At 69.4% G+C, this 57,671-nt stretch carries 42 protein-coding genes (2 of these 42 running past the window's edge); 18 read left to right on the forward strand and 24 right to left on the reverse strand.

All coding sequences use genetic code 11. The annotated features are described in order from the left end of the window. From AC0IYU_RS01090 to AC0IYU_RS01135, 10 genes are all read right to left on the reverse strand, one after another. Positions 1-834: the 5' portion of a hypothetical protein gene (locus AC0IYU_RS01090; protein WP_472111984.1), read on the reverse strand. Its footprint begins 492 nt before the window's first position; only the first 834 of its 1,326 coding nucleotides appear in the window; it begins with the start codon at positions 832-834; its stop codon lies off the left edge, out of view. A gap of 46 nt (positions 835-880) precedes the next feature. Next, on the reverse strand, positions 881-1,876 hold the full coding sequence (locus AC0IYU_RS01095) for a GDP-L-fucose synthase family protein (RefSeq protein ID WP_472111987.1): 996 nt from the start codon (positions 1,874-1,876) through the stop codon (positions 881-883). Between the two features lie 68 nt (positions 1,877-1,944). Next, positions 1,945-2,667, reverse strand: coding sequence for a sugar transferase (locus AC0IYU_RS01100; protein WP_472111990.1), 723 nt, complete (start codon positions 2,665-2,667; stop codon positions 1,945-1,947). Further along, positions 2,664-4,991, reverse strand: coding sequence for a polysaccharide biosynthesis tyrosine autokinase (locus AC0IYU_RS01105; RefSeq protein ID WP_472111993.1), 2,328 nt, complete (start codon positions 4,989-4,991; stop codon positions 2,664-2,666). The genes AC0IYU_RS01100 and AC0IYU_RS01105 overlap by 4 nt, the downstream gene beginning before the upstream one ends. A 34-nt stretch (positions 4,992-5,025) precedes the next feature. Then, positions 5,026-6,249 carry a polysaccharide biosynthesis/export family protein gene (locus AC0IYU_RS01110; protein ID WP_472111997.1) on the reverse strand — a complete coding sequence of 408 codons (1,224 nt, stop codon included), beginning with the start codon at positions 6,247-6,249 and terminating at the stop codon, positions 5,026-5,028. A gap of 89 nt (positions 6,250-6,338) precedes the next feature. Next, positions 6,339-7,283, reverse strand: a complete 945-nt coding sequence (locus tag AC0IYU_RS01115) for an alpha/beta hydrolase family protein (RefSeq protein ID WP_472111999.1) — start codon at positions 7,281-7,283, stop codon at positions 6,339-6,341. Next, on the reverse strand, positions 7,276-8,097 hold the full coding sequence (locus AC0IYU_RS01120) for a serine aminopeptidase domain-containing protein (protein ID WP_472112001.1): 822 nt from the start codon (positions 8,095-8,097) through the stop codon (positions 7,276-7,278). The genes AC0IYU_RS01115 and AC0IYU_RS01120 overlap by 8 nt, the downstream gene beginning before the upstream one ends. Continuing rightward, on the reverse strand, positions 8,094-8,825 hold the full coding sequence (locus AC0IYU_RS01125) for a 4'-phosphopantetheinyl transferase family protein (RefSeq protein ID WP_472112004.1): 732 nt from the start codon (positions 8,823-8,825) through the stop codon (positions 8,094-8,096). The genes AC0IYU_RS01120 and AC0IYU_RS01125 overlap by 4 nt, the downstream gene beginning before the upstream one ends. Positions 8,826-8,829: 4 nt before the next feature. Continuing rightward, positions 8,830-13,836, reverse strand: a complete 5,007-nt coding sequence (locus AC0IYU_RS01130; RefSeq protein ID WP_472112007.1) for an amino acid adenylation domain-containing protein — start codon at positions 13,834-13,836, stop codon at positions 8,830-8,832. After that, the gene (locus AC0IYU_RS01135) at positions 13,833-21,239 is read right to left on the reverse strand and encodes an amino acid adenylation domain-containing protein (RefSeq protein WP_472112010.1); all 7,407 of its coding nucleotides are present in this window, start codon (positions 21,237-21,239) and stop codon (positions 13,833-13,835) included. Before AC0IYU_RS01135 ends, AC0IYU_RS01130 begins: the two co-directional genes overlap by 4 nt. Positions 21,240-21,911: 672 nt before the next feature. On the opposite strand from AC0IYU_RS01135, the gene AC0IYU_RS01140 reads away from it, so the two are divergent. The 5 genes from AC0IYU_RS01140 to AC0IYU_RS01160 all read left to right on the forward strand — a co-directional run bounded on the left by AC0IYU_RS01140 (position 21,912) and on the right by AC0IYU_RS01160 (position 27,737). Further along, a complete protein-coding gene (locus tag AC0IYU_RS01140; RefSeq protein WP_472112013.1) occupies positions 21,912-22,691 on the forward strand; it encodes a class I SAM-dependent methyltransferase in 780 nt (259 codons plus the stop codon). Between the two features lie 200 nt (positions 22,692-22,891). Continuing rightward, positions 22,892-23,587, forward strand: a complete 696-nt coding sequence (locus AC0IYU_RS01145; RefSeq protein WP_472112015.1) for a peptidoglycan DD-metalloendopeptidase family protein — start codon at positions 22,892-22,894, stop codon at positions 23,585-23,587. Positions 23,588-23,695: 108 nt separating this feature from the next. Continuing rightward, entirely contained in the window at positions 23,696-23,878 is a 183-nt protein-coding gene (locus AC0IYU_RS01150) for a hypothetical protein (RefSeq protein WP_472112017.1), read from the forward strand. Between the two features lie 107 nt (positions 23,879-23,985). After that, the gene (locus AC0IYU_RS01155; protein ID WP_472112020.1) at positions 23,986-25,110 is read left to right on the forward strand and encodes a metallophosphoesterase family protein; all 1,125 of its coding nucleotides are present in this window, start codon (positions 23,986-23,988) and stop codon (positions 25,108-25,110) included. Continuing rightward, entirely contained in the window at positions 25,107-27,737 is a 2,631-nt protein-coding gene (locus tag AC0IYU_RS01160; protein WP_472112023.1) for an AAA family ATPase, read from the forward strand. The genes AC0IYU_RS01155 and AC0IYU_RS01160 overlap by 4 nt, the downstream gene beginning before the upstream one ends. Before the next feature lie 119 nt (positions 27,738-27,856). Here AC0IYU_RS01160 and AC0IYU_RS01165 read toward each other — a convergent pair whose 3' ends face one another. From AC0IYU_RS01165 to mltG, 6 genes are all read right to left on the reverse strand, one after another. Continuing rightward, positions 27,857-28,537, reverse strand: coding sequence for an ankyrin repeat domain-containing protein (locus tag AC0IYU_RS01165; protein ID WP_472112026.1), 681 nt, complete (start codon positions 28,535-28,537; stop codon positions 27,857-27,859). After that, positions 28,534-29,340 carry a TatD family hydrolase gene (locus tag AC0IYU_RS01170; RefSeq protein ID WP_472112029.1) on the reverse strand — a complete coding sequence of 269 codons (807 nt, stop codon included), beginning with the start codon at positions 29,338-29,340 and terminating at the stop codon, positions 28,534-28,536. The genes AC0IYU_RS01165 and AC0IYU_RS01170 overlap by 4 nt, the downstream gene beginning before the upstream one ends. 82 nt (positions 29,341-29,422) lie before the next feature. Continuing rightward, positions 29,423-29,803: a PilZ domain-containing protein gene (locus tag AC0IYU_RS01175; RefSeq protein WP_435486918.1), complete on the reverse strand. Its 381-nt coding sequence runs from the start codon at positions 29,801-29,803 to the stop codon at positions 29,423-29,425. After that, positions 29,800-30,813 carry a DNA polymerase III subunit delta' gene (locus tag AC0IYU_RS01180; RefSeq protein WP_472112033.1) on the reverse strand — a complete coding sequence of 338 codons (1,014 nt, stop codon included), beginning with the start codon at positions 30,811-30,813 and terminating at the stop codon, positions 29,800-29,802. The genes AC0IYU_RS01175 and AC0IYU_RS01180 overlap by 4 nt, the downstream gene beginning before the upstream one ends. After that, the gene (gene tmk / locus AC0IYU_RS01185) at positions 30,810-31,478 is read right to left on the reverse strand and encodes a dTMP kinase (RefSeq protein WP_472112036.1); all 669 of its coding nucleotides are present in this window, start codon (positions 31,476-31,478) and stop codon (positions 30,810-30,812) included. Before tmk ends, AC0IYU_RS01180 begins: the two co-directional genes overlap by 4 nt. Continuing rightward, positions 31,475-32,497 (reverse strand): endolytic transglycosylase MltG, encoded by a 1,023-nt coding sequence (gene mltG, locus AC0IYU_RS01190; protein WP_472112039.1) that lies wholly within the window; start codon positions 32,495-32,497, stop codon positions 31,475-31,477. Before mltG ends, tmk begins: the two co-directional genes overlap by 4 nt. Before the next feature lie 104 nt (positions 32,498-32,601). Between mltG and ygfZ the strand changes: the two genes are divergently transcribed. Together ygfZ and AC0IYU_RS01200 are read left to right on the forward strand one after the other, a co-directional pair. Next, entirely contained in the window at positions 32,602-33,555 is a 954-nt protein-coding gene (gene ygfZ, locus AC0IYU_RS01195; protein WP_472112042.1) for a CAF17-like 4Fe-4S cluster assembly/insertion protein YgfZ, read from the forward strand. 143 nt (positions 33,556-33,698) lie between these two features. Continuing rightward, entirely contained in the window at positions 33,699-34,601 is a 903-nt protein-coding gene (locus tag AC0IYU_RS01200; RefSeq protein ID WP_472112045.1) for a hypothetical protein, read from the forward strand. A gap of 3 nt (positions 34,602-34,604) precedes the next feature. Here the strand turns inward: AC0IYU_RS01200 and AC0IYU_RS01205 are convergent, their stop codons facing one another. Together AC0IYU_RS01205 and AC0IYU_RS01210 are read right to left on the reverse strand one after the other, a co-directional pair. After that, positions 34,605-35,465 (reverse strand): YbgC/FadM family acyl-CoA thioesterase, encoded by an 861-nt coding sequence (locus AC0IYU_RS01205; RefSeq protein ID WP_472112048.1) that lies wholly within the window; start codon positions 35,463-35,465, stop codon positions 34,605-34,607. 67 nt (positions 35,466-35,532) lie between these two features. Then, positions 35,533-36,447: an alpha/beta hydrolase gene (locus AC0IYU_RS01210; RefSeq protein ID WP_472112715.1), complete on the reverse strand. Its 915-nt coding sequence runs from the start codon at positions 36,445-36,447 to the stop codon at positions 35,533-35,535. A 133-nt stretch (positions 36,448-36,580) separates the two neighbouring features. Here AC0IYU_RS01210 and AC0IYU_RS01215 point away from each other — a divergent pair, with 133 nt between their 5' ends. The 7 genes from AC0IYU_RS01215 (at position 36,581) to AC0IYU_RS01245 (ending at position 45,585) form a co-directional block, all read left to right on the forward strand. Further along, complete coding sequence (locus tag AC0IYU_RS01215) at positions 36,581-37,717, forward strand: iron-containing alcohol dehydrogenase (protein ID WP_472112051.1); 1,137 nt, start codon at positions 36,581-36,583, stop codon at positions 37,715-37,717. A gap of 130 nt (positions 37,718-37,847) precedes the next feature. Then, entirely contained in the window at positions 37,848-40,190 is a 2,343-nt protein-coding gene (locus tag AC0IYU_RS01220; protein WP_472112054.1) for a type VI secretion system Vgr family protein, read from the forward strand. An 8-nt stretch (positions 40,191-40,198) separates the two neighbouring features. Further along, positions 40,199-40,636 carry a hypothetical protein gene (locus AC0IYU_RS01225; protein ID WP_472112057.1) on the forward strand — a complete coding sequence of 146 codons (438 nt, stop codon included), beginning with the start codon at positions 40,199-40,201 and terminating at the stop codon, positions 40,634-40,636. Positions 40,637-40,642: 6 nt separating this feature from the next. After that, positions 40,643-43,282, forward strand: coding sequence for a DUF2169 family type VI secretion system accessory protein (locus AC0IYU_RS01230; RefSeq protein ID WP_472112060.1), 2,640 nt, complete (start codon positions 40,643-40,645; stop codon positions 43,280-43,282). After that, positions 43,279-44,415: a pentapeptide repeat-containing protein gene (locus AC0IYU_RS01235; protein WP_472112063.1), complete on the forward strand. Its 1,137-nt coding sequence runs from the start codon at positions 43,279-43,281 to the stop codon at positions 44,413-44,415. The genes AC0IYU_RS01230 and AC0IYU_RS01235 overlap by 4 nt, the downstream gene beginning before the upstream one ends. 128 nt (positions 44,416-44,543) lie before the next feature. Then, the gene (locus AC0IYU_RS01240; RefSeq protein WP_472112066.1) at positions 44,544-45,173 is read left to right on the forward strand and encodes a DUF3540 domain-containing protein; all 630 of its coding nucleotides are present in this window, start codon (positions 44,544-44,546) and stop codon (positions 45,171-45,173) included. A gap of 25 nt (positions 45,174-45,198) precedes the next feature. After that, entirely contained in the window at positions 45,199-45,585 is a 387-nt protein-coding gene (locus AC0IYU_RS01245; protein WP_435440216.1) for a DUF4150 domain-containing protein, read from the forward strand. A gap of 33 nt (positions 45,586-45,618) precedes the next feature. Here AC0IYU_RS01245 and AC0IYU_RS01250 read toward each other — a convergent pair whose 3' ends face one another. The 6 genes from AC0IYU_RS01250 to AC0IYU_RS01275 all read right to left on the reverse strand — a co-directional run bounded on the left by AC0IYU_RS01250 (position 45,619) and on the right by AC0IYU_RS01275 (position 51,558). Next, a complete protein-coding gene (locus AC0IYU_RS01250; RefSeq protein WP_472112069.1) occupies positions 45,619-47,139 on the reverse strand; it encodes a methyl-accepting chemotaxis protein in 1,521 nt (506 codons plus the stop codon). A gap of 87 nt (positions 47,140-47,226) precedes the next feature. Further along, on the reverse strand, positions 47,227-47,526 hold the full coding sequence (locus AC0IYU_RS01255) for a YciI family protein (RefSeq protein WP_472112072.1): 300 nt from the start codon (positions 47,524-47,526) through the stop codon (positions 47,227-47,229). Between the two features lie 49 nt (positions 47,527-47,575). Continuing rightward, positions 47,576-48,556, reverse strand: a complete 981-nt coding sequence (locus AC0IYU_RS01260) for a tripartite tricarboxylate transporter substrate binding protein (protein ID WP_472112075.1) — start codon at positions 48,554-48,556, stop codon at positions 47,576-47,578. Between the two features lie 178 nt (positions 48,557-48,734). Then, positions 48,735-49,004: a hypothetical protein gene (locus AC0IYU_RS01265; protein ID WP_472112078.1), complete on the reverse strand. Its 270-nt coding sequence runs from the start codon at positions 49,002-49,004 to the stop codon at positions 48,735-48,737. Positions 49,005-49,430: 426 nt separating this feature from the next. Then, complete coding sequence (locus AC0IYU_RS01270) at positions 49,431-50,852, reverse strand: sensor histidine kinase (RefSeq protein WP_472112081.1); 1,422 nt, start codon at positions 50,850-50,852, stop codon at positions 49,431-49,433. After that, a complete protein-coding gene (locus tag AC0IYU_RS01275; RefSeq protein ID WP_472112084.1) occupies positions 50,845-51,558 on the reverse strand; it encodes a response regulator transcription factor in 714 nt (237 codons plus the stop codon). Before AC0IYU_RS01275 ends, AC0IYU_RS01270 begins: the two co-directional genes overlap by 8 nt. Positions 51,559-51,794: 236 nt before the next feature. On the opposite strand from AC0IYU_RS01275, the gene AC0IYU_RS01280 reads away from it, so the two are divergent. The 4 genes in view from AC0IYU_RS01280 to AC0IYU_RS01295 are tightly spaced (at most 19 nt apart) and all read left to right on the forward strand, a layout consistent with a single transcriptional unit that may run on beyond the window. Continuing rightward, positions 51,795-52,964 carry an efflux RND transporter periplasmic adaptor subunit gene (locus tag AC0IYU_RS01280; protein ID WP_472112087.1) on the forward strand — a complete coding sequence of 390 codons (1,170 nt, stop codon included), beginning with the start codon at positions 51,795-51,797 and terminating at the stop codon, positions 52,962-52,964. Continuing rightward, positions 52,957-56,052: an efflux RND transporter permease subunit gene (locus tag AC0IYU_RS01285; protein ID WP_472112090.1), complete on the forward strand. Its 3,096-nt coding sequence runs from the start codon at positions 52,957-52,959 to the stop codon at positions 56,050-56,052. The genes AC0IYU_RS01280 and AC0IYU_RS01285 overlap by 8 nt, the downstream gene beginning before the upstream one ends. Before the next feature lie 19 nt (positions 56,053-56,071). Then, positions 56,072-57,571 carry an efflux transporter outer membrane subunit gene (locus tag AC0IYU_RS01290; protein WP_472112092.1) on the forward strand — a complete coding sequence of 500 codons (1,500 nt, stop codon included), beginning with the start codon at positions 56,072-56,074 and terminating at the stop codon, positions 57,569-57,571. Beyond that, on the forward strand, positions 57,568-57,671 hold the start of the coding sequence (locus AC0IYU_RS01295; protein ID WP_472112095.1) for a RidA family protein. It continues 280 nt past the right edge of the window; 104 of the gene's 384 nt are visible here — the first part of the coding sequence; its start codon is at positions 57,568-57,570; the stop codon falls past the right edge of the window. The genes AC0IYU_RS01290 and AC0IYU_RS01295 overlap by 4 nt, the downstream gene beginning before the upstream one ends.

Raw genomic sequence — 57,671 nt, forward strand, 5'->3', positions numbered from 1 at the left:
GTCGAAGTCCTGGCTGAACGGAAAGGTCGTGAGCTCCTCGCCCCACAGGCTGCCGCGCGAGATCAGGTTCAGCACCGGGCCCAGGCCCGCGATGGCGCCGAACACCACCCCGGCCAGCAGCCAGCGCCGCCCGCGCCCGAAGGCGTGGATGAGCAGCGGGAGCAGCCCGATCAGCAGCACCTGGCGCGCGGTGTTCACCGGGTTGGCCGCAATCAGCGCCAGGCCGCCCGCCAGGCCCGCGGCGCACCAGGCCCACAGCGTGCGGCTGCGCGCCGCGTGGATCGCCAGCGCCACGAAGCACACCAGCACGATCAGCTTGGGCAGCGTGGAATAGAAGATGAGGTCGACCGGCACGCTCTCTTCGTCGCCCACGACGCCGCGCGCCACGAAGTTCAGATCGGGCCGCAGCAACAGCACCGCGAAGGCGGACAGCGAGCAGCTCACCAGCAGCAGCACCGGGTGCGCCGCGCCCGCGGGATGCGCGCCGATGTACCGGTGCACCCGCACCGGCACATCGGGCACGCCCAGCCGCGCGGCCTCCACGCCGGCCATGTACAGCAGCAGCAGCATCAGCGCCTGCGTGTGCGCCGCGGTGCCCAGCACGCCCGCGTCCCAGAACCCGACGTCGCTCGCGATCTGCATCGCCGGTGCGACCGAGAAGTACGTGAGGATCGCCGCGTAGTGGATCAGCAGGAACACGCTGGCGCCCGGGGCGCCCAGCATCGAAAGCTGCACCAGCGACAGCGCGGCCACCGCCGCGTAGCCCCACACCGGGTCGACCAGGCCGCACAGCAGCGCGCAAACGATGCCGGACCAGAAGGAAAGGGTTCGCATGGCGGGCCTGTCGGGTAGTGGGGAACGTACGGGGCGTGCAGGCCGATCAGGCGTGCGCGGGCGTCTGCAGGTGCTCGGGCTCCTCGACCGGCCGGATGGCCTTCTGGTAGTCCGCATAGGTGCGGCGCAGCCCCTCGGCGAGCGTCACCTTCGCGTGCCAGCCGAGCGTGGCCGCGCGCGACACGTCCAGCAGCTTTCTCGGAGCGCCGTCGGGCTGCGCGAGGTCGTAGCGGATGCTGCCGGTGTAGCCCACCACCTCGCGGATCAGCTCGGTGAGTTCGGCAATGGACACGTCGATGCCGGTGCCCAGGTTGATGTGGCCGCGCATGGCGTCGGTCTGCTGCTCGTACTCGGCGCGCGAGAGGTTCATCACCTCGAGGCAGCCCTCGACCATGTCGTCCACGTAGAGGAACTCGCGCCGCGCGCGGCCGCTGCCCCAGATCAGCACGCTGGGTGCATTGCTGATCTTCGCCAGGTGGAAGCGCTGCACCAGCGCGGGCACCACGTGGCTGTTTTCCAGGTGGTAGTTGTCGCCGGGGCCGTACAGGTTGGTCGGCATCACGCTGCGGTAGTCGATGCCGTGCGTGGCGCCGTACTGGCGGTTGTAGCTTTCGCACAGCTTGAGCCCGGCGATCTTGGCGATCGCATAGGGCTCGTTGGTGGGCTCCAGTCGGCCGTTGAGCAGGTACTCCTCGCGGATCGGCTGCTCGGCCAGGCGCGGGTAGATGCAACTGGAGCCGAGGAACAGCAGCCGCTTCACGCCCGCCACGAAGGCCTGGTGCGTGACGTTGGTGGCAATGACCAGGTTCTCGTAGATGAACTGCGCGGGATAGGTCATGTTGGCGTGGATGCCGCCCACCTTGGCCGCTGCCAGGTAGACCTGATCGATCTGCTCCGTGGCGAAGAAACGCGCCACGCCTGCCTGGTCGAGAAGGTCGAGTTCGGTGCGCGTTCGCGTGACCACGTCGTGGCCCAGTTCGCTCAGGCGACGTGTGGCCGCCTGACCCACCATGCCGCGGTGACCTGCAACAAAGATACGCATAGGAGCTTTCGGTGAAGAGGTTGAAGGGGGTTGAAGAAACGAGGGAGACGAAATCGAAGGAGGGCGGCCTAGCGCGACCCGCGCGCGCCGGTCACCACGCCGAAGGTCTTCAGCAGGATCGAGAGGTCGCGCCACAGCGACAGCCGCGCCACGTACTCCGCGTCCATGGCGGCGCGGCGGCGGTAGCTGATCTCGTTGCGTCCGCTGATCTGCCACAGGCCGGTGATGCCCGGGCGCACGGCGCAGTAGTGCACCCAGTAGTCGCCGTACAAATCCTTCTGCGTGAACATGCAGGGGCGCGGGCCGACCATGCTCATGTCGCCCTTGAGCACGTTCCAGAACTGCGGGAACTCGTCGATGCTGTATTTGCGCAGGATGGCGCCGAAGCGGGTGATGCGCGGGTCGTTCTGCAGCTTCTGGTAGACCGCCCATTCGCGCCGCGCGGCCTCGTTCTCGCGCAGGTGGCGCGCCAGCACCGCGTCCGACTCCGCCACCATCGAGCGGAACTTGTAGAACTTGAACACCTTGCCGTCCTTGCCGTAGCGCGGCTGCATGTAGATGGCCGGCCCGCCCGAAGTGAGCAGCACGCCGAGCCAGATGAGCGCATAGGCCCAGCCGAAGAACAGGAAGAACGAGCCGGCCATCAGGATGTCGGCCGCGCGCTTGGCATGGCGCAGCCAGGCCGCGCCGCCGAGCGGGCCGTACGCGGGCGTGTTGGCCGCGGCCGCGGCGCCGCCGGCCGCGCTGTCGGCGCCCTGCCGCGTGGAGGAGGTCGATCGAAGCGTGTTCATGACGCGGCGTGCTCCGGCTCGATGCGCTTGGGCATGACGGTGTCGGCCGTGTCGATGGCATACGAGGGCTCGCGGCGCGCCGGCGCATAGCCGTAGTAGCCGTAGCTGTAGCTGCGGTGCTGGCGTTGCGAGGTGTCCACCGCGTTGAACACCACCCCGTGGAATGCGGCGCCCACATGGGCCAGCCGTTTGGCGCTTTCCACCAGCTCGCCCATTTCGCTGGCGTCGGCGCGCGCCACCAGCAGCAGGGTGCCCATGATGGGCGCCATCTCGGCGGTCTCGGTGGCCACCAGCGTGGGCGGCGCGTCGACGACCACCACGTCGTAGCGCGCCGACAGGGTCTGCAGCGTGTGCGTGAACACCTCGCTGGCCAGCAGGCCGGCCGGGTCCGCATGCGGCTTGCCGGAGGTCATCACGTCCAGGTGCGGCAGCACATGATGGTGAATGGCCTGCTCCAGCGGCACGCCGCCGGCAATGACGTCGGACAGGCCGTCCTTGCGCAGCAGGCCGAACTCTTCGCTCAGGCTGCCGCGGTGCATGTCGGCGTCGATCAGCAGCACGCGCTTGCCGGAGGCGGCCAGCAGGGTGGCGAAGTTCGACGACACGAAGGTCTTGCCCGCGCCGGCCGTGGCGCTGGCGATCAGGACGCGGTTGTTCGGCGCGCCGTGCATCACGTGCTTCAGCGCGGTGCGCAGCCGGCGCAGGCCGTCGAGCGCCGGGTCTTCCACGTGCAGCGCGGCCAGCACCTTCACGCCCGGCTTGCCGGCGCGGATGGCGCGATCGAGCACGCGCTGCTGGCTGCTCAGCGCGATGGTGCTGTACACGCTCAGGCCCGTGACGGCCTCGATGTCCTCGGGACTGGCGATGGAGCGGCGCAGGTTCTTGCGCGCCATGGCCGCGGCGCCGCCGAAGAACAGCCCCGCCGCCAGCGCCAGCGCCACGACGATCAGCGGCTTGGGGCGCACCGGCTTCTCCGCCACCAGCGCCTGGTCGAGCACGCGCACGTTGGCGACCTTGCCTTCCTTGGCCAGGCGCATCTGCAGCGAGCTGTTCAGGAGCGTGGCGTACAGGTCGGTGTTGACCTTGATGTCGCGCTGCATGCGCAGCGAGTTCTGCTGCATCATGGGCATGCGGCGGATGCGCCCCTCGACGCCGCCGAGCTCCTTCTTCAGCGAGGAGATCTGCGTGTCCAGCGTCACCACGGCGGGGTGCTTGGCCGTGAAGTTGCCCATGAGGTCGAGCCGCTTCTGCTTGGCGTCGAGCAGCTTGGCCTGCAGGTCGACGCTCTGGGCCAGCGCATTGCGCGCCTCGTCGTCCAGGCTGATGGTGCCGTTCTGGTTGCGGTACTGGTTGTAGCTGTCTTCAGACTGCTCCAGCTGCGCCTTGAACTTCGGCAGCTCGGTGCCCAGGAAGGCCAGTGCGCGCTCGGCCTGCACGGTCTTCTGATCGATGTTCTGGCGCACGTACAGGCGCGAGATCTCGTTGAGCACGTCGGCCAGCTTGTTGCGGTTCTCGGCCTGCAGGCTGATGTCCATCACGCCCGACTGCTTGCCTTTCTCGACCACGCGCAGGTCCTTCTGCAGGCCCAGCAGCGTGAGCTGCTTCGACTGGCGCACCAGCTCGAAGGCGGCGCCGGGCCGGGCGTCGAAGGAGCCCACCAGCAGGTGCAGCGCGCCGCCGGGCACGGCCGCGTCCAGCGGCACGCCGACCGTGCCCTTCAGCGGCGTTTCGAGATCCGGGTGGGTCAGCGTGTAGGTGCCGCCGTCGCCCGCGACGAGGGTGAACTTCTTGCCTTCGAAGGCCGGCGGCACGTCCATCTGCGCGACGGCGATGCGCTCGGTGCCCGACACGAAATTGCCCATGCCCAGGATGCCGGGGCTGGAGAGCTGGCTCGAATGGCGCGCCAGGAACTCGCCCACCAGCGGGACGTAGCGGGGCCGCGCGCTGATGAACAGCTGGGTGTCCTCCATCGCCTGGCCCAGCACCATGCGCGACTTCAGGATTTCCGTCTCGCCGGACACCGGCGTCTTGTTGCCGATGCCCGCGGCCGCGGTCGAGTCGCCCGGGAAGTTGCCGCCCGAGCGGTCGGGGTCTTCCACCTGGATCAGGATGTTGGCCTCGTACACCCGCGGGCCGAACAGGGCATAGCCCACGCCCAGCAGCAGCGCCAGCGCGGTGATGGAGGCGATCAGCCAGCGGCTGTCGATCAGGATGTCCAGGTACTCCTGGAAGCGGGATTCCCGGACCCAGCCGGCCTCGATCGCGGCCACGGGCGTGGACGCGGGAGCGGGACCGGGGAGCGAAGCTTGCCAGCGCGCGTTCATGAGGTTCACCTTTTCGTATGGGAGGGAGGAGCACTCACCGGCGTGCGGTGTCGCGGCTGAGGTTGGCAACCTGCGCGGCCGGCAGGATCAGGCTGATGACGCGGTTCCAGGTGACCAGCGGCACGTGGTCGACGTAGACCACGTCGCGCGGCATCAGCTCGAAGCGGTCGGCCAGCGCGAGCGCCACCGGGTTCTTCGCGTTCAGGTTGAAGATCTGCTGCACGTCCGGGTTGCCGGGCGCGTTGCGCACCACGTAGATCTGGCCGGGGTCGGACGACAGCAGGTCGGGCCCGCCGGCATCGCCCAGCGCCTCGTTCAGGCTCAGGCGGCCGTTGATGCGCATCTGCAGCGCCGAGGGCGCCCTGATTTCGCCCATCACGTAGACCCGGCTGTCCTCGCGGGTGCCGACGTTCACGATGTCGCCGTTGCGCAGCGCGATGCCGTTGCCGTCGAAGCCCAGCGACTCGAGCAGCGGCAGGTCGACCACCGTGGTCACGCCGCCGCGGGTCAGCGAGACGCGCGAGCGGTCGCCCGCCGTGGTGAAGCTGCCCGAGCGGCTGATGGCCTCCGACAGCGTCATCGGGATGTCGGTGAAGATCTGCAGGCCGGGGGTGCGCACCTCGCCCTGCACGTAGGCGCGCTGGCTGCGGAACGACTGAATGCGCACCGTGACCTGCGGGTCCTTGATGAAGTCCTTGATGCGGCGCTCAATCAGCTCGGAGGCGCCGCTTTCGGTCAGCCCCTGCAGCTTGGTGCGGCCGATGTAGGGAAAGCTGATCTCGCCGTTGGCGCCGACGATGAAGCCGGGCGCCACGCTCACGCCGGTCGGGTCCGACTGTTGCGCGATCACCGCGCCGGCGTTGGGCAGCAGCTCCGGCCGGTTGTAGACGATGATGCCGAGCACGTCGCCCGGCCCGATGGTGTAGATCGGCGACGTGGCGAACAGGCGCTTCACGGCGGCGGGCACGTCCTTGGGCTTCTGCGCCATCTGTGCGCGCACCAGGTCGGGCGTGATCGGGATGATCCTGCTGCTCTCCGCCGAGGCGGTGCTGTCGCCGGTGGTGGCGGTGAAGCCCAGCGCGGCCGGCGTGCCGAAGCCCGGCGCGCAGCCGGACAGCGCGGCCATGCCCAGGGACAGCAGCATGGCCAGCCCCAGCCATCGCAACTTGTTTTCCGCCCGGGCATGCGCCGGGGTTGGTGCGCTGGTGCAGAGGGGGCGCATGTCTTGTGACTGCGTCGTTCGATCGGGGCGTTCCATGGTGATCTCCTTGACGGCCGGTTGACGGTGGGGGGGCGGGTTGCTGAAAGAGGGCAGTGGCAGGCGCGGGGCGGGGCCCATGGCACGGGTCATGGCGCGGCCCAGGTGGTGGGCATGGCGCGTTCGCCGCCCGCGGTGGCGCGGCTCGGGGTGCGGCGCCCGGAGGCCTCGGCGGCGTCGGTGGAGGCGCCGAAACAGCGCTCGGTCACCCAGTCGCCCACGCATTGCAGGAACAGCTGCTGTCCGCGCTCGGTGCACACGGTGTGGTCGACCTCGCGCATGAACTCGTACTGCAGCGCTTGGGTGTAGGGCTCGCGGGCGAAGTTGCCGAGCTGGTCGCGGCTGCGGTCGTTCACGTGCAGCGAGCCCGAATACAGCATCTGCACCGCCACCTTGCGTTCGACCAGGCGCTGCAGGGTCGTGCCGAACCAGGCGGCGTTCTCCGCGGCCGAGCGCTCCTGCGCAAAGTAGCCGGGCATCGGCTTGGTCGAGTGGGCCTTGAGGAAGTGGCGCTGCAGCCAGCGCTTGGCCTTGCCCGGAAACGCCGGGTGCGCGGGTGCGGCCAGCGCGCGGCGCAGGGTGCGCTCCCAGCGCGAGCGCCGTTCCGGAAAGGCGAATCCGTCGAACAGCGAGACGCCGACCACGCGCGCATCGGTGGCGGCCACCGCCATGGCCTGCTCGACGCCCGAGCACATGGCCACGATGGTGAACTGCCGCGCGCCCAGCATGCGTTCGCCCAGGTCCATGGCGGCCTCCAGGCTGTGCACCGCGCGGGCCTGCACGTCGGGTGCGGTGTCCAGCGCGTCGCTGTCGCCGATGCCGCCCAGGTCGAAGCGCAGGCTGCTCACGCCGCGCGCGGCCAGCATGTGCGCCAGCTTCACGTTGATGCGGCGCGGGCCCACGCGGTGGTTGGCCCCCATGTTGAACATCAGGCAGGCCACGTCGGCAGGCGCCTGGTTCGTGGGTGCGGTGAGCATGCCCACCAGCGCATCGCCGGGACCGAAGCGCGCCGGCGTCTGTGTCATGTCATTCATGCAGGGCTCCCTGGAGGCGGTTGAGCGCTTCGGCCGGAACCATCGCGCTGTTGGGGTAGGGGTCGGACGTCCAGTCCAGCGGGTGGCTGAAGTACGCAAGGCGCACCGGCATGTGGCGCGACTGCTGGTCGGCGGCCCACTGCGCGGTGTGGGTGTCGTCGGGGCCGGCCAGCACCAGCGTGTCGTGCAGCGCCGTGAGCGGCAGCGACTCGGGCACCAGCGCCGCCAGCTGTGCGCGCAAGGCGGGCGAGAGCGACGTGCCCAGGGCTTCCTCGGGCAAGGCATCGGGTTCGTTCACCAGGCTGCGGCGCCAGGCCAGGTCGGGGATGCAGAAGGTGGTGTCGATGGCCGCCACGTGCTCTTCGCGCAGCAGGCGCCCGTAGCGCTTGCCGTCGATCACCGGCTCCCACAGCACCAGGCGCACCGGGTCGCAGCGCCCGCTGCGCGCGGCCAGCACGGCCAGGGTGGCGCCCAGGCGCGCACCGATCCAGACGATGGAGGCATTCGGCGCGCGCCGGCGCAGCTCGTCGTGCGCAGCGCACAGGTCGCGCCGCCAGCCGTCGAGTTCGCCTTCGCGCTCGTCGCCCGGCGAATCGCCCGAGCCGTAGAAGTCGAAGCGCAGCACGGCGATGCCCGAGCGCGCGAAGCGCTCGGCCAGCACCTTGAAGAAGCGGTGCGTGCGCAGCCCTTCCTGGCCGAAGGGCGGGCAGAAGAGCACCGCGGTGTTCTCGGCGCGGTTGTCCTCCGCCGGATGGAACACGCCGAAGACCTGGCGCGAGGCCGGCCCGAACATCAGTGGCGTGGCGGTGCTCATGCGTGGGCCTCCGCCACACGGGCCGTGGAACCGGCAGAACCCGCCGCGCCCGCGCGGGCTTCGGTCTGGCGCCACTCGGCGAGCGAACCCACGCAGTCCAGCCGCTCGGGCGCGGGCCCGAGCACCAGCCACAGGATGCGCCCGGCCACCGACAGCTCCACGCTGCGGCAGTCGGGCGTCACGCCCACCTCGAAGCTCTGCGGCGACAGCAGCAGGCCCACGCCGATGGCTTTCAGGCAGGCTTCCTTGCGCGTCCAGCAGGTCAGGAACGCACGTTCGCGTTCATGCGCGGGCAGCGCAGCCAGCGCCTCCTGTTCGCGCTGCGTGAAGTGCTCGGCCGCGAGCGCCGCCATGTCCGGCACCGGGCGCAGCAACTCCACGTCGGCGCCCAGCGGGCCTCGCCCGCCGATGGCAATCAGCGCCAGGCCGCGGCTGTGGCTCAGCGAGAACTGGGTGCGCGTGTGGCCCGACAGCGAGGGCTTGCCGAAGGAGCCCGTCGCCAGCTGCAGCGCCGCGTGGTGCAGGCCGGTGTACTCGGCCAGCGCCTGGCGCAGGGCGATGTGCGCGGCCACGAAGCGCTGCCGGTCGGCCGGGAAGCGAAAGCTCGCGGCGCGCGTGCACTCTTCCGCCGACAGCAGTTGCGCGGGCAGGAGATCGGTGAAGCCGTCCAGGTCCACGTACCGGCAGACCGGTGCGTCGATGGACAGGGCGTAGGCGGAGCTGTTCATGATCTCAGCCCTTGCGCAGCCAGCCGCCGAAGGTGCGGGCGAGCAGCCCGCCGCGCTGCGCGTTGGCGGCCGTGCCCGAGGCCAGCTCGGCGAGGTCGGACGGCACGCCTTCGGGCGCGCTGCGCGCCGACGAGGCGATCTGCCCGAGGTTCTCGAACAGGTAGCGCCGCGGCTCCACGCGGTGGCCCAGCATCTGCGCGCCCTGCTGCACCGCGCGCAGCACCAGCAGCGAGTCGCCGCCCAGGTCGAAGAAGTTGTCGCTGGCGCGGATGTCGTCCACGTCGATCCCGATCACGCCGGCCCAGATCTGCGCGAGCGGCGCGTGCTCGGGGCTCAGCAGGCTCATGCCGGCCTTGCGTTGCGCCCCTTGGGCCGCGGGCGCCTGCGGGCTCTGGCCTGTCCTGTCGGTCTCGACGGCGGCCAACTTCTGCAGGTAGGCCGCGCTGGTCGAGCCCTCGGTGCTGGCAAGGTCGGCCAGCGTGGCCTGCGGGTCGTCCACCACGCGGCGCAGCACCTCGAGGTAGCGCTCGCGCAGCTGCGCGCCGGTCTCGCGCAGGTACACGTCGGCGTTGTAGATCAGCGAGCCTTCCAGGCCGAAGGGCTTGTCCATCAGCCACACGCCGATGTCGTCGGTGGCGCCGTGCTGCATCACGTGCACCTGGCGGGTCTGCAGGCTGCCGATGGAGCGGGCGCGCTCGCGGGCGTCCTGGAACGAGAACATCGCCTGGTAGGGGCCCGAGGTCTTGATCTGGCTGGCGTAGCCGGGCTCGGCCATCAGGCGCTCGAAGGGCACCTGCTGGTTGTTCATCATCGACAGCAGCTCCTGCTTCACGTAGCGCATGAACTCGGGCAGCGGGCGCGACAGGTCGACGGCGAGCGACACCGGCAGCACGTTGTTGAAGAAGCCCATCACGTCTTCGGTCTCGGCCTGCTGGCGGCCGCGCACCGGGTTGGCGATGACGATGCTGTCGGTGCCGATCACCCGCGCCATGGTCAGCGCGTACACGCCGAAGGTCAGCATGCTGAGCGTCACGTCCATGCCGCGCGCAATGTCGCGCAGGCGCTGCGTGGTCTGCAGGTCGATGGCGATCCAGTGCGCGCCGCCCTGGCCGCTCTTGCCCGCGCGGCGCGGCATGTCGGTGCGCGGCATGCGCGCGGCCTTGGCACCGTCGAGCCGGCGGCGCCAGAACTCGACCTGCGCCTCGCAGGCGGGGCTGTCCATCCACGTCGCAAGCCATTCGGCGTAGTCGCCGTAGGTGGTGGCGAGCGCCGGCAGGTTGTGCGGACGGCCGCGCTCGGCCGCGTCGTACAGCGCCGACAGCTCGTTCTGCAGCAGGTCGAAAGACCAGCCGTCCCACACCAGGTGGTGCGGCACGAACATGAACACGTGCTCGTTGTCGTCCACCTGGAACAGGGTGGCGTGGGCCATCGGCGCCTGGTGGATGTCGATGGGGCGGTCGGCCAGCTCCTGCATGCGCTCGGCCAGCTCGGCCTCGCGCTGGTCGGCCGGCAGGCCGCGCAGGTCGACCAGCGGCAGGGCAAATTCCACGGACTGCGAAATCAGTTGCAGCGGCTTGCCGGTCTGCGCGTCGACGCCCATGCGGGTGCGCAGCGAGGGCTGGCGCTGGATCATTTCGCGCAGCGCGGCCTCGAAGCGCGGCGCGTCGAGCGCGCCGACCAGGCGCTGCGCCGACGGTGCGTTGTAGACCGAGCGGCCCGGATGCAGCTCTTCCATGAAGCGGATGCGCTCCTGCTGCAGCGTGATCGGTGCGCTGTCGCGCCCGGCGGCCAGGCCGATGGGGGCCTCCAGCCCGACGCCCGCGCCCTGCAGGGCCTGGATCGCCAGCGCCAGCTTCTGCGCCGTGGGGGCCTCGAACAGCGAGCGCAGCGGCAGCGTGACCTGGAACTCGCGGCTCAGCAGCGTCGTGAGGCGCGCGGCCAGCAGCGAGTGGCCGCCCATGGTGAAGAAGTCGTCGTGCATGTCCAGCCCGGGCAGGCTCAGCACCTTCTCCATGGCGGCGAGCACGCGGCGCTCGTGGTCGTTGCGCGGGGCCGCGCCGCGGCGCACCTCCCCGCGCGACACGGCCTGCGGCGGCGGCAGCGCGACGCGGTCCACCTTGCCGTTGGCCAGGCAGGGCAGGGCGGCGAGGGTCACCACGTGCTGCGGCAGCATGAAGGCCGGCAGGTGCTTGCGCAGGTGCACCATGAGCGCGTCGAGGTCGAAGCTGGCGCCCGGCGTCAGCGCCAGGTAGGCCACCAGGCGCACGTCGCCCGGGTTGTCTTCGCGGGCCACGACCACGCTGCGCGAGACGCCCGGCACCTCGGTGCAGCGCACCTCGATCTCGCCCGGCTCGATGCGGTAGCCGCGCACCTTCACCTGGAAGTCGAGCCGCCCGAGGTGGTCGAGCAGCCCGTCGTTGCGCCAGCGGCCGCGGTCGCCGGAGCGGTAGATCTTCTTGGCGGTGCCCAGCACGCGCACCGTGACGAAGCGCTCCGCGGTGAGCTCGGGGCGGTCGAGGTAGCCCAGCGACACGCCTTCGCCCGCGATGCAGATTTCGCCGGGCACGCCCACCGGGCAGGGCTGCAGGTTGGCGTCGAGGATCCAGATCTCGGTGTTGTCCACCGGCTGGCCGATCGACACGCCGCGCGACGCGATGTCTTCCGGGCGCACGCGCCAGGCCGTGGAGTACACGGTGGTCTCGGTCGGGCCGTAGCCGTTCCACAGGCCTTCCATGCGCTCGCACAGCGCCAGCGCCAGGCTGGGGCGTAGCGCCTCGCCGCCGGTCCAGCCACGGAAGCCGGGGGCGCCGCGCCACTGCGCATCCATCAGCAGTTGCCACATGCCGGGGGTGGCTTGCAGCAGGGTGATCTTCTCGTCGTCGAGCATCTTCGACAGGCGGTTGCCGTCCATGGCGACCTCGCGCTGCACCACCACCAGCTCGGCGCCGGCGGCCAGCGGCAGCAGCAGGTCGGGAACGGCCATGTCGAAGGACAGGGTGGTCACCGCGGCAATGCGGTCGTCGGGGCCGATGCCCGATTGCCGCTGCATCCACTGCAGAAGGTGGGCCACGCCCCGGTGGTGGGCGATGACGCCCTTGGGCAGGCCGGTGGAGCCGGAGGTGTAGATGACGTAGGAGGCGTCTTCGGGGCCCGCGTCGTCGGCGCTCGGTGCCAGGGCCTCGGGGGTGGCCTGGCGCCAGGCGGTGTCGCGGTCGATCTCGAAGATGCGCTCGCCCGCATCGGCACGCCAGTCGCGCGGCGCGGCGGCGATGTCGGAGGAGGTGAGCAGCAGGGCGAGCTTGGCATCGCCGGCGTAGTAGTCCAGCCGCGCCTGCGGAAAGGCGGGGTCCAGCGGCACATAGGAGGCCCCGGCTTTCAGGATGCCCATCATCGCGACGACCATCTCCAGGCTGCGCTCCAGGCACAGGCCCACGTGCTGGCCGCGGCGCACGCCGCGTGCGCGCAGGGCGTGCGCCAGGCGGTTGGACAGCACGTCGAGCTCGCGGTAGCTGCAGCTTCGCGCGCCGTCGCGCACCGCCGGGTGGTCGGGCTGCAGCAGCACGCGCGCCATGAAGCCGGCATGCGCCAGCGGCGCGCCTTCCAGCGGCACGCGCGCGGGCTGCAGCGCAACCAGCGCACGCGCGCCTTCGGCGGACAGCACCTCCAGCCGGCCGATGGTCTCGCCCGGGTTGTGCGCGGCGGACTGCAGCACGCACTCGAACATGTCCATCCAGCGCTGCACGCTGACGTCGTCGAACAGGTCGGTGTTGTACTGCGCCTCGATCTGCAGGCCGCCGTCCAGCGGGCGCAGGTTCAGGAAGATCTCGAAGTTCTCGTACTGGCGCGCAATGGTGTCCTGCGTGACGCTCAGGCCCGGGAACGACTGCGCGCTGGCGGCCACGTCGGGGTCGACGTTGAAGGCCACGCTCACCAGCGGCAGCCGGCTCGCATCGCGCTGCAGCGACAGCTCGCCCAGCAGCGCACCGTAGGTGAGCGCCTGGTGGTCGAAGGCGTCGAGCACGGCGGTGCTGCATTCCTCCATCAGCGCGTCGAAGCGCAGGTCGGCCGGCGCGGCCAGGCGCAGCGGCAGCAGGTTCACGCAATGGCCGACCAGGCCGGGCATGTCGTGCGCGAGCTGGCCCGAGGCCGGAATGCCGACCACGATGTCGTCCTGCCCCGTGAGGCGGTGCAGCGTGGCCACGAAGCCGCTGAGCAGGCCGGTGAACAGGCTGACGCCGGCCCGCGTGCTGGTGGTGCGCAGGGCGGCGACCAGGCGGCGGTCGAGCAGGCGCTCGGCGCGGCGCGAATTGAAGGTGCGCGTGGCCGGGCGCGGATGGTCCAGCGGCAGCTCCAGCACAGGCAGCGAACTGCCCGAGAAGCGCTCCAGCCAGTAGTCCACATGCGCCTGCATGGCGGGCTGCGTGGCCTCGGCGCTTTCCTCGGCCGCGAAATCCGCGAACAGCGGCGCGGCCTTGAGCTTCAGGCCGACGCCGGTCTCCTGCGCATACAGGTGGCCCAGCTGCTCGGTGATGACCGCCCACGACCAACCGTCGCACACCACGTGGTGCGCCGACATGACCAGCTCATGCTCGGTGTCGCCCAGCTGGAACAGCACGGCGCGAAACAGCGGGCCGTGTTCCAGCGAGAAGGGCGTGCACACCGCTGCGGCGTGGGCCGCGCGCAGGGCGCGCTCGCGGGCTTCGGGTTCGAGGCCGCTCAGGTCTTCATGCAGCAGCGGCTCTTCGCCGGGCTGGCTCACCAGCATGAAGGTGCCGTCCGGCGAGATGGTGGCGCGCAGCGACTGGTGGCGAGCGACCAGCAGCGTCATGGCGCGCGACAGCGCTGCGCGCTCGAGCGGGCCGCGCAGGCGCAGCAGCACCGATTCGTTGTAGGCCATCGACGCCTCGGTGCTCAGCGTGGCGCCCAGCCACACCTCACGCTGCGACTCGGTCGTCGCAACGATGCATTCGATGGCGCTGCCTGCAGCGGCGGGTTTGAGGACGGCGTTCATGCTGCGGCCTTTCCGTTGAGGAAGTGGTGACTGGGGGAGGGCGAGGAGGAAGAAGCGGTGTCCGGCACGTACCAGATGGGCTGGCCGTCGACGTCGCGGCCCAGCACGGAGCCTTCTTCGGCGGGCTTGCGGCTGTCGAAGCCGGTGAGCACGGCGGCGCGGCGCGGCAGGAAGCCCGACTCCTGCATTTCGTCCACCGACTCCTTGAAGGCGCGCTGGATGAAGACGATGTCCTGTGCGGTGTGCGCGCTCGTGAGGAAGCACGGAAAGTTGTCCAGGATGTGCACGCCGCGGCTGCGCATCATGGCGAACAGCAGGTCCTGCAGCGGGTGGTCCTCGAGCCAGCTCACGCGCCACAGCGACGCGAAGTGGCGGATCTCGATGGGCGCGCCCACCTCCTTGCACCAGCGCGAGAGCTCCGCGGCCATGGCCGCGGTGGTGGTGTTCAGGCCGGCCTGCAGCGCCGGGCCGGCCTCCTTCAGGTGCGTGAGCGAGGCCTTGGCCGCGGCCAGCGCCAGCGGGTGGCGCACGAAGGTGCCGGCGAAGTACGTCACGCCCACGCCGGGAATGGAGTCGTCGCCGTATTGCCAGGCGCCGCCGTCGAGTGCGTCCATGAACGCGCGCTTGCCGGCGATCACGCCGACCGGAAAGCCGCCGCCGATGACCTTGCCGTAGGTGGCCAGGTCGGCGCGCACGCCGAACAGCTCCTGCGCCCCGCCCAGGCTCACGCGAAAGCCTGTGATGACCTCGTCGAAGATGAGCGCGCAGCCGTGCTGTTCGGTGATGGCGCGCACCTCGTGCAGAAACTCGCGCGGCTGGAAGTCGGGCCGGCGGCTCTGCACCGGCTCGGCCAGCACGGCGGCCAGGTCGTCGGCGTTCTCGCGGATGAAGGCCAGCGCCTCGGGCGTGCCGTAGTCGAGCACGCGGATGTCGCCGAACATGCCGCTCATCACGCCCGGCGCGGCCGACAGGCCCTTGCCGGCCTTGCCGGCGCGCACCAGCACCTCGTCGAAAGTGCCGTGGTAGGAGCCGGTGAACACCACCACCGTGCTGCGGCCGGTGACGGTGCGCGCGATGCGCAGCGCGGCCATCACGGCTTCGGAGCCGGTGTTGCACAGGCCGGCGCGCTCGCTGCCGGTGAGCTCGCAGATCAGTGCCGTGACTTCGGCCGCCAGCGGGTGCTGCGGGCCGATCTCGTAGCCGGCGTCGAGCTGCTTGCGCACGGCCTCCTGCACGAAGTCGGGCTGCCAGCCGAACATGTTCATGCCGAAGCCGTTGAGCACGTCGACGTACTCGTTGCCGTCGATGTCCCACATCTTCGAACCCTTGGAGCGGTCGACGACGATCTGGTAGGTGATCTCCTTGGTCACCGGCCTGAAGCCGTTGACCACGCGCGGGTCGGCCATGTGCGCACGATGGGTTTCCGTGAACTGCTTGCTCTTTTGTGTGCGCTCCACATAGCGGCGCATGAAGGCCGCCAGGCGCGCCTTCTGGCGGCCGCTGGGCTCGCTGGTGCGCTGCGTGTGGATGCGGGCGATGGCGCCGAAGGCTTTCTTCACGTCGTAGCGCACCGGCTCCTTGGACTGCCCGTCGTCATCTGCGGGAACCGGAGCGGCGAGCGTGGCGGCGACGGCCACGGGCCCGGATGCCGACGGCTGGGCTGCGGGCTCGAGCAGCGCGGGCTGCAGCGTCATCACGGGCGCGGCTTGCGGCGCACCGGACAACAGTGCGAGCTGCTGGCGCATCAATTCCATTTGCTGCGAAATCAACTGGTTCAATGGACCGCCCGCGGAAATGCCGGCTTGCATCGGCATGTAGACCGGCACGGCCATCGGCTGCGGCGGGGCTGCCTGCTGCACCTGCGCCGCCGAAGGCGCGGCGACCGCTGCCGGCACCGCAGCGACCGGTACCGGCGCTTCAGGGGGCAGGCTTGCGCGCAGGAAGGCGGCGAGCGTGTCGAAGCTGCGGTAGGTCTCCATCAACTGGCGAAAGCTGAGGTTGACCTTGAAGTGCTTCTTGATCTGCGTGGCGGCCTGGGTCAGCGTAAGCGAATCCAGTCCCAGCTCGCCGAAGGGCGCATGCCCTTCGGCCTGCGCCATGTCGAGGCCGGAGATGTCTTCGAACAGCGTGCGCAGGCGCGCATCCACGGACGAGGCGGCAGAAGAAAGTGGCGAAGGCGTAGCAGTCACGATCGGCTCCGATGGAATGGTTTGAATGGAAAAAGCAGGAACGGGAGGCGCGGCGGCGGCAGGCGCGCTCGCGGTAAAAAGCGTCCCGGTGGCCGGGACGGCAGCGATGTCGACCCAGAAGCGCTTGCGCTCGAACGGCGTGGTGGGCAAGCGAACGCGTTGTGCGCCGGCGCGTGCGCACAGGCGCGACAGCTCGACGTCGGCGCCGCAGGTCCACAGGCGCCCAAGGGCCAGGTGCAGGGTGCGGACCTCGTCGGCCGGCTCGCCATGCAGCAACGACACGACGCCGCTGGCGCCGTGCTGGCGCACCAGCGTGCCGAGCATGTTGCGCGGGCCGGCTTCCACGAAGAGCGGGTTCGCCAGCTGCGCCATGGCGCTGCGCACCGCCGGCGAGAAATGCACCGTGCCGCGCAGGTGCTGCGCCCAGTAGCTGGCGCTGGTGGCCTCGGCGGCTTCGAGCAGGCGGCCGGTCATGGTCGAGTAGATCGGCGTGTGCGGCGCATGCAGCGCCACGCCGTTCACCAGCGCCTCGAAGGGCGCGACGGCCGCGTCCATCATGGCGGAGTGGAAGGCGTGCGAGGTCTGCAGCGCGCGGCACGCAATGCCATCGGCTTCCAGCGCTGCCTGCAGCGCCGCGATGGCGTCTAAGGGGCCGGCGGCCACGCAGGCGGTGGGGCCGTTCTCCGCGGCGAGCGACAGCTGCGGGCCGAGCCGGCCCTGCAGTTCGGCCGCGCCCAGGCGCACCGACAGCATGGCGCCGGGCGGCTGGGCCTGCATGAGCGCACCGCGCCGGGCCACGAGTTGCGCGGCGTCTTCGAGGCGCATCACGCCGGCGAGCACCGCCGCGACGAACTCGCCCACGCTGTGGCCGACGAGCGCCTGCGGCCGTGCGCCCAGCGACAGCACGCGACGGGCCAGCGCGTATTCGAGCGCGAAGATGGCGGGCTGCGTGGCGGCGGTGGGTGCCAGCGATTGCGCATCGTCCGAGAACATGCGCGCACGCAGATCGAAATCGACCGCGCCTTCGAAGGCGTTCATGCAGTCGTCGAAGGCGGCGGCGAACACCGGGTCGCCCGCATGCAGGTGCCGGCCCATGCCGGCGTACTGCGCGCCCTGGCCGGGAAACATCAGCACCAACTGCGGCGCGCGCGAGGCGGTGCGGCCGCTGGCGCGCCACGGTGAATCGGCCGTGCGCAGGGCCGCGACGGCAGCGGCCGTGTCGCCGGCCACCACGACGCGGCGGAAAGCGTGCACCTTGCGGCCGACGGCCAGCGTGTAGGCCACGTCGGCCAGCGGCAGGCCGGCCTCGGCTTCGAGGTGCGCGGCGAGCTGCGCCGTGGCCACGGCGAGTGCGGCCTCGGAGCGGGCCGACAGCGACAGAAGCTGGTCGCCGACGGCTGCGGGGGAGGCCGCGCGCGGCGGTGCTTCCTCGACGATGACGTGGGCGTTGGTGCCACCGACGCCGAACGAACTGACGCCCGCGCGGCGCGGCAGGTCGGCCCGCGGCCAGGGCTGCAGCTGGTTGCTCACGCGAAACGGCGTGCGGGCGAAGTCGATCACCGGGTTCGGCGCAGTGAAGTGCGCGGTCGGCGGCAGCACTTCGTGGTGCAGCGCCAGCGCGGTCTTGATGAGCCCGGCCGCACCGGCGGCGGTCACCATGTGGCCGACATTGCTCTTGAGCGAGCCGAGGGTGCAGAAGTCGAGCGCGTCGGTGTGCTCGGCGTAGGCCACGGCCAGGGCCTCGACCTCGATGGGGTCGCCCATCGGCGTGGCGGTGCCGTGCGCCTCCACGTACGAGATGCTGCGCGCGTCGATGTCGGCCGCGGCCAGCGCGGCGCGGATCACCGCGGCCTGGCCGTCGACGCTGGGCGCCGTGAAGCTGGCCTTGGCGCCGCCGTCGTTGTTCACCGCGGCGCTGCGCAGCACGGCGTAGATGGTGTCGCCGTCGGCCTGCGCGTCGGCCAGGCGCTTGAGCAGCACCACGGCCGCGCCGTCGCTGAACACGGTGCCCTGCGCCTGCGCGTCGAAGCTGCGCGTGTGGCCGTCGGGCGAGAGCATGGAGCCCTCGTTGTAGAGGTAGCCGCTGCGCGGCGGGCAGGTGACCGAGGCGCCGCCGGCCAGCGCCATGTAGCACTGGCCCGTGCGCAGCGCATGGAAGGCCTGGGCCACGGCCACCAGCGAGGTCGAGCAGGCGGTGTGCACGCTGACGGCCGGACCGGTCAGGTTGAGCCGGTTGGCCACGCGCGTGGTGATGTAGTCCTTCTCGTTGGCCAGCATCACCTGGAACTCGCCCACGGGCTCCACCAGGTCGGGCCGGGTGCTCACGTGGCGCTGGAAGTAGGTGGCGTTGTACATGCCGGCGTACACGCCGACCGGGCCGGGTGCCGCGTCGGGCACATAGCCGGCGCGCTCGATGCATTCCCAGCAGATCTCCAGGAACACGCGCTGCTGCGGGTCCATCAGCTGTGCTTCTTTGGGGCTGATGCCGAAGAAGGCGGCGTCGAAGTCCTCGATGCCGTCGATCACGCCGCGTGCGCGCACATACGAAGGGTCGCTGCGCAGCGCCTGGCTGATGCCTGCGTCGAGCGTGGCGTCGTCGAAGAAGCTGATGGTGTCGCGGCCGGCGACCAGGTTGGCCCAGAACTGTTCCACATCGGCCGCGCCGGGGAAGCGGCCGGCGGTGCCGATCAGTGCGACGGCGTCATCGAGGCCAGTGGCCGGGTGTGTCGCCGCTGCCGAAAAAGGGGCCGCTGCGGTCGGTCGTGCTTGGGACCCCGCCGCAGCGGCCGTGGCGGGCTCGTCGCCCGCCGGCTGCATCCGCGCCCCCATTGCTTTTGGCGTGGGATTGCGGAAGAAAAGATTGCTCGACAGCGCCAGGCCGGTGTCGCGCTGCAGGTCACCCAGCACCTGCAGCACCCGCAGGGAATCGCCGCCGAGGTCGAAGAAGTTGTCGTTGCGCCCGACTCTGTCGATGCCGAGCGCCCGCGCGAAGGCGTCGCACACCTGCTGTTCGACGGCGTCGTGCGCTTCCTCGAACGGCTGGGCGAGGTCGGGGCGTTCGGCGGCCGGTTCGGGCAGGGCCTTGCGGTCGAGCTTGCCGTTGGGCGTGACGGGCAGTTGCGCGAGCCAGACCTGCGCGGTCGGCACGAGCGCCGCGGGCAGGCGCGTGGCCAGGTGCGTGCGCAGGGCGTCCCACGACACCTTCTGCGTGCGGGCGACGAGGTAAGCCACCAGGCGCAGCTGGCCGCCGGCGTCGGGCTGCGCGACCACGGCGCAGGACTGGACGCCCGGGTGCGCCAGGATGGCCGCCTCGACTTCGCCGGTCTCGATGCGGTGGCCGTGGATCTTGACCTGGCCGTCGCGCCGGCCGATGAACTCGAGGGTGCCGTCGGCCAGCCAGCGCGCGAGGTCGCCCGTACGGTAGAGGCGGTCGTCCGGGCCGCCGAAGGGGTCGGACACGAAGCGTTCGGCGCTGAGCCGTGGCTGCCGCAGGTAGCCGCGCGCCAGGCCGTGCCCGCCGATGCAGAGCTCGCCCACGAAACCGGTCGGCAGCAGCGCCATCGACGGGCTGAGCACGCGCAGCACGGTGTCCTTGATGGGCCGGCCCAGCGGCACGGAGCGCAGGTCGTCGGGCAGGGGAGAGGGGATGCGGTGCGTGGCCGCGAAGGTGGTGCACTCGGTGGGGCCGTAGCCGTTGCTGAGCGCGAGGGCCGGCAACGCGGCCTGTGCGCGGCGCACGTGCGCCACCGAGAGCGCTTCGCCGCCGGTGAACAGGTGGCGCAGGCCGGCCAGGTGGGCCGGGTCGTCGTCGACCACGGCATTGAAGAGCGCCGCCGTGAGCCAGGCGGTGTGCACGTCGTGGCGCGCGATGGTGCGCGCCAGGCCGGCGCCGGTGGGCACGCGCTCTTGATGGATCACGCAGCAGCCGCCGTTGAGCAGCGGGCCCCAGATCTCGAGCGTGGCGGCGTCGAAACCCAGCGGTGCGGCATGCAGCACGGCGCGGCCCGGGGCGAGCTCGACGTAGTCCACGCCGATCACCAGCCGCAGGATGGCGCGGTGGCAGATCTCGATGCCCTTGGGCGTGCCCGTGGAGCCCGAGGTGTACATGACGTAGGCCACCGACTCGCCGTCGATGGCCGGGAAATTCCAAGAACTGCGTTCTGCCTTGTTGGCATATTCGTCGAGCAGCAGAACGGCGTGTTCGCCCCGCTCCGCCGGCACGAGGTGGTGGTGCGCCTGCGTGGTCAGCACGTGGTGCGCACGCGCCTCGCCCAGCATGTAGGCGATGCGTTCGGCCGGGAAATCGGTCGGTACCGGCACGTAGGCGGCGCCCGCTTTCAGGATGCCGAGCAGCGCGACGATGGCTGCCATCGAACGGTCGAGCAGCAGCCCCACGGCGTCGCCGCTGCGCACGCCCAGGCGCTGCAGGCGGTGGGCGAGCTCGTCGGAGCGGGCATCCAGTTCGGCGTAGCTCATCCGCATGTCGCCTTCCGCGAGGGCCACGGCGTGCGGCGCGGCCTTGGCCTGCAGGCTGAACATGCCGGTGACCGTGAGCGAGCGGTCCAGCGGCGAGACGGCGGTGTTCCACGTGGCCAGCTGGTCGGTGCTGTCGGCGCGCGGCAGCGTGCGGATATCGCCGAGGGCGGCGTCGGGGCGCGCCTGCAGGTCGGCGGCGGTGTCGGCCAGGGCAGCGAGCAAGGGGGCGAGTGCGTCGGCGTCCATCAGGCTGGCCGCGGCATCGACGTGAAGGCAGGCCCGTGCGGCGTCCAAGCGCAGACGCAGCACCGCATCGGCACTTGTGGCGCTTGTATATGCAGTGCCGAGGTCGTCGCGCAGCCAGAGCGCGTGGGGTTGGACGGGAGCCGGGGTCGAATCGGCGGCGGCGCGGCGTGCGGTGTCCAGTTCGCTCAGCCAGTCGCCGGCCGCGCGCGTGGCGTCGTAGGCGACGGTGATCGCCCCGCGGTGCGCGCTGCCAGCCTCGTGCAGCACGGGCCAGAGGCTTCCGAGCCAGCGCGCCTGCAGCAGCAGCCAGGCGCCGGCGAAGAGGGTGTCGGGCAGCAGATCAGCGGCGGGCGGGAGGTCGAGCGTGAGCGAGGCGGCGTGGCGTGCGTGCGGCGCATCGGCAGTGCCTGCATGGACGCGCGGCACGAACAACTCGCCCAGAAGCAGGTCGGGTGCTGCGCGGTGCGCCGTCGAAACAGTTTGAATTTCCATGTAATTACCCGCGGAAAAAATACGATGGAATTAATAAAATGCGCGAAGACATCGCCCACTCAATTGGCCTTCTGAAATTGATCTGCTCGTTTTTCTTGATGCGATCCTAGGAGCTTTGAAGGGGTCAATGTGAGGTCTTAAGGTCTACGTTACATTCAGACAAGGTTATTTCTGAAACGTACTACCCGAACTGTCCCGAACAAGGTAACTGATGCGTGTTTTGGAGAAAGAGAGCAATCACTCCGGTCGCTCCGAGGCGCCGAAAGGGCGGTCCGAGGCGGGGTACTCATAGGCAGACGCACGGGGCAAAAAGGCGAAAGCCGGGCTTACCCGATGGTTTGCATACATAACGGGATTGGTGCGCGCGTCTCGCTGGGAGTCATGCGTGGAACGCACGGGTGTGGTGCCAGGAAAATGAAACATCGCCCTCGAATGGGCTGTTATCAAATTGGCGAGTCTGTAACCAGATAAAAAACAGCTGTACAAGCCGAAAAAACGGCAAAGACTTCAGGAAGGGCGGTGTCGATCAAAAATCAATCCAATTGAAAGTCCCCAATGCTCAACGACATCCTATTACCCGACGTAGTTCTCAACCGTCGCAATCTCTATTTCGAATCTGATATTGCGAATAAGTCAGAAGCATTGGCAGCCAATGCGACTTATTTCGGCAATTTGGGATGGGCCCAGGAATACCTGGACTTTTGTCATCGGGACGAGCACTTCAGAAGCCGCTGGCTGGCGGCCGGCGGCGACTGGACGGACAAGACGGTGATCGACCTGGGATGCGGCCCCGGCAACGTATTTGCCACGCTGGGCGGCAAGCCCGGATTGCTGGTCGGGGTGGACGTGGCCGCGGGTTCGCTCGAACTGGCCTCGCGCCTGGGCTACACGGCGGTGCTGGCCGATGCGGCGCACACGCCGTTTCGCTCGGGGGTGGCGGACATCGTGGCCATCAATGCCTCGCTGCATCATTGCGACGACATGGACGCGGTGCTGCGGGAGGGCGCGCGACTGGTCAAGCCCGGCGGGCTGCTCATCACCGACCACGACCCGCAACTGACCGCCTGGGACTACAAGGGGCTGGCCAAGTTCATGTGGGACGCGCGGCTGTGGATCTACCGCGTGACGCGGCACGGCTTTCACAAGACCGGCAGCCAGCAGTCATGGGGACTGAAGACCGAAGTGCATCACCGGCCCGGCGACGGCGTGACGCGGGAGTTCTTCAAGTCGACGCTGGAGCCGCTGGGCTTTCAGGTCAGCGTGCATCCGCACAACCACCAGATCGGCGCCGACGCGCTCAGGGGCCAGGTCGGCCCCGCGCACTGGAAGTACCGCGTGGGCAATGCGCTGTCGGGCCGCGATCCGGGCGCGTCGGCAAGCGCGCTGTCGCTGATGTGCATTGCGCGCAAGAGGGCCGCGGACAAGGCGGCCCACGCCTCCGCCATGGGGTGACCGACTGACGGCCCGCGACTGCTGGTAGCCTCCCCGGATTCTTCGAATGCGCCCCCGGCCAACGGGGCGCGCTCTCCAGGCATCCAGGAAGGACTCCAGCAGTGGTTGTGACAGCAGGGACAAACATTCCAGACACGGGCAATTCAAATACGGAACGAACAGGCGGGACAGGCGGGCGCCGGCGTGCAGGCATCGCGCTGATGGCGGCGTTGATGCTGGCCGCGTGCTCCACATCGCCCAGGATGCCCGTCGCGGGCCCCGGCGAGTACGTGGTGCAGCCAGGCGACACGCTGTATCGCATCGCATCGAAAACCGGTCGCTCGGCCGGCGACATCGCGCGCTGGAGCAACCTGCAGGACCCCGACAAGCTCGAGGCAGGGCAGGTGCTGCGCGTGGTTCCGCCCGGCGGCGCGCCGGCGGGCGCGTCGTCCGATGCGCCCCCGCCTGCAAGAGGCGCCGGCAGCGAACGCGCCAGGCCGCCCCGGACCCGGGAAGCCAGGGAGCCCGAACCCGCCGCGCCGCCCGCGTCCCGTCGCAGCGACTGGGGCTGGCCCGCGCCGGGACAGGTGATCGCGGGCTTCAACGGCTCGAGCAACAAAGGCATCGACATCGCAGCCAGCCCGGGCGAAGCGGTGGTGTCGATCGGAGCGGGCAAGGTCGCTGTGACGGAAATGCTGCGCGGCTACGGCAGCGTGGTCATGGTCGACCACGGTGGCTCGTACATGTCGGTCTATACCAACCTGCGCACGGTGATGGTCAAGCAGGGGCAGCGCGTCGAGCGGGGCCAGAAGATCGCGGACATCGGCGGTGGAGACGGCGGCACGAGCAAGCTGCACTTCGAGATCCGCTACCGCGGCAACGCGGTCGATCCACGGCAATACCTGACGGCCCGCTGAACGCCAGGGCACCGGCCCATCTGACAAAAGGTATCCCCCGAATTGGTGATATCGCAAGGGCCGCGAAATGCGCAGACTCTCGCCCTCTGTCTGTCGGAAAGGGCCTACATGGAACTCACGCACTGGATGTTTGTCATTGGCGGCGTCGGCCTGGCGCTGACGACCCAATGGTTCTTGCTCGCCCCGTTCAGCCGCAGCTGGCAGCCGATGAGGGACCAGATCGCCGAGCAGGTCACGCAGTCGGCCGCCCTCGTGGAAGCGTGCGCGTCGGGGGCTTCGCCGCGCGTCTGACAGACCTGCGCCCCGCCATGCCGGCGGGCGCCTCGGGGTGATGGCCTGCGGCCCTCTAAGATGCTCGCTGTTTTGGGAAGACGCGAGAGGCAAAGGGAGGGCCACGCATGATTTCTTTGCTCCACACGGCGGACTGGCAGATCGGCCGCGTGTTCTCGCAGTTCGAGCCCGACGACGCCGCGGCGCTGTTCGAGGCGCGCTTCAAAGTGGTCGAGCGGCTGGCCGGCATCGCGGCCGAACGCAAGGTCGACGCCGTGCTGGTCGCGGGCGACGTGTTCGACCTGCAGACCGTGTCCGACAAGACCATCCGGCGCATGTTCAATGCCATGCAGGGCTTCAGCGGGCCGTGGCTGCTGATTCCGGGCAACCACGACTCGGCGCTCAGCGAATCGGTCTGGCGCCGTGCAGAGCGCCTCGGCGCGATACCGCCGAACGCGGTGTGCTGCCTCGAGCCGAAGCCGCACACGGTGGCCGGCAAGTTCGTTCTGCTGCCCGCGCCGCTCACGCAGCGCCACACCTACGGCGACCTCACCGACTGGTTTGCCGCCGCCCCCAGCGAGGCCGGGTTGCCGCGCATCGGGCTGGCGCACGGTTGCGTGCAAGGCATCCTGTCCGAGGACATCGATTCGGCCAACCCGATTGCCGCGGGGCGGGCAGGGGAGGCCGGTCTGGACTACCTGGCGCTGGGCGACTGGCACGGCACGCGGCAGATCGACGAGCGCACCTGGTATGCGGGCACGCCCGAGACCGACCGTTTCCGGGCCAACGATTCGGGGCAGGCGCTGCGGGTGTCGATTGCGGGCGTCGGGGCGGTGCCGGAGGTCGAAACCATCCGCACAGGCCAGTTCGGCTGGCAGCAGCTGGAGCCGCGGCTCACGGTGGCGTCCGACATCGACGAACTGGTGGAAAAGCTGGCCTCGGTCGAGAGCGGCGACGTGCTTCAGCTGCGTGTGCAGGGCACCTGCGACCTGGGCGGACACGCCAGGCTGGTCGCCGCGCTCGATGCCGCCCGTGCCCGCGCCCGCGCGCTGGTGTGGGACGGCGAGGCGCTGCGGCTGGAGCCGACGGAAGAAGACATCCAGGCGCTGCACGCCGACGGTTTCGTCGGTGAAGCGCTGCAGGAACTGCGCACGCAGCAAGGCGACACGCAAGCAGAGCTGGCCCGCGATGCCTTGCTCACGCTGGCCCGCATCCTCGACGCGCAGGGTGCACGCACGGGGGCGGGCGCATGAAGCTGCAACGCCTTCGCATCGAGAACTTCAAGCTGTTTCGCGCACCGTTGGAGATCGACGGTTTCACGGACGGGCTCAACCTGTTCACGGCGCCCAACGAATCGGGCAAGTCGACCATCGCCGAGGCGATACGCGCCGCGTTCTTCGAGCGCCACCGGTCCAGCGCGGTGGAGCACCTGAGGCCCTGGGGCGAAAGCTCGGCGACGCCCACCGTGGCGCTCGACTTCGAACTCGACGGCAAGCCCTGCAGGCTCACCAAGGCCTTCCTCGGCAAGAAGCGCTGCGAGCTCGTCATCGACGGCAAGGCGATGGACGGCGCCGTGGCGGAAGACCACCTGGCGGCGCTGCTCGGCTTTCGTTTTCCGGGCAAGGGCGCCAGCACGCCGGAGCACATGGGCATTCCGGGGCTGCTGTGGATCAGGCAGGGCACTTCGCACGACATTTCGAACGCCGTCGGCTTTGCCAGCGACCACCTGCGCAACGCGCTCGGCGAGTCGCTGGGCGAGCTGGCCTCCAGCCACGGCGATGCCGTGCTGAAAGCCGTGGAGACCGAGCGAAACGAACTGCTCACGCCCGCCGGCGGCGCGCCGCGCGGCGCCTTCGCGGATGCGCTCAAGCTGCGCACGGAGCTCGAGTCCGAGCTGGCCAGGCTGCATGCCGAGATCGAGGCCTATCGCGCGGGTGTCGATCGGCTGTCGGGCCTGCGCCGCGAGCATCAACGCGACGACGCGGCGCGGCCCTGGGTGGCGCTGCGCGAGCAGCTTGCCGTGGCACAGCAGCGGCTGAACGACGGCAAGGGCCTGGCCGAGCGCAAGGCCGCGCAGGACGCGGCGCTCAAGCCGATCGTGGCGCAGGTGGGCTCGTGGCGCACGCAACTGCAGGCGATGGAGCGCGAGGAAGCCACCGTCGGCCAGCGCGAAAAGAACCTGCAGGCCGTGAAGGAAGGCCTGGAGAAGGCACTCGGCGAGCTCATGGCCTGGGAGCCGCGCCATGCGGCCGCGGCGCAGGCGGACGCCGGCGCACGCCACACCTTGCGGCTGGCGCGACAGGCCGCCTCGCGAACCGCACAGGAAAAGACGGTCGACAGCCTGGCCGAGCAGCTCGCCGCGCTGGCGAACAGCCTCGACAAGGCCAAGGGCGAGCAGGAGAAAGTCACCCGCCTGCAGGCCGACGCACACGCGCTGGGCGTGCCCGACGGCGAGCTGAAGCGCCTGCACCGCAGCGCGGACCTGCTGCGCACGGCGCAGGCCCGGCTCGATGCGGTGTCGACCGCGCTGGCGTTCGATCTGCAGCCCGGCGCCCGGGTTCGGGTGGGCGGCGTCGACGTGGCGGCTTCGGCGCGCCAGACCGTCATCGCGCGGACCGAGATCGACATCGAAGGCATCGGGCGCATCACGGTGCTGCCGGGAGGCTCGGACCTGGACAGCCTGGGCGTCGAACGTGACCGGGCCCGCGACGAACTGGCCGCCCAGTTGCAGGCCCTGCGCGCGGACAGCGTGGCCGCCGTGGAGGAACGCGTGCGGCTGCATGCCTTGCGAAAGGGTGAAGCCCATGCGGCGGAGGCGGTGCTGTCGGCGCTGGCGCCCCAGGGCCTGGGCGCTCTTGCCGCCGATGTCGCGTTGCGCGAGGCCCGCCTGGCCGAGGCAAAGGAGGTTCTGCGGGCGATGCCCCCCGCGCCCGACGCGCCGGTGCCGTCGGCCGCGCAGGCCGAATCGGAGGAGGGCGCCGCACGCACCGCACTGGAAGCGGCCTCTTCGGCGCTCAACGCGGCCAAGGTGCAGGCGGGCCATGCGCGCGAACAGGTCAAGGCTGCCGAGGACGAACTCGCGGCAGTGCGAACGACGCTGGCCGACCCGATGCGCGCCGGCCGCAAGCGCGAAGCCGGCGAGGCCTTGACCGATGCGCTCGCGCAGCAATCGGCCATCGAGCAGAAGGCCGGTGAACTCGCCCTGCAGTTGCAGACGGTCAACCTGCCGGTGCTGGCTCAGGACGTGGAACGGCTGGAGCGCAGCGTCAGGCAGGCCGAATCGGCGCACAGCGCCAGGGCCAACGAGATCATGCGGCTCGAAGTCGAACTCGTCACGAAAGGCGCGCTGGGCCAGGAAGAGATCGCATCCGAAAGGCAGCGCGAACTAGAGCACGCCACGCGGCGCTGCACCGAGCTCGGGCGCCACGCCAGGGCGCTGGACCACCTGCTGAAGCTGTTGCGCGACAAGCGCTCGGCACTGGCGCGTCGGCTGCGGGCGCCGTTGCAGAAGCACCTCGACCACTACTTGCAGATTCTTTTCCCCGGTGCGCAGGTCGAAGTCGGCGACGACCTGTCACCTGGGCGCATCACACGGCAAGGCGTGCGCGGCGTGCAAAGCGGCGCGTTCGAAGAGCTCAGCGTGGGTGCGCGTGAACAGATGGGCGTCGTGGCGCGGCTGGCGTATGCGGACTTGTTGAAGGAGGCGCACAAGCCGACCTTGCTGATCCTTGACGATGCCCTGGTGCACACCGATGAAGAGCGGCTCGGACAGATGAAGCGAGTGCTGTACGACGCGGCAACGCGGCACCAGATCCTGATCCTGAGTTGCCATCCGGAGGCTTGGCGCGACCTGGGGGTAGTCGCGAGGAGTATTGCGTAGGGAGCCACAGCCTTCCAGGGTGGAGGGCTGGTTGGCCTATCGGGCCTACTATGCCTCTCCGTTATTTAACATAATGCACATTGTGTGCATTACATGCTAACCCAAAACATCCCCAGACCTCACCACTTCCCATCCTTCGGCACCGCCTTGGGCGCGTTGGCCCTTGCCGTGGCCGCCGCCGTGATCAACGACGCCGCTTCAGCGCGGCCCGCCTTGTTTGCGAAATCGACTGCCGTCATGCCCAACTGGTTCTTCATCGTGGTGTCCGCACCCTCGGCCAGCAGCAGCTTCACGGCTTCGCCCGATCCGTACATTGCCGCCATCATCAGCGGCGTGGTGCCGTTGGGCGATTGCGCGTCGATGAAGGCGTAGTTGTCGAGCAGCACTTTCATGATGGTCAGTTGCCCGCTGGTGGCCGCGTAATGCAGCGGCGTCCAGCCGGTCTTGTTGACTGCCGCATCGCGCTTGAGCAACTGCGTGACCAGGTCCTGCTGGCCCTTGATGGCAGCCAGCATCAGTGGCGTTTCGCCCTTGGCGTTGGGCAGGTCCACATTGGTCTGCGGCGACTCGACCAGCACCTGGATGACCTTGGGCGACGGCTCGCGCAGCGCGATCATCAAGCCGGTCTGGCCATGCTCGTCGAGCGTGTTGGGGTCGAAACCGCGCTGCAGCAGGGTGCGCACACCGCTGCCGTTGTCGCCGCGCACGGCCCGGAAGAAGTCTTCGAACGAACCCGCATGTGCCGCAAAAGCTGCAGCAACGACAAGGAGATAGATCGAATTCTTAAAGTAGTTTTTCATGATTTGACGTCCCTGAACAAGGTTTCGAAGTTGTCGCTCGTGGCCTTGGCTATGGCTTCGACGGGCATCTTTCTGAGCTCGGCGATCTGTTGCGCCACAAAAGGCACGTACGACGGATTGTTGGTCTTGCCGCGGTACGGCACGGGCGCCAGGTAGGGGCTGTCGGTCTCGATCAGCATGCGGTCCAGCGGCACGAAAGCGGCCACGTCGCGCAGGTCCTGGGCCTTCTTGAAGGTCAGGATGCCGGAAAACGAAATATAGAAACCCAGGTCGAGCGCGGCACTCGCCACCTCGGCGGTTTCGGTGAAGCAATGGAAAACACCGCCCGCCGCGCCGGAAGAGGCGTCCTCGCCCTCCTCTTTCAGAATCGCCAGCGTGTCCGCCGAGGCCTCCCGCGTATGGATGATCAGCGGCTTGCGCGTTTGCCGGGCAGCGCGAATGTGCACGCGGAAACGGTCGCGCTGCCACTCCATGTCTGAAATGCTGCGCCCGCCCTTGCGTTCTTCCATCTGGTAATAGTCGAGGCCGGTTTCGCCGATGGCCACCACGCGGGGCCGGGCCGCGAGCCGCACCAGGTCTTCGACGGTGGGCTCGGCGATGTCCTCGTTGTCGGGGTGCACGCCCACGCTGGCCCAGAAGTTGTCATAGCTGGCGGCCAGCGCCTGCACGTCGTCGAACTCCTCGAGCTTGGTGCAGATGCAGAGTGCCCGCTCGACCTGCGCCGCGGCCATGGCAGCGCGGATCTGCGGCATCTGGTCCGCGAACTCGGGAAACGTGAGGTGGCAGTGGGAGTCTGTGAACATCGGAAATGGCGAGCTGCGACGCTCGCTCCTGTGGGAGATGGCGCCGTGTACAGAGTTCCGCGTCCCAAGGACGGCGGGACGCTCAAATGGTTTGTGTCGGGCGGTCGGAGGCCATCGAGCCGCCGAGCGCGGCCTCGATGCGCGCCTTCAGCTGGCGCGATTTCTCGTCCGACGGAAAGCGGATGCCCACGCCCGGCGCCCGGTTGCCGGCCGCGCGCTGCGGCGTGATCCAGGCGACCTTGCCGGCCACCGGGTAGCGCTGCGGGTCTTCGGGCAGCGTGAGCAGCACGTAGACGTCGTCGCCGAGCCGGTATTCGCGCGAGGTCGGAATGAAGATGCCGCCCTCCGCGAACAAAGGGATGTACGCCGCATAGAGCGCGCCCTTTTCCTTGATGGCGAGCTGAATCACGCTCGGCCGGGCGGGCGACGCTGCGAGGGCTGCGGGGGCAACAGGTTGGTTCATGGGCGGCGAGCGGCAGAGTTTAGGGTGGTTCGCGCTTCGCTCACAAGCGCTTCCAGCATCAGGCCCGCATTGAAGGGGTGTTCGGCGGTCCTTGCGGCACTCGCCAGCGACTTCGACCAGCGCGCCAGCGCCAGCCGCGACGGCGCGGCCGGCAGGTCGGCCGCCTCGAAAAACCGGGGTTCGGCACCGTTGCCGACCGCCATCAGGTCATGGCAGAGCTTTTGCAGCGCACCGACCGCCTGCGCCGGTGCGTGATCGGACAGTGCCCCCACGTCGCCGCGCGTCATGGCTTTCGGAAGCAAGGACCACGCCTTGGGCGACTGGCCCGACCGCGCGAGCCGCAGCGCATCGCTCGGCCGGCCGCCGGCGGCGCGCAGCAGCGCGGCGGCATCGGCGGCGGGGACGTCCTGCGCGGCGAGCCAGGCCTCGGCCTCGGCGGTCTCGGGCCACGGCAGCGTGAAGCCCAGGCAGCGGCTGCGAATGGTCGGCAGCAGCTGCCACGCGGCTTCGCTGGCCAGCACGAAGCGCACGTCGCCGACCGGCTCCTCCAGCGTCTTCAGCAGCGCGTTGGCGGTGATGTTGTTCATGCGCTCGGCCGGATACACCAGCACCACCTTGCCGCGCCCGCGCGCGCTGGTGCGCTGGGCGAAGCCGACCGCGTCGCGCATTGCCTCGACGCGGATCTCGCGGCTGGCCTTGCGCTTCTTGTCGTCGATGTCGGATTGCGCCTTTTCGTCGAGCGGCCATGCGAGTTCCTGCATGGCAACCTCGGGCATCAGCACGCACAGGTCGGCGTGCGTGCGCACCTCGATGGCGTGGCAGCTGGCGCAATGGCCGCAGGCGGTGCCCTCCGGCGCGGGTTGTTCGCACAGCCAGGCAGAGGCCAGCGCCAGCGCCAGTTCGTACTGTCCGATTCCCGAAGGGCCTTGCAGCAGCCAGGCATGGCCGCGCTGGCGCAGCAATTCGGTGAGCGGGCGGCGCAGCCAAGGGGACAACGGGGGGGCGCTCATCGGGCAGGCCCTCCCAGCACGCCGCGCGTCAGCAGCGCCGTTTCCACCTGCTGCCAGACCTGGTCACGTGCCTGGCTGGCGTCGATGCGCACGAAGCGCTGCGAATCGGCGGCCGCGCGATCGGCATAGCCCTGTGCGACACGGCTGAAGAACTCGACCGGCTGGGCCTCGAACTTGTCAGGCACGCGCGCGCCGGCCAGCCGTTGCGCGGCAATCTGCGGCGCCAGGTCGAACCACAGCGTGATGTGCGGCTGCAGCAGCGTCGCGGCTGAGTGCCCCGCCCTGCCCGCCTGCACCCATTGTTCGAGCGTCGACAACACGCGTTCGTCGAAACCGCGCCCCGCGCCCTGGTAGGCGAAGGTGGCGTCGGTGAACCGGTCGCACAGCACCACATCGCCGCGCAGCAGCGCCGGCTCGATGACCTGCACGACGTGGTCGCGCCGCGCGGCGAACACCAGCAGCGACTCGGTCAGCGGGTCCATCGGTTGCTCGAGGATCAGGCCGCGCAGCGTTTCGGCCAGCGGCGTGCCGCCGGGTTCGCGCGTACGCACCACCGCGCGGCCCTGCGCCCTGAACAGCGCTTCCAGTGCGTCGAGGTGGCTGGACTTGCCCGCGCCGTCGATGCCCTCCAGCGTCAGGAAAAGACCGGAACCGTTGTCACTCATTGCGTGGCCTTGGGTTTGGAATCGCCGCCGCCGCGCTGGTAGCGGTTGACCGCGCGGTTGTGGTCGTCGAGCGAGCTGCTGAACTGGCTGGTGCCGTCGCCGCGCGAAACGAAATACAACGATTTGCCTTGCGCCGGCTGCACGGCCGCCAGCAGCGCGGCCTTGCCGGGCATCGAAATCGGCGTGGGCGGCAGGCCGCCGCGCGTGTAGGTGTTCCAGGGCGTATCGGTCTGCAGGTCTTTCTTGCGCAGGTTGCCGTCGAAGCCGGTGCCCATGCCGTAGATCACCGTCGGGTCGGTCTGCAGCGGCATGCCGATGCGCAGGCGGTTGGTGAAGACCGAGGCGATTTGCGCGCGGTCGTTGGCCTTGCCTGTCTCCTTTTCGACAATGCTGGCGAGAATCAGCGCCTCTTCGGCCGATTTCAGCGGCAGGTCGGAGGCGCGGGCAGCCCAGGCGGCTTCGAGCTTCTTGTCCATGGCGCGCATCGCGCGCTGCAGCAGGGCGACGTCGGTCGAGCCCTTCGAGTAGGTGTAGGTGTCCGGAAAGAAGCGCCCTTCCGGGTGCACGCCCGGCTTGCCGAGCTTGGTCATGAGCGCCTCGTCGGTCAGGCCCACGCTCTCGGGCTTGAGCTGGTCGGCCTTGGCGAGCGCGGCGCGCACCTGGCGGAAGTTCCAGCCCTCGACGAGCACCAGGCTGCGCGTGGCCTCCTCGCCGCGCACCAGCACGTTGAGCAGCAGCTTGGGCGTGACGCCGCGCTCCAGCTCGTAGCTGCCGGCACGCATCTGGCGGTCCTGGCCCGACACACGGAACCACAGGTAGAGCAGCTGCGGCTGCACGTCGACACCCGTGTCGGCCACCGCCTGCGCGATGCCGCGCGGCGTGGTGCCGGGTTCCACGGACAGGTCGACGCTGGGCGCCGGCAGCTTGAGCGGCTGGTGCACCCACCAGAGACCGGCGCCGCCGAGCGCAAGAGCGACCAGGGCGGCGAGCAGGAAGAGCGTGAGGAAGAAGCTGCGCACGGATCCGATGTGGGGAAGACGGAAGAAAGAGCGTGGCCCGGCGGGCCGCGGAGCGGGAGTCCCTGCCGTCCGGAAGGAACAGGCCCGGCCATGATAATTCAGCGATGACCACAGTCGTTCTCAATGGCGTCACCGCCCTCTCCCTGTCCAGCCCATCGGCCGCCTCGGGCCAGCTCGGCGTGATCCGTGCAGAGGGCCCCGACGCCGCCAGCTTCCTGCACGGCCAGCTCACGCAGGACTTCTCGCTGCTCGGCGGCGCCGACGCCCGCCTGGCCGCGCTGTGCACCGCCAAGGGCCGTGTGATCGCAAGTTTCATCGGCATCAAGCCGCAAGCCGAACTGGTCTTGCTCGTGTGCAGCCGCGACATCCTGGCCGCCACGCTCAAGCGCCTGTCGATGTTCGTGCTGCGCGCCAAGGTCAAGCTGACCGACGCCACCGAGCAGTTTTCGCTCTACGGCCTGGCCGGCACCGCGCTGACCGCCAACGGCCTCGACGCCGCCGCCCTGCCCGGCAAGCGCACCGCCGTGGGAGACGACGTGAGCGTGGTCTCGCTGTACCCGGCCGACCGCATCCCGCGCGCCCTGTGGATCGCGCCGGTCGGCCAGCCGGCCCCCGTGGGCGCGCCGCTCGACGCCGAACTGTGGCAATGGAGCGAGGTGCGCAGCGGCATCGTCACGCTGACGACACCGGTCATCGAGGCCTTCGTGCCGCAGATGATCAACTACGAATCGGTGGGCGGCGTCAACTTCAAGAAGGGCTGCTACCCCGGCCAGGAAGTGGTGGCGCGCAGTCAGTTCCGCGGCACGCTGAAGCGCCGCACCTACCTCGTTCAGGCCGATGCGCCCCTGGCCGCCGGCCAGGACGTGTTTGCCGCCAGCGACGCCGAGCAGCCCGTGGGCACCGTGGCGCAGGCTGCCTCCGCGCCCGGCGGTGGCTGGGCCGCCCTCATCTCGATGCAGATCTCGGCCCTCGAAGCCGGCGGCCTGCGTGCCGGCTCGGCGCACGGGCCCGCGCTCACGGTCGAGCCGCTGCCCTACGCCCTGCTCGAAGACATCTGAGGGCATTCCCTCGCTCACGCCCGTCCGTCGGGCACATGGCGCTATCGAAATGATAGCGCCATTTTTTTGCGTGCCGTTTAACCCCGCCGCGGATGCTGCGCCGTAGAAGCCTGCATCGATCCACTCCCGGCAAGGAAGACACCATGCAGCGCAGATTCTTTTCCACCGCCCTGGCCCTGGGCACCTTGGGCGCACTGGCCGCGGCCTCGTGCCTCCCGGCCTGGGCGCAGAGCCAGCCCTCGGGGCGCATCGGCTCGCTCATGCAGATCAGCGTGGTCGACCGCGGCACCGGCGCCGAGCTGCCCATCTACCGCCACCGCGGCGACTACTGGGTGGCCGGGCGCCCCGGCGCGCGCTACGCCATCCGGGCGCGCAATGCGATGGGCGAACGCGTCATGGCCGTGATGTCGGTGGACGGCGTGAACGTCGTCACCGGCGAAACCGCGGGCGTCGGGCAGAACGGCTACGTGTACGGCCCGCGCGAACGCAGCGACATCACCGGCTGGCGCAAGAGCGATTCGCAGATTGCGGCCTTCGAGTTCGCCGCGGCCGGCAACTCCTACGCCAGCCGCACCGGCCGCCCCGACGACGTGGGCGTGATCGGCGTCGCGATGTTCCGCGAGCGCCTGCCGGAACCGCCACCGCCCGTCGTCACGCCCTATCCGCAGCGCGACGGTTACGGCGGCCGCGAACGGCGCAGCGAGTCGTCGTCGATGGGCGATGCGCGTGCAAAGGCAGCGCCGGCCGACAGCGCCGCTGCCGCCGAGGCCCCCGCCGGCAGCATGGCCCGCCAGCCAGCGCCCAGCCCGAGCCTGGGCACCGCGCACGGCCGCCGCGAAACCTCCTACGTCGGCAAGACCACCTTCGAGCGCGCGCAGTCATCGCCCGACGAGGTGGTGCGCATCCGCTACGACAGCCGCGAGAACCTCGTGGCCGCGGGCGTGATCCCGATGCCGCCTCCGCCGCGCTGGCCGCGTCCGGCGGGCCCGTCGGCGTTCCCGGGTTCCGACGCGGGCTACGTGCCCGACCCGCCGCCGCGCTACTGAGGCTCAGCGCAGGGCGCGGCGCATCTCGATGTGCGGGATGCCGGCTTCCTCGAAGCCTTCGCCGTGCACCGCATAGCCGAGCCGCGCATAGAAGCGCTCGGCGCTGCGCTGCGCGTTCAGCGCCACCTCGCGGTCGCCGCGTGCGTGCGCGGCCTCCTCGAGCACCCGCACCACGGCGGCGCCATGTCCGCCGCTGCGCAGGTTGCGGTGCACCGCCATGCGACCGATGTGCGACACGCCGTCTTCCGCGTGCAGCAGCCGGCCCGTGGCAATGACCTGGCCCAGCCGGTTGCGCGCCACTGCGTGCAGCACCACGGGGTCGTTCTCGTCCCACTCCAGCGACTCGGGAATGTTCTGCTCCTCGATGAACACGGCGCGGCGCAGTGCGCCCGCGCCGTCGCCCAGCACGTCCCAGCCGCCGGTTTCCACGGTGCGCATCGGCTCGCCGGCTTCATAGCCGGTGAGCACGTCGCGCAGCACCTGCGGCACAGGCTTCGAGGTCTGCGTGGCCGGGTCGGCGAACACATAGACCAACTCGCAGCCGACCAGGAACTGGTCCTGGCGGAACAGTCCGCCCTCGAACACCATCGACGACGTGCCGATGCGCGTGCAGCGCATCCCCACGTCGAGCATGTCGTCCATGCGCGCAGAGCCACGGAAGTCGATGGTCGCCTTGCGCACGTACAGGTCGCCGCCCAGCGACTGCATCGCCTCTTCGTAAGGCAGTGCGAGCGCGCGCCAGTAGTCCGAGATGGCGGTGTCGAAGTACATGAGGTAGTGCGCGTTGAAGACGATCTTCTGCATGTCGACTTCGGCCCAGCGCACGCGCAGGCGGTGGAAAAAGCGGAAATCGCTGCGTTGCATTCTTTGTCTCCGGAAAGGTCTTGGATGGTGGGGAAAAGCGGACTTGGTTCGGACGCAGCAACCGTGCTCAAGGCTGCAAGGCCTCGCGCAGCGCCCGGGCCGCATCGTCCTGCGCCTGCAGCGCCTCGGGAATCGCCCGGCCCATCTTGATGAACTCGTGGATCACGCCGCGGTAGATCTCCAGGTCGACCGGCACGCCCGCGGCGCGCAGCTTGTCGGCATAGGCAATGCCTTCGTCGACCACCGGGTCGCATTCGGCCAGCGCGATCCAGGCCGGCGCCACGCCGTCGACGTCGTCGGCCAGCAGCGGCGCAAAGCGCCAGTCGTCGCGGTCGGCGCGCGTGCGAACGTACTGCGCGAAGAAGAAATCGATCATGGCCTTCGTCAGCAGCGGCCCCTCGGCATGGCGCGCGTGCGAGGCGGTGTCCTGGTGCGCTGCGGTGCCCGGATAGATGAGCATCTGCAGCGCCAGCGGCAGGCCGGCGTCGCGCGCAAGAATGGCGCACACCGCCGCGAGCGTGCCGCCCGCGCTGTCGCCGCCGACCGCCAGCCTTGCCGGGTCCAGGCCCAGGCCCGCGCCTTCTTTGGCGATGAACTGGAAGGCGTCCCACGCGTCGTTCGACGCGGTCGGGAACTTGTGCGCCGGCGCCAGCCGGTAGTCCACCGACACCACCGCGCAACCGCTCTTGTGGCTCAGCACGCGGCACAACGTGTCGTGCGTGCGGATGTTGCCGACCGTGAAGCCGCCGCCATGAAAGTACATCAGCGCAGGCAGCACATCGGTCGATGGCGCATACAGGCGCGCGGGCATCGCGAACCCGTCGCGCGCCGCAATGACGAAGTCTTCGACCCGCGCCAACTCGGGCTTGGGCACCTCGAGCACGCCCGCGCCTTTCTCGTACGAGGCCTTGGCCTCCTCGGGCGTCAGCTGGTCGAGCGGTGGGTGGCCGGCACGCGCCATGCGCTCGACCACGCTGGCCATCTTCGGTGTGAGTCGTGCAGCGTGGGCTGTTCCGGGCGAGACAGCGGCAAGGGTTTCTTTCGTGTGCAAGACGGTTCGCTCTTGTTAGATTTGGCTGGTCGGCAATCGTACTGCCCGGAGCATTCCCACACCCATGGCCCTCATCCAATACCTCACCCAGATCCAGTTCGAATTCGGCGCCATCCGGCTGCTGTCCAGCGAGTGCGCCCGCATCGGCATCAACCGCCCGCTGATCGTGACCGATGCCGGCGTGCGCGCGGCCGGCGTGCTGCAGAAGGCGCTGGACGCCATCGCCGATCTCGAGGTGTCGGTGTTCGACCAGACGCCCTCCAACCCGACCGAAGCCGCCGTGCGCGCAGCCGTCGAGCTGTACCGCAGCGGTCGCTGCGACGGACTCATCGCGGTGGGCGGCGGCTCGGCCATCGACTGCGCCAAGGGCGTGGCCATCGCGGCCACGCACGAAGGCCCGCTCAAGACCTACGCCACCATAGAAGGCGGCTCGCCCAGGATCACCGACCGCGCGGTGCCGCTCATTGCGGTGCCCACCACCAGCGGCACCGGCAGCGAAGTGGCGCGCGGCGCCATCGTCATCGTGGACGACCACCGCAAGCTCGGCTTTCACAGCTGGTTCCTGATGCCCAAGGCCGCCATCTGCGACCCCGAGCTCACGCTGGGGCTGCCCCCCAGGCTCACGGCCGCCACCGGCATGGACGCCATTGCGCACTGCATGGAAACCTTCATGTCGGCCGCGTTCAACCCGCCGGCCGACGGCATCGGCCTGGACGGCCTGGAGCGCGCCTGGGGCCACATCGAACGCGCGACGAAGGACGGCAGCGACCGCGAGGCGCGCCTGAACCTCATGAGCGCCTCGATGCAGGGCGCCATGGCCTTCCAGAAGGGCCTGGGCTGCGTGCATTCGCTGAGCCACAGCCTGGGCGGGGTCGATCCGCGCCTGCACCACGGCACGCTCAACGCCCTCTTCCTGCCCGCGGTGATCCACTTCAACGCGGGTGCCGAGTCGGTGCAGAAAGAGCGACGCCTGCAACGCATGGCGCAGGCCATGCACCTCGATTCGGCGGGCGACCTGGGCGACGCCATCCGCGACATGAACGCACGGCTCGGACTGCCCAAGGGCCTGGCCGAAGTGGGCGTGACGCCCGCAATGTTCGAGAAGATCATCGACGGCGCCATGGCCGACCATTGCCACAAGACCAACCCGCGGCTCGCCTCGCGCGACGACTACACGGCCATGCTCGAAGCCTCGATGTGAGGCCCTTGCGGGCGCCATGTAAGCGCTTTTTCTACGCTCGCCGAGTCATGCCGATGACATGAGGGATTTCTAGACTGACATGAAAGGCTTCGCTTCCGCGAAAGCCCAAAAGGGTCAGGGGAAATTCCGAATGCCGCGTACCGTCCAAGTCCATACCGTCCTGAGCGCCGAGCAGCTCAAGTTCCGCGCCATGCGGGGACGCGAAGGACTCTCGCAACTCTTCGAGTTCGAGGTGGACATGGTCAGCACCAGCTTCAGCCTCGACCTGAAGCAGCTGCTCGGCACCTCGCTCACCATGGAGCTGGCCGACGAAGCCGGTCCGCGCTTTCTCAACGGCACCGTGGTGCGCTTCGAGCTGGTGGGCCGCGCCAACGAAACCGGCCGCCACTACATCTACCGCGCACTGGTGCAGCCGTGGCTGTGGTACCTCACGTGCACCAGCGACTGCCGCATCTTCCAGAACAAGAGCGTGCCCGAGGTGCTCGACGAGGTGCTGGGCAAGTACGGCTTCCAGTTCGAGAAACGGCTCACCGGCAGCTACGCCCCCTGCGAATACTGCGTGCAATACCAGGAGAGCGACTTCGCCTTCGTGAGCCGCCTCATGGAGCAGGAAGGCATTGCCTACCACTTCGAGCACGGCGACGGCACGCACCTGCTGGTGCTGGCCGACGACACCGGCAGCTACACGCCCCTGCCCGGCCACGCCAGCATTCCGTACCGGCCGCGCGACCGCGTGCTCAACGCGCTGGAGCCCTGCATCGACCAATGGCGCGCGACCGAGCAGATCACCTCCGGCCGGGTGATGCTCGACGACTTCGACTTCAAGAAGTCGCGCGCCTCGCTGCAAAGCGTGCAGCAAGACCCGAAGCCGCACGAGCATTCGAGCTACGAGGTCTACGAATGGCTGGGCGGCTACAGCGAGCACCAGCAGGGCGACGCCTACGCACGCATCCGCCTGCAGGAGCTGCAGTGCGCGCACGAGCTGGCCGCCGGCCACACCAACGTGCTCGCCATGGCGCCGGGCTACCTGTTCGAGATGACGCACTGCCCGCGCGAGTCGGACAACCGCGAGTACCTGGTCACCGAAACCCGCTACGACCTGCGCGAGCCCGAGTACTCCTCGGGCGGCAGCAGCGAATCGGTGTGCGCGTTCGACTTCACCGTGCTGCCCTCGAGCGTGACCTACCGCCCCGCGCGCACCACGCCGCGCCCGCGCACCAACGGCCCGCAGACCGCCACCGTGGTGGGCCCGCAGGACATCTGGACCGACCGCTTCGGCCGTGTGAAGCTGCAGTTCCGCTGGGACCGCTACGGCCAGTCGGACGAGAACAGCTCGTGCTGGGTGCGCGTGTCTAGCAACTGGGCCGGCGCCAACTTCGGCACCATGCACATGCCGCGCGTGGGCCAGGAGGTGATCGTCGATTTCATCGGCGGCGCGCCCGACCGCCCCATCATCACCGGACGCGTCTACAACAGCGACCAGATGCCGCCCTGGGAGCTGCCCGCCAACGCCACGGCCAGCGGCATCCTCACGCGCTCCAGCAGCGGCGGTGCGGCCAACCAGGCCAACATGCTGCGCTTCGAGGACCGCGCGGGCGCCGAGCAGATCCTGTTGCACGCCGAGCGCAACCTCGACGTGGAGGTCGAGGCCGACGAGACGCACACCACCGACGGCACCCGCACGACCCTCGTCAAGGGCCACGAGTCGGCCACCTACCAGAACGGCGAGACCCGCGACATCATCGCCGGCGCCAAGGAAACCATCACCGGCGGCGACACGCGCAGCGTGAGCGGCGGCTTCACCGAGACCGTGACCGGCGGGGTGAACCAGAACATTGCAGGCGGCAAGACCCGCGTGCTCAGCGGCGGGCTGAAGGACACCGTCACGGGCGGTGTCGATTCCGCCATCACGGGCGGCTACCGCGGCACCATCGACGGGCAGGAAATACGCTACGTGAGCGCGGGCCGCGACGACACCATCGACACCTCGAACACCGTGCTGGTGAACGGCCCCTCGACCACCACCGTCACCGGTCCCACCGTGCACACCTCGCCGGACGTGACCTTCAACACCACCAACCACATCCACAACACGACGCAGCACGTCATCAACACCAACGTCTACAACACGACGTCGAACACCTACAACAACCTGACGAACAACTACACCAACAACTCCGTCAGCTACACCAACAACTACGCCAAGAGCAGCGACTGGCGCCTGGCGCGGGCCGGCGGCGCGGGATTCCGCTTCGGGGCGGTGGGCCTGTCGCTGGACTTCTGGGGCGTGCGCCAGCAGTTCTACGGCGTCAACTCGCAGTACGCGGTGCTGAAGGTGGACTTCATCACCTTCAAGATCGCGAACAAGGGCATCGACATCACCACCCAGGCCACCTCGGTGGCGCGGGCGGCGCTGCGTTTCTACATGGATGGCCTGGTAACCTATGCGCAGGCCATGCACATCGTGATGTGAAGGACGGCATGCCTGAGTGGGAAACGCTTCTGTGGATCTTCTTCGCGGTCGTGATGACCGGCGTCATCGTGGCGAGCATCGGCGCGGTCGGCCACATGCGCCGCGAGAACAGGCTGTACACCGCTGAACAAAAGCGGTGGGCCGTGCTCGCGCAGTTGGGCCGGCCCGTCGAGGGCACGGTGCGCGACTTTCGCATGCACCCGGGCAACATGACGCGCGGCGGCTCGCGCGGGCAGACCGTGTGCGCCGTGGTGCTCGACGTCGACTACACCGACGGCACCGGCACGCCCCGCACCGCGTCGATCCGAACCTTCATCGAAGACGCGCTGGTCCCCAGCTTCCAGGCGCCGGGCAAGCGCGTTCACCTGCGCCGTGACCCGCAAGACCCTGCATCGGTCGCCATCGACCGCGAGCGCACGCCGCTGGAAATTCCGCGTGCGCCCTGAACATCGATGAAGACCGTCAAGCCGCTGCGCCTGAGCACCACCACCCGGCCTTTCCTGCGCCAGGGCGAACAGCACCTGGCCGTCACCACGCTGTGCATGGTGTCGATGGGCGGCGCGCCCGTGCTGACGCCGGAGCCCGCGTTCTGGAAGACGCTGTCCGACGAGCTGGGCGCCGCCACTGCCATCGACCTGGGGCTGCCGAAGGCGCGCGCCGAGGTGCTCGCCACCGGCTTCGCCTACACCGCGCACCAGCCCGAAAAGACGCGGTGCGCCGTGCGCTTGCAGTTGGGCGGCTTGTGCAAGGACCTGGCCGTCTTCGGCGACCGCTACTGGCTCGGCGGGCGCGCGACCGAGCCGCAACCGTTCGAGGCGATGCGCATGGACTGGACCCGCGCCTATGGCGGCCCCGACTTCGCCGACAACCCGCTGGGCCGTGGCCATGCGCTCGAGCAGGTCAACGGCCAAGCGGTGCAGCGACTGCCCAACATCGAGAACCCGACTGCGCACGTGCACCGCCCCGGCGACCAGCCCGAGCCGGCCGGCTTCGGCCCCATCGACATCGCCTGGCCGCGGCGCATGCGCCTGATCGGCAGGCAGTACGACGAGCACTGGCGGGCGCATCTGTTTCCCGGGTTCGCCGAGGACATGGACTGGCGGCTGTTCAATGCCGCGCCCACCGACCAGCACCTGGCCGACTCGGCGGAGATTGCACCGGGCACGCCCTATGCGGTCTGGAACATGCACCCCACGCAGCCCATTCAGCAGGGCCGGCTGCCGCACTGGCGCGCCCTCGCCTTCGTCGTGCGGCGGCATGCGCCTGAGCACGCAGAAGAAATCGCGCAGCGGCTGACCACGGCCTGGTTCTTCCCGCACCTGGACCGCGTGGCGCTGATCTTCCACGGCGAAACGCGCATCGAGGAAGACGATGCCTCCGACATCACGCACGTGATGCCCGCGCTCGAAGCCGTCGATGCGCCGCGCGGCGTGGCGCACTACGCCACCGTGCTGCGCCAGCGTTGCGACCCTGACAAGGGTGCGCTCTACATGTTCCGCGACGACGAACTGGTGCCGCAGGATGCTATCGGCCCCTGGCTCGACCAGCCCGAAGCCGCCGAGTCGGCGCTGGTGCGCAACATGCGCGAGCGCGGCACGCAGGCCCGCGAAGAGCTCAAACAGATGGCGCTGGAAGCCGGCCACAAGGCCCGCCACTTCAGGGAACGCCCGCTGCCCGAGCCCTTCAGGCGCATGCCCACGCTGCGCGAGCTGCCCGAGTTCGTGGAACAGGCCGATGCCTACGCCCGCGCGCAGCGCGAGCAGGGCGCGGTCGAGCGCCAGCGCCTGCAGCGCGAGGCCGACGCCAATGCCAAGGAGTCGATGAAGGTCGGCTTCGACACCGGCAAGCTGGTGCGCGAACACGACCGCACCGAGCTCAAGGGCCCGCCGCGCGTGGACGGTGCGTCGGTGCTGCGCGGCTTCACCGGCATCGCCGCCGCCACGGGCACCGCGCCGGCGCCTCCGAAGCAGGTCGAGGCCATGCGCCAGATGACCGAGGCCGGCGAGCGCGGGCTGATGGCGCTGTACCGCGGCTCGGCACAGCACCAGGCCCGCATCGACCCGCTGCCGGCGGAACGCCTGGCCGCGCTGCGCGCCCAGGTCACGGCCACGCTGCAAGGCAGCCGCGACTTCACCGACATGGACCTGACCGGCGCCGACCTCTACGGCATGGACCTGCGCGGCGCCTGCTTTCGCCGCGCCCTGCTCGAAAGCGCCGACCTGCGGCATGCCGTATGCGACGGTGCCGACTTCAGCGACGCGGTGCTGGTGCGGGCCCAGTTGACCGATGCCAGCCTCCGGGGAGCGGCGCTGCACCAGACCAACCTGGCGGGCATCGACTGCGAGCGCGCCGACTTCTCGGGCGCGCAGATGGAAGGCACGAAGCTGGAGCAGGTGAAGTTCGCGCAGTGCAACTTCACGGGCGCGCGGCTGCACCATGTGCATGTGCTGCAGTCGCAGATCACCGGTTGCAGCTTCGACGAGGCGGACATCGCCTACGCCGGCTTCCTGTCGGACACCGCGCTGGCGCAATGCAGCTTTCGCCGCGCCCGGCTGGTGAAGGTGGGTTTCCTTTCCTGCAGCGTGGCACGGCTCGATTTCACCGGCGCCTCGCTCGAAGCCTGCGCCTGGACCCACACCGTGTGCGACGACGGCATCGTGTTCGCCGGCGCGCTGCTCCACACCACCTGCTTCGCGGGCCGCACCAGCCTGCGCGAAGTCAATTTCGAGGCGGCCACGCTGGTGCAATGCAGCCTGCGCGCCATGCCGATGCAAGGCGTGCGCCTGGCCCGTGCCACGCTCGACACCTGCGACCTGTCGTCCTGCGACCTGAGCGCGGCCGACCTCGCCGACGTGCAGGCGCCCGAAAGCCTGTTCATCCGCAGCGACCTCAGCCGCGCCTCGCTGCGGGGCGCCAACCTGATGACCGCCAACTTCAACAAGGCCCTGCTGGCCGGCACCGACCTGCGCGAGGCCAACCTGTTTCGCGCCGACATGTCGCAGATCCGCATCGACGGCATCACCGAAACCCGGGGCGCCTACATCGCGCAGACCAAGACCGTGCCGGCCTTGGCCGCGGCACCGAAGCGATGAGTCCGCAGGAGCTTGCAGCCAAGGTCCGCAACGGCGAGCGCATGGATGCAGAAGACTTCAGCGGCATGGCGCTGCACGGGCTGGACCTGTCGGGCGGCATGTTCAGCGAGTGCCTTTTCACGCGCGCCGGCCTTGCGGGCAGCCAACTGAACGACGCGGTGTTCGACCGCTGCACCTTCGACGGTGCGGCGCTGGACGCGGGCCGGCTCGACGGCGCGACCTTCCTGCGCTGCAGCCTGCGGGAGGTGGACGCGGACGCCAGCCACTGGACAGGCGCGGTGGTCGCGGAGTGCGACCTGCGCGGCGCACGCTGCGCCGACACGCTGCTCGCGAACGCCGCATTCCAGAACTGCGAGCTGCAGGGCGCCGTGTTCGAGCGCGCCACGCTGAAGCAGACGATCTTCAACGACAACCACATGGGCGATGCAGACCTGCGCGACGCGGCGCTCGCCGGCGCGGTGTTCTTCCGCTCCGACTTGCGAGAAGTCGCGTTCCAGGGCGCGCGCTTTCACAACGTCGTGTTCTCCGAGGCCGACCTGCGCGGGCAGTCGTTCGCAGGCCAGTCGTTCGCGCTGTGCCAGTTCACCGATGCGCGCCTGTCGGACTGCGTGTTCGAAGACGCGCAGCTCACGCAATGCAACTTCAAGGGCGCCACGCTGGCCGGCGCCCGCATGGCCCGCGCGCAGGCACCGCAGTCGCTGTTTCCCGAGGCGGACCTGCGCCGGGCCGACCTGCGCGGCGCGCTGCTCGACCACACGCTGTGGATCGACGCACAGCTGGGCCAGGCCGACTTCTCCGGCGCCAGCCTGGTGCAGGGCGTGTTCCACCGCGCGCATTGCCAGGACGCCGACTTTTCTCGCACACGCCTGAACTACGCCGACTTCTCCTACGCCGACCTGCGCGGTGCCAATTTCGAGAAAGCCCTGTTCCAACGCACCCAGCTGCACCGCGCCGACCAGGCCGGCGCGCGCTGGAGCGACCGGCTCGGCGTGCTCGACAACGACCCGCATCTGCACGAGGCCGAACGCATCGCCGCGCAACGCCCCACGCGCGCTGTCCGGCTCGACCGCGATGCGCAGGGCCGCAGGCCACCGGTCGAACGTTTTCCCTCCGAACCGAAGGACTCCGCATGACGATGCAGACTGGCCGATCGATTTCCGCCGCCCCGCACGCCGCGCCAGTGGCCGAGAGCGAACTGGCACCGCTTCTTCGCAAGGTCCCGCCCGCAAAGCGGCAAAGTGCGCCCCCCTCCCGCATTTCCATGGCCAAGGTCGTGGCCAGCCATTCGGACGACAGGCACGAGGTGCTTGTCGCGGGCGACAGCCGCGCGCTGGCTTGCCTGCGCGCGGCCAGCTGCCTGCTGGTGCCCGCGCCGGGCGACACGGTCATGGTCGCGGGGCCCAGCCACAGCGAAGCCGAAAACGAAAACGAGCTCTACCTCATCGCCGTCGTGGCCCAGGCCGATGCGCGGCAGGCGGTGCTCGCGGTGAACGGCGACCTGACGCTGGCGTCGCGGCACGGCGCCGTCGCGGTGCGCAGCGCCGGGGCGCTCGAGCTGCAATCGGACACGGCCGTTGCCACCCGCGCGCCCGAATGGCAGCTGAACGCCGAGCGCGGCCAGTGCCATGTCGCGTCGCTGGACTACCAGGGCGCGGAGGTGCGGTTCAGCGTGCTGGTGTCGCGCTTCGTGGGCCGTGCCTGCGAGGTGGTGCTCGACCGGCTGCACCTGCTCACCCGCTCCAGCTTCCGGCTGACCGAAGACGTCGAGCAGGTGCGCGCGGGGCAGATCGACATGCAGGCCTCGGGCACCCTGCGCCTGCATGCGAACAACACCCTGGTGACCAGCAAGGAACTGGTCAAGGTGGACGCCGAACAGATCCACATGGGTTGATTCAACCCGCAAGAAAGCTCCCGCCATGTTTGCCAATTCCCAGATGATGGGCATGGACCTCGCGTTCCCCGATGTCTGCAAGACACCGCCGGCCGTGCCCATCCCCTACCCCAACTTCGCGCTGGGGCCGACCGCCATTCCCAACGCCTGGAACATCCTCTACGGCGGCACGCCCGCGCACAACCTCGCGACGACCACGCCCATCACCAACGGCGACAACGCGGGCGTGCTGATGGGCGTGGTGTCGCAGACGGTGATGGGGCCGTCGCGCCACATCACCGGCGCCTTCACGGTGCTGCTGAAAGGCTCGCCGTGCACCCGCATGACCAGCCTCACGGTGCAGAACCGCAGCAACATCGTGGGCATGCGCATCGTGCCCAGCCAGTTCAAGGTGCTGGTGCTGGCGCCCTGACCCCTGGGTGAACCGGGTCGACCGCGGGCCGCGTCAGACCTTGAACACGCTCACCGCGTGAACCAGGCTGCCGGCCTGCTCCTGCAGCGAACCGGCGGCCGCGGCGGCCTGCTCCACCAGCGCGGCGTTCTGCTGCGTGGCCTGGTCCATCTGGCTGATGGCCTGGTTGATCTGCTCGATGCCGGTGGTCTGCTCCTGGCTGGCGGCCATGATCTCGCCCATGATGTCGGTCACCCGGCGCACGCTGGCCACGATCTCCTGCATGGTCTTGCCGGCCTCGGCCACCTGGTCGCTGCCCGTGCCGACCTTGTCGACCGAGTCGTCGATGAGCGTCTTGATTTCCTTGGCCGCACCCGCCGAGCGCTGCGCCAGGTTGCGCACTTCCGACGCCACCACCGCAAAGCCGCGGCCCTGCTCCCCGGCGCGCGCGGCTTCCACTGCGGCGTTCAGCGCCAGGATGTTGGTCTGGAACGCGATGCCGTCGATCACGCCGATGATGTCCACGATCTTCTTGGACGACGCATTGATCGAGCCCATGGTGTCCACCACCTGCCCGACCACGCTGCCGCCGCGCACCGCGACCTCGGAGGCCGACACGGCGAGCTGGTTGGCCTGGCGCGCGTTGTCGGCGTTCTGCTTCACGGTGCTCGTGAGCTCTTCCATCGACGCGGCGGTCTGCTCCAGCGAGCTGGCCTGTTCCTCGGTGCGTGAAGACAGGTCGAGGTTGCCCGAGGCGATCTGCCCGCTGGCCGTGGCGATGGTGTCGGTGGAGCTGCGAATTTCCGTCACGGTGCCGGCCAGGCTTTGCTGCATCTGGTGCATGGCGTGCAGCAGGCTCGCGGTGTCGCCCGGGCGCAGCCGCACCTCGACGCCCAGGTCGCCCGCGCCGATCCGGCGCACCACCTCGGAGGCGTAGTCGGGCTCGCCGCCGAGCTGGCGGTACAGGTTGCGCGCCATGCCCCAGGCCATGCCGCCCACGACCACCATGAGCACGCCGCCAATGCCCAGCAGGATCACCGTGTTGCGCCAGAAGGCGGTGTCGATGTCGTCGATGTAGTCGCCGAAGCCGACGATCCAGTCCCAGGGCTCGAACTTGACGATGGCGTAGAGCTTCTGCACCTCTTCCTTGGCCCCCGGGCGGGTGCCGTAGGCGATGAGCGTGGCAACCGTGTGGCCCGCCAGCGCGGCGCGGTAGCGCTCGCCGGCTTCCTTGCCGCCCTTGGCGTCCACGATGCCCACGCGCTTGGGGTTGGGGTGCACGTAGTTGACGTCGTTGGTGTAGCCGCGCACGAAGAAGTAGAGCTCGTCCTTGCGCAGGCTGCCGATGAGCTTCTTCGCTTCTTTCTGCGCCTGGTCGCGCGTGAGTTCGCCCGACTTTTCCTGCTCGTACAGGCGCTCGAGGGAGGCATGGGCCAGCACCACCAGCGTGGAGAGCTGCGCCGTGCGCTCCTTCATCATCGATTGCCGCAGCGTTGACAACGAGACGGAGGCCAGCACGACCATGCCGAGCAATGCGGCGGCGCACAGAAGGAGGATTCGGGTTCGGAGCTTCATGGAGGGCAGCAGACAACAGGGAGTGAGGTACTTCTGCTTATCGGCAGCGCCGCCCGGATCTTGAGCCGCTGAGGCGGGCTTTACATGTCAGGGTTCGCTGAACCAGGCTTCGGCCCAGCCCTGGCGCTTGACCGGGTTGAACTCGCTGAACGTGAAGCTCGCGAGCCTGCCGGTGCTGAACGGGTCTTCGGCGAAGAAGGTCTGCAGTGCCTCCAGCGAAGTGGCGCGGGCCAGCAGAAAGCCACCGGTCGCGGGCACCTTGGGCCCGGAACACAGGAGCAGGCCGGCGTCATAGCCGAGTTGAAGGTAGGCGCGGTGCGCCGGCACCGATTCCTGGATGCGCGCCAGCGGCACGAGGTAGCTGATTTCGACGATGAAGTGCTTCATGCATTTGGCGAAGCACCTGCCGTGCCAGCCACCGCGCGCTTGCCGGCCCCTACTCCGCCTTGACCCCGGCCGTGCGGATGACTTTGCCCCACTTGGCGGTTTCCGCCGTGATGAAGGCGTCGAACTCCTCGGGCGTGCTGCCCGCCGGAATGGTGCCCATGGCGTCGAGCTTGGCGCGGGTGTCGTCGCTCTTGACGATGCGCGCCACTTCCTCGGACATGCGCTTGACGATGTCGCGCGGCGTGGCCGCCGGCGCCAGCATGCCCGCCCAGGTGCTGCCGGTGAAGCCCGCGAAGCCCTGCTCGATGAAGGTGGGCACGTCGGGCGCGGCGGCCAGGCGCTTGTCGCCCGCCACGCCGATCAGCCGCACCTTGCCGGCCTTGGCCTGGTTGATGAGCCCGGTGGGCGCGTCGAAGAACAGCTGGATCTGCCCGCCCATCAGGTCGGTGAGCGCGGGCACGGCGCCGCGGTACGGGATGTGGATCATGTAGGTCTGCGTGAGCGACTTCCACAGCTCGGTGGTCAGGTGCGCGGCCGAGCCGTTGCCCGAGGAACCGAAGCTCACCTTGCCGGGGTTCGCGCGCGCGAAGTCGATGAGCTCGCGCGCGGTCTTGAACGGCGCATCGACGTTCACCGCGGCCAGCAGCGGCGACACGCCCATCAGCGACACGCCGGCGAGGTCCTTGCGCGGGTCGTAGGGCAGCTTGGGGTACAGCGTGGTGTTGGCCGCGTAGGCGGCAATGACGACGCCGAAGGTGGTGCCGTCGGGCGGCGCCTTGGCAATGGCGTCCACGCCGATGAGGCTGTTGGCACCGGGCTTGTTGTCGATCAGCACGGGCTGGCCCAGGCGCGTCTGCAGGCCGATCTGCACCAGGCGCGCCATCTGGTCGGTGAACCCGCCCGGCGTGTACGGCACCACGATGCGAATCGGCTTGCTGGGCCATGCGGTCTGCGCAAAGGAAGGCAAGGCAAGGCTTGCGGCGGCGGTGGCGAGCGTGAACCTGCGGCGAGACAGCGTGGCGTGAGACATGTGGTGCGAACCCCTCTTCGTTGTTCCGGAATGGATCGGGGCATTCTCGAAGTGCGGGGTTGGGGGGCGGTCAGGGTTTGCCCGTGCTGTTCTTGTCGCCGTTGTTCTTTGCGCCGCTGTTCAAGGGATTCCCCGCTCTCCAGACGGGCCGCGAAATCCGCGGCCCGCCGACCGGCCGCTAACTGCCGGTCTCAGGCGCTCCGCGCCGCGCCTTCTCACTCGCCTGAAACAGTTCTGCCGCCTTGCGCGCCAGCTCCGCCGCAAGCCAAAGCAGGTTGTCCAGCTGTCGAGGCCCGCTGCCGCTGCACCAGTCGATGTCTTCCCCGCAGCAGACCCACAGGAGCGCTTCGAGTTGAGAGAGGGTTTTTTCGAGAAGATCGGCCGGGTCTTGGGCGTTGTCTTCGGAAGCTCCGGGCGTGCGAGGCCGGGCTATAGTCTTGGTAGCCATTTTTGTGCGGTCCTTTAGAGGGTGTTGCACCGATTTGGTTAGACGGTCGGGGTGCTCGTTACACCCCGGCCGTCGCCTTTGATACCTCGCATACGCATCGATGCTTTCGCACCGACAACCTGCCGCGAGGCAAGCAGCCTTCCAGAATTTCAGTGGTTATGCGTGTGGCGCCCTTCCGTGTTCCCTTGTTGGGTTGTTGAGTGACAGGGGCATTCACTTTAGAGAAGAGCTCAGCGAAGTAGCCGTCCGCAGGGCACGAAAGTCTCGGCAACCGCCAACAAATACAGCTTCTGCAATGCGCCGCGTGCAGGCGTCTTGGGCGCTACGCCAGCGTGTCACACAAGGCCACATTCGCTCCCGCATCGTCGGCGTGAGCGTCGCCCTGAACAAGAACCCTGAAAAAACGCTCTCGGCAACGAAGCACGCTCACCGCGCCAGCGGCAAGCGCATGTCGAAGCGCGCACCGCCGCCGCTTTCGTTCGCCGCCTCGATGCGCCCGCCGTGCGCATGCACCACGGCCTGCGACAGCGCCAGGCCCAACCCGAGGCCCGGCGTCTTCTCGTCCGAGCGCGCGGTGGCGCCGCGGTAGAAGCGCTCGAACAGGTGCGGGAGTTCGTCGCCGCGAATGCCGGGGCCGCGGTCCGACACGCTGATGACGGCCTCGTTCGCCTCCACGTCCGCGCGCAGGCTCACGCGCACGGTGGTGCCGGCCGGCGAGAACTTGAGCGCGTTGTCCAGCAGGTTGGCCAGCGCCAGGCTCGCCGCGCCGCGTGCCACCCGCGCGGCCACGGGCGGTGCGGGCTCCAGCAGCAGCTCCAGCCGCCGTTCCCTGGCCATCGGCTCCAGCCGCCGAACGGCCTCTTCCGCGAGCACGTTCAACGACACGGTCTCCACCGCGTCGCGCTCCTGACCCGCATCGAGCCGGGCCAGCACCAGCAGTTCTTCGACCAGCAGCGTGAGCGACTCCACCTCCTCCAGCGAGGAATGCAGCGTCTCCACATAGGCGGCCGGCTCGCGCGGCCGGCGCAGGGCCAGCTCCAGCTCGGTGCGCAGGCGCGACAGCGGCGAGCGCAGCTCGTGCGACGCATCGGAGGTGAAGCGCCGCTGCGCCTCCATGCCGTGCTCGATGCGCGCCAGCATGGCGTTGAGGGTGTCGACCAGCCGGCCGATCTCGTCGTTCGTTCCCGGGTGCGGCAGCCGCTCCCCGAGGTTGGCGTCGCCGATGCGGTGCGCCTGCAGCACCACGTCGTCGATGGCGCCGAAGGCGCGCCGCGTGATCAATGCACCCGCCGCGCCCAGCGCCAGCAGCAACGCACCGCCAAGAATGACGAAGAGCACGCTGGCCATGGCCACGGTGCGGTTCACGTCGTCGAGCGAGCCTGCGACCTGCACGGCCAGCAAGGTGCCATTGCCCGATGCGACTTGCGGCACCGGCACCGACACCATGCGCGTGGGCTCCTCGCCGAAGCCGTTGAGCGTTTCGAACACGGTCTCGCCTGCGGCGAGCCGCTCGCGCAGCACCGGGGGAATGGGCAACTGCGCCTCGCCCAGGTTGGCGCTGCGCGCCAGCACGCGGCCTTGCGCATCGACGATCTGCACCAGCCGGTCCAGACGCACGAACGACGGCGCGCCGGGCCCGGGCGGGGCCTCGTGCACGATCACGGTGTCGCCCTCGCCGGCCGACAGCAGCATGCCCAGCTCGGTTTCGGCCAGCGCGAGCAGCGCCGCGTCGAGCTCGCGGTGCACGTTGCGCGCAAACACCAGGTACGAGCCGAAGGCGGCGATGGCCATCACCACCACGATCGCGCTGACGTGGGCCAGCGCCAGCCGCTTGCGAAAGCTAAGCATGCACTGCCGTGCTGCCGGGGCCGCCGCCGTTCTCGTCGGCCACGGCCAGCCTGAAGCCGCGCCCGCGCACGGTCTGGATCAGCGGCACGTGCGGCGGCGCATCGACCTTGCGGCGCAGGTTGCCGATGTGCACGTCGATCAGGTTGTCGATGGCGATCAGGTCGTCCTTCCACACCTGCTCGGCCAGGCGCGAACGGCTCACCACCTCGCCCACGTGGCGCAGCAATATCTGCAGGATCGCGAACTCCTTGTGCGTGAGTTCCATCACCATGCTGCCGCGCAGCACGCGCTGGCTCAGGGGGTCCAGGCTCAGGTCGGCCAGCGACAGCACCACGGGCCGCATGATCTCCGAGCGCCGCAGCAAGGCGCGCACACGCGCCAACAGTTCGTCGAAGGCGAAGGGCTTGGTCAGGTAGTCGTCCGCGCCGGTGTTCAGGCCGGCCACGCGGTCGCTCAGCGCGTCGCGGGCGGTGAGCATCAGCACGGGCGTCCTGCAGCCGCGCTGGCGCAGGTCGCGGCACAGGGTGAGGCCGTCCTTGCCGGGCAGCATCCAGTCGAGCACGATGAGGTCGTAGGCGACCACGAACGCTTCCTCGTCGCCCTCTTCGGCCGTGTGCACCACGTCGACAACGAAGCCCTCTTCCTGCAGCCCGCGCGCGAGCAGCCGCGCGGCCTTGCGGTCGTCTTCGATCAGCAGAATTCTCATGGCGCGGATCATGCCGCGTCTTCCTGACTGCAGGCCGTTGCCGGCATGCAGCACAGGGCGCACCCGCCACACCGGCCGATCCTGAAGAAATCTTCAGGATTTCTTGGGCGCTTCTTCAGGCACTTTTTTCTACCCTCCCCGGCAGGGGACGGGAGCGGATCGAGGGCACGCAAAGGCATTCCGTGCGCGGCGCGCCTGTCCAGCTGCTGACCCGCTCGCCTGAGATGGAGCCCGAGATGATGAAGAAGAAAAAATCGCTGTACCAGGTCACCAACGCCCGCATCTTTTTCGGCGTGCTGACCTGCGCGGCCCTGTGCGTCGACTCGTTCGACAACACGGCCCATGCGGCCACCGCGGTGGCCGCCGCCCCCGCGCCGATGCTCGTGCGCCAGGGCAACCGCCTGAGCGTGCCCGCCGGCTCCCCGCTGCGCGACCGGCTGCTGGTGGCCACGGTGGGCCAGCAGACCTCGCCGCACGACGTGAGCCTGCCGGCCACGGTGGAGGCCAACCCGGCCAACACCGTCAACATCCTGCCGCCGCTGACGGGCAAGCTGCTTGAGCTGAAGGTGCATCTGGGCGACAGCGTGAAGCGCGGGCAGGTGCTGGCCACCATGAGCGCGCCCGACCTGGCGCAGGCCGTGGCCGATGCGCAAAAGGCGCGCGACGCGCTCGACCTGGCGCAGCGCGCCTTGGTGCGTGCGCGCGGCGTGAACGAGGCCGGCTCCAACGCGGCCAAGGACGTGGAGGCCGCACAGAGCAGCGTCGTGCAGCAGACCGCCGAGCTGCGCCGCAGCGAGGCGCGCCTGCGCAGCCTGGGTGCCGAAGCTGTCAACACGCAGATCGGGCAGGCCGCGCAGGTGCTGAAGATCGTTGCGCCGCTGGCCGGCACGGTCACGGCCCTGAACGCCGCCGCGGGCGCCAACCTGAACGACGCCACCGCGGCGCTCATGACGGTGTCGAACCTCGATTCGGTCTGGGTCACGGTGAACGTGCCCGAGAGCGTGGTGGGCTCTGTGGCGCCGGGGCAGAACGCGGTGGTCACGCTGGCGGCCTACCCGGGGCGCAGCTTCAGCGGCAAGGTGGGCTTCGTGAGCGCGGTGCTCGACGCGGACACGCGCCGCGCGCGCGCGCGCATCGTGTTCGCCAACCCCGAGGGCCTGTTCAAGCCCAACATGTACGCCACCGCCGTGCTCGGCGTGCCGCAGGCCGCGCAGGCGCAGGTGCCGGCCTCGGCGCTGCTGATGAACAACGACAGCGTGAGCGTGTTCGTGGAGGCCGAACCCTGGACCTTCGTGCGCCGCATGGTGGAGCTGGGCCGCGAGGACGGCGACAGCGTGCGCATCCGCAGCGGCCTGGCCGCGGGCGAGCGCGTGGTGGTGCGTGGCGGTGTGCTGCTGAATGATTAATCTCATCATCACCCAGTTCTTTCGCCGCAGGCACCTGGCCTGGGCGATGTCGATCGCGCTGCTGCTGTTCGGCGCCTGGTCGTGGACGCAGATGACGGTCGAGGCCTATCCCGACCTGGGCGACGTGACGGTGCAGGTCACCACGCAGGTCAACGGCCTGGCCGCGGAAGAGATCGAGCAGCAGATCACCACGCCGCTGGAGCGCGCGCTGAGCAACACGCCGGGGCTGGCCTCGATCCGCTCGAGCAGCACCTTCGGGCTGTCGCTGATCAACCTGAGCTTCAAGGACGGCACCGACGACTACTTCGCGCGCCAGCGCGTGACCGAGCGCATCGGGCAGGTCACGCTGCCTTCGGGCGCGCAGCCGGGCCTGGGGCCGGTCGCGGGGCCGGCGGGCGAGATCTACCGCTACACGCTGGAGTCGGACACCAAGAACCTCATGGAGCTGTCGGAGCTGCAGCGCTGGAAGGTGATTCCCGCGCTCAAGCAGGTGGCGGGCGTGGTGGACATCAACAACTTCGGCGGCTTCACCAAGGAGTTCCAGCTGGAGCTGGACCCGGCGCGGCTGCAGAAATACGGGCTGGTGCTGAACGACGTGGTCACGGCCATCAACAACAACAGCGCCAACGCGGGCGGCGGGCGCATCGCGCGCGGCGACCAGAGCTACGTGGTGCGCGGCATCGGGCAGATCCACACGCTGGACGACCTGGGCACGGTGGTGGTGGCGCAGAACGGCGGCTCGCCGGTGCTGGTGCGCGACCTGGGGCGGCTGCAGTTCGGCCACCAGGAGCGCGGCGGCATCCTGGGCAAGGACACCAACCCCGACACCATCGAAGGCATCGTGCTGATGCTCAAGTACGAAAACCCTTCGCGCGTGCTCGAAGGCGTGCATAAGAAGATCGACGAGCTGCAGGCCGAGCTGGCGCCCATGGGTGTGAAGATCGTGCCCTACATCGACCGCGACGACCTGGTGAAGCTCACGGTCGACAAGGTGACGCACACGGTGCTCGAAGGCATGGCGCTGGTGTGCTTCGTGCTCATTCTTTTCCTGGGCAGCCCGCGCAGCGCGGTGGTGGCCGCCGTGGCCATTCCGATGTCGCTGGTCACGGTGTTCATCGTGATGCACTTCACGCGCATGCCGGCCAACCTGTTTTCGCTGGGCGCGATCGACTTCGGCATCATCGTGGACGGGGCCATCGTGGTGATGGAGGCCATTCTTCGCCGGCGTGAAGAGGAGCCGAACGCCACGCTCACCGAGGGCAACATCCTCGAAACCGTGAGCCATGTGTCGGGGCCGATCTTCTTCGCCACGCTGATCATCATCACGGCGTACTTTCCGCTCTTTGCCTTCGAGCGCGCGGAGGGCAAGCTGTTCAAGCCGATGGCCTTCACCGTGGGCTACGCGCTGGTGGGCGCCCTGCTGTGCGCGCTGACGCTCATTCCGAGCCTGGCCTACGTGGCGCTTCGCAAGCCGAGCAAGCCCTTCGTCAACAAGCCGCTGGTGTGGCTCACGGGGGCGTACCGCCGCGTGCTTGGCCGGTTGCTGAACACGCCGTCCATCGCCTACGCCCTGAGCGCCGTGGCGCTGGCCGCGGTGGTGGTGCTCGGCGCCACGGCCGGGCGCGAGTTTTTGCCCGACATCGACGAAGGCGCGCTGTGGCTGCAGGTGCAGCTGCCCTCGGGCCTGTCGCTGGACAAGGCCAGCGAGATGGCGACCGAGATGCGGCACGTGCTGCTCGAATATCCCGAGGTGTCGTACGTGGTGACGCAGCTGGGCCGCAACGACGACGGCACCTACCCATGGACGCCTTCGCACATGGAAGTGCCCGTGGGCCTGAAGCCCTACAGCGAGTGGCCGGCGGGCGTGAACAAGGGCGCCTTCGTGCGCACGCTCACCGAGCGCTTCGCGCGCATGCCGGGCTTCGACGTGGGCATCAGCCAGCCGATCATCGACGGCGTGAACGACGCCGTGGGCGGCGCGCACAGCCCGCTGGTGCTGCGCATCTACGGCGACGACCTCAAGGAGAGCCGCCGCATCGGCAACCAGATCGTCGAGCTGCTGGGCACGGTGCGCGGCACGGCGTCGGCGTCGCTGTTCCAGGAGCCGCCGATTCCGCAGGTGGTGATCGCGCTGAACCGCGAGGCGGCGGCGCGCTTCGGGGTGAACGCCAACGACGTGGCCAACCTCATCCAGACCGGCATTGGCGGCGCGCCGGTGATCACGGTGTACGCGGGCAACCGCACCTACAACGTGTCGGTGAAGATGCCCAAGAGCGCCAAGGGCAACACCGAGGCCATCGGCGCGCTGCTGCTCAACAGCTCCAGCGGGGCGAAGGTGCCGCTCGCGCAGGTGGCCGACATCCGGCTGCAGACCGGCGAAAGCACCATCTCGCACGAGATGAACGAGCGGCAGATCACCGTGCGGGTGGACAACCGCGACCGCGACCTGGCCTCCTACCTCGACGAAGCCCGGGACCGGATCGCCAAGGAAGTGAAGTTCGACCCGGCGAAGTTCCGCCTGCAGTGGGCGGGCCAGTTCGAGAACCAGCAGCGCGCGCAGTCGCGCCTGGGCATTTCGCTGGCCATCGTGGTCTGCATCATGGCGGTGCTGCTGTTCTTCCAGTTCGGCAAGATCCGCCAGGTGGCGCTGATCCTGGGCGTGGTGCCGATGGCCACGCTGGGCGGGCTGATCGCGGTGCACGTGGCGGGCGAGACGCTGAACGTGGCCACGGCCGTGGGCTTCATCGCGCTGTTCGGCGTGTCGATACAGAACGGGATCATCATGGTGGCGAACTTCCGCCGTGTGCGCGGCGAAGGGCTGGCGCTGCAGGCGTCGGTGCTCGAAGGCGCGGCCGAGCGGCTGCGCCCGGTGCTGATGACGGCCACGGTGGCCTCGGTCGGCATGCTGCCTGCCGCACTGGCCACCGGCGTGGGCACCGACGTGCAGCGCGGGCTGGCCACGGTGGTGGTGGGCGGGCTGGTGGTGTCGACGCTGCTGACGCTGTTCATCTTGCCGACGCTGTTTTTCGCGCTCGAACGGTTCTTCGAGCGCAAGGGCTGGGGTGCGCGCTCCCGGCGTGACCGGTGAGAAGGCGGGAGACAAGACCATGAAGAACACAAACCTTGCGACACCCCTCGCCGCAGGCATCGCGCTGCTGCTGGGCGGTTGCGCGGTCGGGCCCGACTATGTGCGCCCGCCGCTGAACCTGCCGAGCGGGTACACCGCTGCGCCCCCCGAGCCCACGCAGGCCGAGGGCGTGCCCCTGCCCCGCCTGTCGCCCGAGCTCGACGTGCCGGCCCAGTGGTGGCAGGCCTTCCGCTCGGAGCCGCTGAACGCGCTGATCGTGCAGAGCCTGGCGGGCAACCCGAACCTCGAGGCCGTCGACGCCGCGCTGCGCGTGGCGCAGGAGAACGAGGCCGCCGACCGCGCCGCCTTCTGGCCCAGCGTGGCGGTGGGCTACTCGCCCACGCGGCAGCGCGTGGCCGGTGCGGTCGCGAGCCCGGTGGCGTCGAACGCCAACCTGTACACGCTGCACACGGCGCAGGTGACCGTGTCGTACACGCCCGACGTGTTCGGCGCCACGCGCCGGCAGGTCGAGGGCGCGCAGGCGCAGACCGAGCAGCAGCGCTTTCAGACCCTGGCCGCGAAGCTCTCGCTGAGCAGCAACGTGGTGGCCGCGGCGATCACCGAGGCTTCGCTGCGCGCCCAGCAGCGCGCCACGCAGGCCATCGTCGCGGACCAGAAGGAGGTGCTGCAGGCCTACCGCAAGCAGCAGCAGCTGGGCCAGGTGGCGCTGGCCGACGTCGATGCGCAGGAGGCCTCGCTGGCCGCCACCGAGGCCACGCTGCCGCCGCTGGACAAGCAACTGGCGCAGCAGCGCAACCTGCTCGCCACGCTGGCGGGCCGCTACCCCAGTGAAGGCGTGGCGGCGCATTTCGAGCTCGATGCCTTGCAACTGCCCGCGGAACTGCCGCTGACGCTGCCGTCCACGCTGGTGGAGCACCGGCCCGACGTGCGCGCGGCCGAAGCGCAATTGCAGGCCGCGAGCGCCGCCATCGGCGTGGCCGTGGCGGCCCGGCTGCCCAACGTGACGCTGGGCGTGAACTACGGCTCGTCGGCGTACACGCTGTCGCAGCTGTTCAAGTCGTCGTCGCTGTTCTGGACGCTGGCGGGCAGCGTGACGCAGCCGGTGTTCGACGGCGGCGCGCTCAGGCACAAGGAGGCCGCCGCGCGCGCCTCGTTCGACCAGGCCGCCGCGCAATACCGCGCCACGGTGCTGGGCGCGTTCCAGGACGTGGCCAACACGCTGGAAGCCATCGCCGCCGACACGCGCACGCTGCAGGCCGCCGTGACGGCGGAGCGCACCGCGTCGCAAAGCCTGGCGCGCACACGCACGCAGGTGCGGCTGGGCGACGCCAGCGCGCTGTCGCTGCGCGTGGCGCAGCAGGCCCAGCAGCAGGCGCAGCTCAACCTGGTGCAGGCACGCGCGCTGCGGCTGACGGACGCGGCCGCCCTCTTCCAGGCCCTGGGCGGCGGCTGGTGGAACGCAGCGCCGGCGCAGCTCGCCGAGTCATCCCGCACACCACAAGAACCGGCACAGCCATGAACATCCTTCGCCACGAAATGGGCCCCCGCTTCAGCGAGATGGTGACCGTCGACCTGGGCAGCGCCCGCCTGCTGTACCTGTCGGGCCAGGTGGCGGAGAA

The organism is Variovorax sp. AC103 (assembly GCF_979254005.1).

Coding starts and splice junctions, on each gene's coding strand:
- AC0IYU_RS01285 (WP_472112090.1), top strand. CDS start 52,957: ATGATTAATCTCATCATCACCCAGTTCTTTCGCCGCAGGCACCTGGCC.
- AC0IYU_RS01100 (WP_472111990.1), bottom strand. CDS start 2,667: ATGAACACGCTTCGATCGACCTCCTCCACGCGGCAGGGCGCCGACAGC.
- AC0IYU_RS01230 (WP_472112060.1), top strand. CDS start 40,643: ATGAAGACCGTCAAGCCGCTGCGCCTGAGCACCACCACCCGGCCTTTC.
- AC0IYU_RS01215 (WP_472112051.1), top strand. CDS start 36,581: ATGGCCCTCATCCAATACCTCACCCAGATCCAGTTCGAATTCGGCGCC.
- AC0IYU_RS01290 (WP_472112092.1), top strand. CDS start 56,072: ATGAAGAACACAAACCTTGCGACACCCCTCGCCGCAGGCATCGCGCTG.
- AC0IYU_RS01240 (WP_472112066.1), top strand. CDS start 44,544: ATGGCCAAGGTCGTGGCCAGCCATTCGGACGACAGGCACGAGGTGCTT.
- AC0IYU_RS01275 (WP_472112084.1), bottom strand. CDS start 51,558: ATGAGAATTCTGCTGATCGAAGACGACCGCAAGGCCGCGCGGCTGCTC.
- AC0IYU_RS01225 (WP_472112057.1), top strand. CDS start 40,199: ATGCCTGAGTGGGAAACGCTTCTGTGGATCTTCTTCGCGGTCGTGATG.
- AC0IYU_RS01280 (WP_472112087.1), top strand. CDS start 51,795: ATGATGAAGAAGAAAAAATCGCTGTACCAGGTCACCAACGCCCGCATC.
- AC0IYU_RS01115 (WP_472111999.1), bottom strand. CDS start 7,283: ATGAATGACATGACACAGACGCCGGCGCGCTTCGGTCCCGGCGATGCG.
- AC0IYU_RS01175 (WP_435486918.1), bottom strand. CDS start 29,803: ATGAACCAACCTGTTGCCCCCGCAGCCCTCGCAGCGTCGCCCGCCCGG.
- AC0IYU_RS01170 (WP_472112029.1), bottom strand. CDS start 29,340: ATGTTCACAGACTCCCACTGCCACCTCACGTTTCCCGAGTTCGCGGAC.
- ygfZ (WP_472112042.1), top strand. CDS start 32,602: ATGACCACAGTCGTTCTCAATGGCGTCACCGCCCTCTCCCTGTCCAGC.
- AC0IYU_RS01120 (WP_472112001.1), bottom strand. CDS start 8,097: ATGAGCACCGCCACGCCACTGATGTTCGGGCCGGCCTCGCGCCAGGTC.
- AC0IYU_RS01260 (WP_472112075.1), bottom strand. CDS start 48,556: ATGTCTCACGCCACGCTGTCTCGCCGCAGGTTCACGCTCGCCACCGCC.
- AC0IYU_RS01160 (WP_472112023.1), top strand. CDS start 25,107: ATGAAGCTGCAACGCCTTCGCATCGAGAACTTCAAGCTGTTTCGCGCA.
- AC0IYU_RS01150 (WP_472112017.1), top strand. CDS start 23,696: ATGGAACTCACGCACTGGATGTTTGTCATTGGCGGCGTCGGCCTGGCG.
- AC0IYU_RS01180 (WP_472112033.1), bottom strand. CDS start 30,813: ATGAGCGCCCCCCCGTTGTCCCCTTGGCTGCGCCGCCCGCTCACCGAA.
- AC0IYU_RS01245 (WP_435440216.1), top strand. CDS start 45,199: ATGTTTGCCAATTCCCAGATGATGGGCATGGACCTCGCGTTCCCCGAT.
- AC0IYU_RS01110 (WP_472111997.1), bottom strand. CDS start 6,249: ATGGAACGCCCCGATCGAACGACGCAGTCACAAGACATGCGCCCCCTC.
- AC0IYU_RS01250 (WP_472112069.1), bottom strand. CDS start 47,139: ATGAAGCTCCGAACCCGAATCCTCCTTCTGTGCGCCGCCGCATTGCTC.
- AC0IYU_RS01145 (WP_472112015.1), top strand. CDS start 22,892: ATGGCGGCGTTGATGCTGGCCGCGTGCTCCACATCGCCCAGGATGCCC.
- AC0IYU_RS01255 (WP_472112072.1), bottom strand. CDS start 47,526: ATGAAGCACTTCATCGTCGAAATCAGCTACCTCGTGCCGCTGGCGCGC.
- AC0IYU_RS01165 (WP_472112026.1), bottom strand. CDS start 28,537: ATGAAAAACTACTTTAAGAATTCGATCTATCTCCTTGTCGTTGCTGCA.
- AC0IYU_RS01135 (WP_472112010.1), bottom strand. CDS start 21,239: ATGGAAATTCAAACTGTTTCGACGGCGCACCGCGCAGCACCCGACCTG.
- AC0IYU_RS01200 (WP_472112045.1), top strand. CDS start 33,699: ATGCAGCGCAGATTCTTTTCCACCGCCCTGGCCCTGGGCACCTTGGGC.
- AC0IYU_RS01220 (WP_472112054.1), top strand. CDS start 37,848: ATGCCGCGTACCGTCCAAGTCCATACCGTCCTGAGCGCCGAGCAGCTC.
- AC0IYU_RS01155 (WP_472112020.1), top strand. CDS start 23,986: ATGATTTCTTTGCTCCACACGGCGGACTGGCAGATCGGCCGCGTGTTC.
- AC0IYU_RS01210 (WP_472112715.1), bottom strand. CDS start 36,447: ATGGCCAGCGTGGTCGAGCGCATGGCGCGTGCCGGCCACCCACCGCTC.
- tmk (WP_472112036.1), bottom strand. CDS start 31,478: ATGAGTGACAACGGTTCCGGTCTTTTCCTGACGCTGGAGGGCATCGAC.
- AC0IYU_RS01125 (WP_472112004.1), bottom strand. CDS start 8,825: ATGAACAGCTCCGCCTACGCCCTGTCCATCGACGCACCGGTCTGCCGG.
- AC0IYU_RS01095 (WP_472111987.1), bottom strand. CDS start 1,876: ATGCGTATCTTTGTTGCAGGTCACCGCGGCATGGTGGGTCAGGCGGCC.
- AC0IYU_RS01105 (WP_472111993.1), bottom strand. CDS start 4,991: ATGAACGCGCGCTGGCAAGCTTCGCTCCCCGGTCCCGCTCCCGCGTCC.
- AC0IYU_RS01270 (WP_472112081.1), bottom strand. CDS start 50,852: ATGCTTAGCTTTCGCAAGCGGCTGGCGCTGGCCCACGTCAGCGCGATC.
- AC0IYU_RS01205 (WP_472112048.1), bottom strand. CDS start 35,465: ATGCAACGCAGCGATTTCCGCTTTTTCCACCGCCTGCGCGTGCGCTGG.
- AC0IYU_RS01235 (WP_472112063.1), top strand. CDS start 43,279: ATGAGTCCGCAGGAGCTTGCAGCCAAGGTCCGCAACGGCGAGCGCATG.
- AC0IYU_RS01265 (WP_472112078.1), bottom strand. CDS start 49,004: ATGGCTACCAAGACTATAGCCCGGCCTCGCACGCCCGGAGCTTCCGAA.
- AC0IYU_RS01130 (WP_472112007.1), bottom strand. CDS start 13,836: ATGAACGCCGTCCTCAAACCCGCCGCTGCAGGCAGCGCCATCGAATGC.